Genomic DNA, 57415 nt, shown 5'->3' with positions numbered 1-57415 from the left:
GATGGCTGCGCTGTGGCCGCCCAGTGACGAGGCGCCGGGACCGTCCTTGCCCGGGAGGGCCGTCATGCCAAGAACGTCCTTGACCTTCGAGGATCCCTCAGTGGTGGCCAGGTTGTACACGTACGGCCAGTTGCGGTGGAAGAGCAGGTTGCCGTCCTGGAACGCGCGGCGGCTTTCCTCTTCCTGGTAGGTGATGGCTTCCTTCGGGATGTTGCCGTCGGCGAAGGCCTTCACCAGGTTCTCAAGGCCTTCCTTGGCCTCGGGCGTGTTGAGGCTGGGCTTGCCGTCCTTGTCCAGGACAGAGCCGCCGAACGAGTTGATGGCCTCGGACGCGTTGACCGTCAGGCCTTCGTACTGCTTGTACTGGCCCGAGTAGCAGCCGATGTTGTTTGCCTTGGCGATGGAGCACATCTCCATCATTTCTTCCCAGGTGGTGGGTGCCGTGGGAACAAGGTCCTTGCGGTAGTACAGGATGCCGCCGTCGGAGGAAACCGGTGCCGCGTACAGCGTGCCCTTGTAGGAACCGGCTTCAACGGTGGGAGCCAGCATGCCCGCAGTGTCCACGGCCATCTTGTCCTTGAGGGGCTGGAGCCAGCCCTTGGCAGCGAATTCCGCTGTCCAGACGACGTCGACACTGGCGACGTCGTAGTTGGCGTTCTTGGCCTGGTAGTTCTGCACCAGGTCATCGTGCTGCTGGTCGGCCTGGTCGGTCTGTTCCTTGAAGGTGACCTTCTCATCCGGGTGGGCGGCATTCCACTTTTCGATCAGGGGACGGACGACGTTGCTGTTGTCCTTGCCCTGGACGTAGGTGATGGGGCCGCGGCCGTCGAGGCCCTGCTCGGCGTCGCCGCCGCCGCCGCCGCCCGTTGTGCCGCCTCCGCCACCGCAGGCAGAGAGCGCTAATGCCAGAACACCGGCAGCTGCGGCCGGCAGTAAGAACTTAGGGGTTTTCATAAAAGGAGACTCCTCGCTGAGTGACAAGCAAATCGGCGGTGCGGTTGAAGTGGTGCCCATCACACTAGTAACGTTGCGGTGAGAAATGCAAGCGTTTACACCGAAGTTTATGGAAAGGATACCTGTGGCACACAGCCCAGTCCCCACTGCCGGCCCCTCGATCCAGGCCTGGTGGGCCAGCGCCGTCGTTTATCAGGTCTATCCCCGGTCGTTTGCCGACGCAAACGGGGACGGCATGGGCGATCTCCGCGGTGTAACGGCGCACCTGGACCATTTGCACAAGCTGGGAGTGGATGCCGTGTGGCTGTCCCCCTTCTACAAGTCGCCGCAGGCCGATGCCGGGTACGACGTCGCCGACTACCGCGAAGTGGATCCGCTGTTTGGCACCTTGGCGGACTTCGACGAAATGTTGCAGAAAGCTCACGGCCTGGGGCTCAAGGTGATCGTTGACCTGGTTCCCAACCACACCTCGGACGAACACGCCTGGTTCCAGGAGGCCCTTGCGGCAGCCCCGGGTTCCCGCGAACGGGACCGGTACATGTTCCGGCCCGGCAAGGATTCAGTTCCCGGTTCCGGCGACGGCAACCTGGCACCGAACAACTGGAAGTCCATCTTTGGCGGTCCGGCCTGGACTCGCGTCACGGAGGCCGACGGCAGGCCCGGCGACTGGTACCTGCACCTGTTCGACACCAAGCAGCCGGACCTGAACTGGGAAAACGCCGAGGTCAAGGAGGAAATGCGCTCGGTGCTGCGGTTCTGGCTGGACCGCGGCGTGGACGGCTTCCGCGTGGACGTGGCCCACGGCATGGTCAAGGAAGCGGGTCTGCCCGACTGGGAAGGGTCCGCGGCCATGGTGGAAGGGACCACCGAGCTGCCCGGAGACGCTCCCGGCGGCCACACGGAAGCCGAGGAACCGCACCGCGCCCACGCTGCCGGCAGTGCTGCCGGTGCCGGCACCGGCAACGTGGCCGCCGCAACTACAGGCGACAGTGAAAGGCACCAGCCGGTCTCGCCGCTCTATCCCCCGTCGCCGTTCTTTGACCAGGACGGCGTCCACGACATCTACCGTGACTGGAACCGGGTGCTGGCCGAATACGACGGCGACCGCATGCTGGTGGCCGAGGCCTGGGTGGAGCCGGCCGAGCGGCTGGCCCGGTACGTCCGGCCGGATGAGATGCAGCAGGCGTTCAACTTCGACTTCCTGCTGGCCGGCTGGGACGCCGAACGGACGGCGGCGGCCATTGAGGATTCCCTGCGCGCTGCCGCCACCGTGGGCGCCACCACCACCTGGGTGCTCAGCAACCACGACACCGTCCGGCACACCACGCGCTTCGGCCTGAAGGACCCCACCACGTTCCCGAAGGGCATCGCCGCAGAGGATGAGCAGCCCGACGACAGCCTGGGCCTGGCCCGCGCCCGGGCTGCCACCATGGTTTTGCTCGCGCTCCCCGGCTCGGCCTACCTGTACCAGGGCGAGGAACTGGGCCTTCCCGAGCACACCGCCGTCCCGCCCGAAGCCCGTCAGGACCCGACGTTCTTCCGGACAAACGGCATAGAGCGCGGCCGGGACGGCTGCCGCGTGCCGCTCCCGTGGAAGTCAGGGGAACCGGGCTACGGGTTCGCGTCCGCTTCCGCCCCGGCAGCCCCCTGGCTCCCCCAGCCCGAGTCATTCGGTGCGTTGGCCGCGGACCGTCAGGACGGCGTCGCCGGTTCCACCCTGGAGCTGTACCGTGCCGCACTGGCCCTCCGCCGCGAACACCGGCTGGGAGCCGGAAGTTTCGCCTGGGCGGATGCGCACGAGCCAGCAGACGGTGTGCTCGCCTTCCACAACGGGGACGTCCTGGTGGTTGCCAACATGGGCATCGCAGCAGCCCCGCTGCCGGACGGATACCGGGTTGCCGTGGCCAGCCTGCCGGAGGCCGTGACGGGCGGCGACGCCGAATCGGGAACGGATCCGGGCGGCGCACGGAAACTGGCACCGAACTCCGCCGTGTACCTCCTCGCCGACTAGACCGACAAAAGGGCACAACACGACAGGGCCGCTGCCTTCCGGAAGGAAGGGAGCGGCCCCTGATGTGTTCGGGTTCTGTCGCCTTGGGTCCTGCTGCCCGCCCGTCAGCGGACGCGTTCGGCCCGGCTGAACCGGGAACGGGCACCGGCGCCAATGTGGATCAGTACGGGCGTGCGCTTGCCGACGACGGCGTCCAGTGCCTCCACGAGGGCGGAAACATCCGCTGCAAGGAGGTGCGGAGCCACACCCTGGCGCGGCTGCAGCCGGATCTTCAGGGCAGGCTCACCGCGGATCTCGTAGACAGCTACGGTGGCGCCGGCAAGGTCCTGCCGTTCCGTCAACGCCGCCCGCAGCGCCTGTTCGGCAACTCCTCCGCCGATCCGCACATTGCCGGGATAACCGCCGGCGTCATCTTCGGCGACAATCAGGCCGGAGCGGCCTTTGCCCTGCTGCGCCACCCACGCGACCATCGCCGCCATCACCAGGACCAGCAGCAGTGCGATCACGGCCCACAGCCAGCTTTCTTCACGGCCGGGGACGCCGGTGCTCTGGAACAGCTGGCTCATTCCGCTCCACACACCGGCTGACCACTGCTGCCACCACGGACCTACGGCCGGCACGGTAGCCAGCAGGACCAGCAGCAGTCCGATAACCAGCAGCTTCAGGCCCAGGATTCCGATCAGGATGCGGTTCAGTACTCTGGGGGTGTTGTTCATGCCCCGATCACCCCGGACGTGGCCACGCTGACGCGGACTTCGGGCATGGGCTCGGGAGCCATCTCCCTTAGTTCCTCCAGCACCGATGCAAGGACGGCGTTTTCACTGACCGGCACTCCGGAGGTGGGACGCACGTTGACAGTCACCTGCCGTTGGGAAACCACCACCATCACCTGTTCCTGGGTGACGTTCGCAGCCAGCCGGGCACGGCGTGCCAGCGCGGAGGCGATCACTTCATCGTCAACCACCACCCCGGCACGGGGGTCCGAGAGCAAATGCCTGGCCCGTCGCCCGGGAAGCACTGCATTGAGGAAGAAGAAGAGCCCCACCATTGCCGTAACGGCTCCGATGACGCCGAGCAGCAGGGGGGAAATGCCCTGCGGAAGTGCGATGATGCGTTCCGCCGCGGTCTCCGGATCGATAAGCCACGGCGGCTGCCCGATGGCACGCACAGCGGCTTCGAGGAGTCCGTAACCGCACAGGACCACCACCAGGACCGCGGCTATTCCCGACACACCGGCCCGGGAAGAGCGTGTTTCGCGGTCCAGGATCCGGCGCATCCCGGCACCGCGGGAATCAGCGGCAGCTGCGGAGGCGGCATCCGCACCGTGTCCCGCTGCGTGGCTGCCCTTTGAGCGGACGTCCGTCGCGTTGTTCACTGGACCCTTCCCCCTTCGCTGATGGCGGCGCCGCTGATCCGGATATCGACCCGGCTCAGCTGCGCCCCGCTGAGCTCCGCGACACGCTGCAGGATTACGGCTTTTGCCGCCACGGCGCGCTCCCAGATGGATCCGCCGAACCCGCCGACGCGGCCGGGATCGCGCAGGACCGTTGTCAGTGGCGGAATCCTGATAGGCAGGACGAGCGACAAAGCCAGCAGGCCGTCGTCGTCGGACCAGTCAGCCCGGACGTCATGCGCCGGGACCCCCAAGGCCTCAGCGGCGGCGGCACGGGCAAGGCTGGTGAGCGCCTGCGTACTGATGCGGTTGTGTCCGGCCATCACGGAGCCACCGGCCACGGTTCCGGCCGTGCTGCTCATGAGGACGAGCGCCGGCCTGTGATGGCATCGAACACGCTGCGCAGGTCAAGTTTCCCTTCCGCGGCACGGCCGAAAAGGGCGCCGATCCCCATGAACAGCAGCGAAACCAGGAAGCCCCAGACGCCGAACGCGAAAGACATAAAGGCCACGAAGGCGCCCACTGCAATTCCCACCACGGTCAGGTTCACTGGATGGCCTCCCTTTCGGTCCGGGCTTCCACGGGCAGGCCGGGCTTAGCCGGACCTGCCACGTAGACGTCGTTGATCTCCACATTGACCTCGATGACCTGCAGGCCCACGAGCTCTTCCACGGCTGTGTAGACGGCGGCCCGGACCTGGTCCGCCAGGGAGTGCAACGGCGTCCCGTAGACGGCGACGAGATTGATGTCGACTGCCACCTGCGTCTCACCGACTTCCGCGTGGACTCCGGCAGCGTGGTCCGAGCTGCCTACGGCGTCACGGATGGCGCCGAGGGCACGGGACGGCCCGGTGCCGAGCGAATATACTCCCGGCACGGTGCGGGCCGCGATGCCGGCTACCTTCGCAACGGCCGTTTCGGAAATGATGGTACGTCCTGTGCCGACCGTCAGGGCGCTGACTGGTTCAACATGGGCCCCCGGCGCGGGATGTGGGTTCTGGTATTCCATCAGGCACTCCCCTTCTCTTGAACACCACACTATCCCTTGGCCGCGGCAAGCGGCCGGACGCCGACGGAAATTGCTAAGCCGGGATCCGCTACTTGCAGTTGGCGGCGAGCCAGGCGGTAACCGGGGTCATGGCGGTATCGAACTTTCCGCTCGAGTAGACGGACTGGTCGCTAAGCCCTGCGATGGCCACCTCGTTGAGGTTGGCGAAATCGGCCTTAAGTTCGTCAGGAACGCGTTCGGCGGTTTCGCTGAGCTCCGCTTTAAGCTGTTCCAGTTCCGCTGTCTTGCCCTGTGCGGCCGAGAGCGGGAACAGTGAGGCTCCGGTGGCCTGCTCGGAGATGGTAGTGCACGCCTCCGCCGCGGACGGGAAGTCCCCGTATGGCCCGGAGCTCTTGCTGGGACTGGGCGTCGCCGTCGACGATGCGGCAGCAGGAGCCGACGACGACGCGCTGCCGGCCCCGGGCGCGGAGCATGCGGTGAGCGCCAGTGCGGCGAAGAGGGTGGCTGCGGTCAGAGGGCGTGAAAGGTTTTTCAAAAGTCACATTTCTGGTTGAGATTGCGCCGCCCGCTCCGTTTCGGCAGCTGGCGGCATTGGCGTTCTGTCCCCGGCGTGCGAGTCTAGCCCGGATGACGTGCGGGATTCCATCCGTATATAAGGAGTACAAAAAGGGACAGGGGCGCCCGGATGGTTCCGGACGCCCCTGTCGCTGCGGGTGCAAAGCTACCCGGCGCGGTTACTTGTAGAGACCTTCGCCGCCAACTTTGACGTTGGTGGGCAGGTAACCGAACGGGCCGAGGCCGTTCTGGCCGAAGCTGCGGTCGACCTGGGACACGCCGTCACGGAAGTTGATCTTCACGGTGGGCGAGAGTGAGCCGCCGCGGACGCCGTTCACGTTGTCGATGAAGGACTGCACCAGGCCGCCCGGCTGCACGTAGTGCGAGTAGGCCTGGAACTGGCGGCCGTTCTGGTTCGGGGTCGGTGCCTCCGGGGACTCGGACGGAAGGTTGAGGTCCGTCGGCGAGCCCAGGGCCAGGCCGCTGTTGTTCATCGGCTGGTAGTCCGAACGGACACCGTCGCCGACGAAGCCGTAGACACCGTCCGGTCCGCGCATACCGGCTGCATAAGTGAACTGGTGGCTGATGGTGAACAGGTAGTACTTGTTCTTGCCGCCTTCGTTCTGGATGAAGATCTGCGGACGCTCGGTCTGGTCGTTGACGCAGTTGGCGGAGAGGATCGGCGGCAGGAAGGACCACTTGGTCAGGTCCTTGTTGTCCGCCACAGCCAGGCCCACGTTGGCGGTCTGGTAGTAGGCTCCGGTGCTGTTGACCTCGTTGACGGTCTCGGCGTTGGGGTCGCCGGGCTTGTAGCCGAGGTCCTCCTCCTCGCAGCGGTAGTCGCCGCGGGTACCGCCGGTGTTGCCTTCGAAGACCATGAAGGTCTTGCCCGGGTGGGCCGGGTCGGCGAAGGTGTACGGGTCGCGGAAGGCGAAGCCCGGGTTCTGGGCCTTGTTCTGGTACATCTTGCCGTCCGGCTCAAGCAGCTTGGTGTGCTTGAAGCCGTCGAAGGTCACGCCGTTCTCGTCAGCGTGGATCTTGCCCAGCGCCTTGGCGATGGCCGCATCAGGGGCGATGCCGCCGCCGCCGGCGTTGCGCTCGGCAACGTCGTAGAACGTAGTGGCGGTGTAGAACACGTTGACCTGGTTGCCTTGCATCAGGCGGGTGGAGCCGGACCATTCGGTGTTGCCGATGGAGGTGTTGTCCAGGAAGAGGTGTCCGCCGTAGTTCCACTTGTCCTTGGCCGGGTCGGCGTTGGTCTTGCGGAAGAAGTAGCCGATCCGGGCGTTCCAGTGACGCTGGTCGAAACCGTAGCCGGCGTGCCGGTCGGCGACCAGGGAGAAGATGACGTCGTAGCCCTTGTAGCTGATCTGGTTGGCGTTCTCGTCAGTCAGGGACCAGGTGTCCCAGACCCAGACGTCGTCGTTCATGGCGGGGAAATCCTCGGGGATTTCCGGCATGGTGACGTCGGGGCTCATGGAGTTCTGGCCGGGAGTAACGGTGGAATCGCTCTGCGCCATGATCTGCTTGGCGTCGGCACGGGTCCACTTTGACGTGAAGTCCGCGGCCGGGTCGTAAGCCTTCTGGCTGTGTTCGGTGGGCAGGGGGAAGCCGGGGGTGGGGGCAGGCATCTGCTCAGCGGCGGGCGGGTCCGCGGGTTCGTTGGCCTGGGCCGACGGAACCGCAAGGAAGGCAGAGGCCGCCACGGCCGCTGCCAGTGCTGCGGCGGCAGGGCGCCACCGCAGCATCCGGGGTGTGTTGGGGTGCTTGTGCATTTTTTGCTCTTCTCGCGGAGTAAGACCATTCGTGGAAGACGGGCATGTGCCCTTTTCCCGAAACTCCGGCGTTCCCGACAACGCGCAGGCGTCATCGAGGACGCCTTTGTGCCGAGGGGTACGGGGCTTGGGTATGGCCCCGGGGAGGCGACCTGGAAGATGATCTCTTCCAGCGCCGGTTTCCACGCTAGGCGGGCCCGAGCCCGCTTATCAAACCGTGTTTCGGGCCGCCAAAAACCGAGTTTCACTTCGTTTGCGCAAGCGCTTACATTGCCCATTGCGCGCGCGTGCCACAGCGAATTTTGAGTGTCAAATGTTGCATCATAAATCAGATTTAGTGTGAAATGTCACCCCCCGGCCACCTAGGCTTCACCTTCCCCCGGCCGCTTGGAGCATGCTCATCCGCCGTCGGTCACCAGCACATCCTGATACGCCGCCCGGCCGTCGAACACGTTCAGCCCCACCCTTCCGGAGGTCAGGGAAGCGTCGTTCACGGCCAGGATTTCGGCGCCGTCGAGCTTCACCGTCAGCCGCTCCCCCGCAGCCTGGGCCTCCAACCGGTAGCTGACGCCGTGGTCCAGCAGCAGCGGAACACTGGCCAGGACGCTTCCGGCAGGATCGAAGACGCCGTCCTCCAGCTTGAAAATCCGCGCCAGCCGCAGGTTCGGGTCCAGGTTGACGTAGTAGGCCGTGGAGCCGTCGGCGGAGGCACGAAGGAGCACCGAACCGGCGCCGCCATATCCGCGCCCGGGAACCTGGTCGCTGCGGAGCATGGCCCCCGCATAGGGTGGGCCGCCGAAACGCACCGTCGCAGCCACGCTGACATCCGAATAGGAGGCAAGACTCATGGCCGTGGAGTCCTTGTCGAACGCACCCGCCAGCCCCGCTCCGGAGCTTTCCCAGTGCCCGCCGGGAACCACCGAATAGGAACCCAGGTTGTGCCGCGCGGCACCGGATGCCACCGGCATAGCGGCCGACGGCGGCGCTGCAGTGAGGCGCGCCGTGTCCGCCAACTGGTGGACTTTGGCGGACACCAGCCGGGCGTTGCCGCCCACGGCACTGAAGGAAAGCCCGGTGGAGGAGGGCTCCGGGAAGACCAGGGAGGTGATGGCCGCCGTGCCGTCGCCACCGAAGACTTCAACCGAAGAGGAATCCACCAGTACCCTCAGCTTCACCCGCCGCTCGGTGCCTCCCTCGGAGGTTGCCACGGTTTCGGAACTCCACGTGCTGCCGGAGTTGTCCGCCGCTGCATCTGCGAAGTAACGGGTGAAGTCCTCCCTGCCGGATTGTCCGCGATCCAGTGTCATGGTTCCGGCGCCGGCGCCATAGCGGAGCAGCGTTTCCTGGGCGGTGCCGCCTGCGGTGCCTTTCCGGAGCCCGAAGGTAAATGCGGAGGCACCGCCTGAGGACGGGATCGCCACCTCGGCCTCCAGCTCGAAGGAGCGGCCGGAGGCGGCCGCCAGCGGGTTGGCTGATGTGGGCGTGACGGCAACATCCGTCGCCTGCCAGGTTGCTGTCCGCAGGCCTGCCAGTTCGGCCACCGGTTCCTGTCCAAGCCGGAGTCCTTCGCTCGGAACGTCCTTCAGGCTGAGCTGGCGCGGGATGCTTAGCTGTCCGTTCCACCGGCCGGTGGGCGGGCTAAAGGCATAGTCCCAGTTGGTCATCCACCCCAGCATGATGCGGCGGCCATCCGGTATCCCGAAGAAGCTCATGGCCGCGTAGTAGTCGCGGCCGGAGTCGGCTTGCAACACCTGCTCCGGACCGGTGTCGGCAGTGAAGGAGTTCCCGTTCCACGTCCCGGTAACGTACTGCGCCGAGGAACCGTTGGTTGGCCTGACGGCGCCCGTGCTCCACCACAGCACCCAGCGTTTCACGCCGGGCTGTCCTTCCACCGGCAGTTCAAAGAAGTCCGGACATTCCCAGACGCCGCCGCGGACCCAGTCGCCGTAGCCGAACGCATCGGTGAACGTCCAGTGGACCAGGTCCGTGGAGGTGTGGAAGCGCAGGTGGTCGCCGCCGGCCACCACCATGATCCACTTGCCGCCGGCCGCGTCCCAGGTGACCTTGGGGTCCCGGAAGTCCCACCCGCCGCCCGGACCGCCGGGGTTCTCCACCACGGGTGCGGCCTGGACAAGTGCCCAGGTGCGGCCGTGGTCCTTGCTGTAGACGGCGCGCACGGACTGGTTTCCGTTCGGGGCATCGTGATTGAAGCTCGTGTAGAACGCAACGAGCCCCTGGCCGCCGTCGAACAGCCCGCTGGCATCAGTGGCATCCACGACGGCGGAACCGGACCACGACTCGCCGGCCGCCAGGTGCGGCAGGGCGATGGGCAGCTGTTTCCAGTGCAGCAGGTCGGTGCTGACGGCGTGCGCCCAGCGCCCTCGGTCCTGGTGGAAGAGGTGGTATTCGCCCTCAAAGTAGACCAGGCCGTTGGGGTCGGAACTGTTGCCGGAGTTCTGGCTGTAATGGTAGCCGGGCTGGTAGAGGCCGTTCATGTAGCTGGCCACGTCGTCTGCCCGGACGTTTTGGAAATATGCGCCACCGCCGCTGACCCGTAGTCCGAAGCCGCTGCCCGCCGCCGTTCCGGCCGGTCCGGAGACAGCCTCGACGCCGTTGATCAGGGCTGTCGCTTCGGCGCCTCGGACGGTGAGCTGGACGCGGTTGAGCTGGCCGGCGGCAAAGCTGTCCGGCGGCACGGCCCCGCTGGCAAGGACGGTCCCGGTGACACGGTCCTTCAGGAGCACCGTTCCAGCCCCGGGGTCTACCCGGAGCTCGGTGCCGCCCGTGCCGTCGGCAGCAGTCCGGACCACGACGGCGGCCGTTGCCGGTGCGGCGACGTCGAGATCGAGGGAAGCGACGACCTCGGACGCTGCCGCCGGCACGAAGCGTGCTGCTTCCGTGCCCGCGGGCAGGCCGTCCGTTGCGCCGCGAAGGCCGCGGGCGTCCGGCTCCCAGCTCCCGGAGGACGTCCGCCAGCCCTGCAGGGAGGTGTCGAGGCCCCTGAGGGTCATGCCCTGGAACACTGCAGATCCGTTGAAGGCCAGCACACCCACGTGGCCGGAGCCGTGCGCGGTGTCGAGGGCGGTGATCACCGGCGCGTAGCCGTCCGGGTCCAGCAGGTCCGTCTGCCAGCGCACGGCGAGCTGCCCGCCGTCGGCCGTCACCCGCAGCCGGTACACCGCGTTGACGGTGATGTCCGTGGAATACGTGCCCAGGGTGGCATTGTCCTCGATCCGATACAGCCGCAGCCGGCCGGCGTTGGCGTCCACTTCGGCCGCGTAACCGGTGGTTCCGGCAGCGTTGGCGCGGAACAGGACAGCGCCCACGGCGTGGTCCGAGGTGATCTGGACGTCGGCGGTGAAGTCCGTGGCCTGCGGGGACTGGTGCGTGGCGATAGCCCTGATGTTGGCGCCGGTGTTGGCGCCGCCAGGTGCCGCGCCGCGGAAACCCGTGGCCGTGGCCGTCCAACCGGAAGCGTCAGTCAGCCAGCCCGTGACGTTGGCGTCGACGGTGCGGACCTGGGGCTGGCTGAAGTTCACCGAGCCGTTGTAGGCGTGAAGTCCCACGTGGCCGTCCTGGTACCGCTGGTCCGAGGCGTCGATGCGGGCCACGCCGTCCACCGCCACGTAGATCCGGGATCCGTCCACGTGGACGTCCACGGAGTAACTGCGCCCGGTGTCCAGCGGAACGGGCGCGGACGGAGCCACATCCTCGCCGGTGGCAAGGTCGAAAAGCCGCACACGGTCCTGGTTCGGATCGATCGTGGCCGCATAGCCGCTGCTGGCATCGGCTGCGCCGCGGAACACCAATGCTCCCACGGCATGGGGGCTGGCGGGGTCCACGGAGACTTCGGCCGTGTACCTCGCGGTGCCGCTGATGCGCTGCTCGCTGACGGCCGCGGCATTCCGGTCCGGCGGGGCGACGGCGGACTGGCCGCCGTCGGACGTCCGGGTCCAGCTTCCGCTGACGGGCACCACGTCCGGCATGGGGCTGATGGTGCCGCCCAGCGTGACGGGCCCTGTTCCCGGAACAGCAAGGGCGGGCGGGGCCAGCATGGCCGGGGCCAGAACGGACCCCGCAGCCAGGGTGCCCAGGCCGAGCGCGGCCGCGGTAATACCTGCAACTAACCTCTTGGACATTCAGATCGCCTTTGACCTCGGTAAATGCTTCAGGATGGGTCGATTTAGGCCATCGGTTGCTCCCCACCGACCCACTCGCCCTCGCAAGCTCGGCCAGGGAACCCTGTCGGCGTGGGCCCACGGCCGTTATGAAGCCCCAAAAGGGCCGCTACGGAGCAATCGACGATGGTGGGGCTACGGGAACAGCGGGCGCGGGCCGCCGAAGATGCCGTCCATCCGCCAGGCGTCCAGCTGCTGCAGGCGGACCGTTCCGGCGGCCGACAGGCGGACGGCCTCCCCGCCGAGGGTCGGGTAGGCCCGGGCGGTCAAGGGTTTCCCGTTGGCGAAGATCTCCAGCGCGGAGCGGTCAACCAGGACGCGCAGGTGCAGCCTGCCGCCGGGCAGCCGCACCGGACCCGATTTCTCCTCGGCATCCGCGGTCCGGTCCAGGCTGCTGTGCGCACGGTCCAGGAGCACATACGACTGCGAGAACCCGCTGCTGCCGACCTCGTACCCCACCTCGACGACTGTTTCCTCGGCCGGAGCAGGGATGACCCCGTCACCAGCAGCCGTATTGTCCGTGGAGGTCCCGAGGATCCCCAGCCGGAAGACGCTCCCCGGCTCCAGTTCCAGGTCCAGTTCCAGGTCCAGCTGATTTCCGGATACCCCGGACAGGACCTCGCTGCCGGCCAGGGTGCGGGGACCAATCCGGACATGGTCGCGGCGCAGCGACTCCACCTCCGGCACCGGAGCGAACGCCAACTCCCCGTTAGCGTCCAGTGTGGCCACCCGCGGCAGGCTCATCACACCCGACCAGCCGGCCTCCACCATGGCGGACTCCGTCCGTCCTTCCTGCAGCCAGCCGAACATGACCCGGCGCCCGGAGTCGTCAGCAAAGGACTGCGGAGCGTAGAAGTAGCGTCCGCCGTAGTCCAGCCGGTGAAGTTCCCGCGGAGTGTACGAATCCCCCGCGTAGCGGCCGGTCCAGTAGAGCGGGTGGCGGGTGTCGCCGTCGTGCCAGGCCGAGAAGACAAGCACGTCGGTGCCCGCCCCGGCGTTTGTTCCGCCGCCGCCCAGTACCCCGCCGCCCAAGGTTCCGCCGCCCGCGCGGAACAGGTCGACGCACTCCCACATGGTGCCCTGCCAGTCCGTGGCGGCAGGATCGCCGGATGAGGCGTCGCCGATGAACAGCGGGCCGATGTACTCCCAGCTGCGGAGGTCGGCGGACTCGTACAGGAAGGCCGTGCCGCCGCGGCCGCGGATTCCGGAGCCCACGAGCTGGCGCCACATCGGGCCCTCCCGCCAGACGCAGTGGTCGCGGTACGCGGTGATGTCCACACCGGCCGGCGGCGCCGGAATCACAGGGTTTTCGGGTGCTTTGGTCCAGGTCAGGAGGTCCGGTGAGCCTACCGCCACGCAGGGCAGCTCCCGCTCGCCGTGCCGGCCGGAGTACACCAGGGTGGGAGTGCCGCCGTCGTCCACCAGCACACCGGACCAGCAGCCGTCGGCGTCCGGCCCGGCGGAAGGCTCCAACGCCACAGGTTCGTCGGCCCAGTTGACCAGGTCCGTGCTGGTGGCGTGGCCCCACAGGATGCGGTGGTGGAAAGCGCCCTCAGGGTTGTACTGGTAGAAGAGGTGGTAGGTCCCGTTCCACTGGCTCACGCCGTTGGGATCATTGAGCCAGCCTGCGGGTGAGACGAAGTGGAACCGCGGCCGGTGCGGGTCCGCCTCGGCGCGTGCCACGAGTTCTTCCTGCGGCACGGTGGCAAGGGGGTGGGTCAGTTCGGTCATGCGGAAGCCTTGTTTTCTGTGAGTGATTCGACCGCAAGGGCATGACCCCCCGCTGTGGCGGGCGGTCGGTAAAGGTGGCAGCGCACCCAGTGCTCATTGGCGGGATCGCCCACGCGGTGCCGGACGGGTTCGGTAACTGAACAACGCTGCTCCGCATCGCCGTCGAACGCACACGACGCCGACTCCATCACCGCCGTGCGCAGCACGGCGCGTTCATGCGGATCGTAGGACCCGGTACGGGCGGGGTCGGGCACCGCCGAGACCAGCAGCCTGGTGTAGGGGTGGGCCGGGTTGGCCAGCAGGTCCAGCGATTCGCCTTCCTCAACGATTTCCCCGGCGAACATCACGGCGATCCGGTCGGCCAGGTAGCGCGCCGAGGCGAGGTCGTGGGTGATATAGAGCATCGAGATGCCCTGCTCGTCGCGAAGCTTCCGCATCAGGTTCAGGACGCCGATCCGCACGGAGACATCCAGCATCGACGTGGGCTCGTCCGCGAGGATCACCTCGGGTTCCACGGCGAGTGCCCGGGCGATGGCCACCCGCTGCCGCTGCCCGCCGGAGAGCTCGTGCGGGTAGGAGTTGAGCATGTCCGGAGTGAGGCCCACCGTGGTCATCAGCTCATCCAGGCGGCTGCGCAGCTGCTCCGGTGTCCCGGCCTTGCCGTGCAGGGTGAGGGAGCGCGTGAGGAAGTGCTCGATCCGGTGGACGGGGTTGAGCGAGCCGAAAGGATCCTGGAACACCATCTGCAGCTGGCTCCGGTACTCCCGGGATGCCTGGAAACGGTCCCGTTTTAGCACATCCGTGCCATTAAACAGGATCCGGCCGGCCGTGGGCTTCTCCAGCCGCGCGATACACCGCGCCAGGGTGCTCTTGCCTGAGCCGGATTCCCCCACGAGTGCCACGATCTCGCCTTTCCTGATGGCGAGGTCAACGCCTCCCAACGCCCGCACCGAGGTGCGGGAAAACAGGCCGCCGCTGGAGAAGTCCTTGACCAGGCCTTTCACTTCGAGTGCGGGAGCTACTGTGTGCGCGCTCATGACGATGCTCCTTGGAGGACTGCGGCCATCTGGTCAGCGGGAAGGGGGGACACGAAGTGGGCGGGCGAGACTTCCCGGACGTCGGCAATGTTGCTGAACTTCACGCCGTCGGCCAGGCCGGTCAGGGGAACACGGGGTCCGGTGAGGGGAGGGAACGCGCCCATGAGCGCCTGCGTGTAGGGGTGGAGCGGGGCGGCGTGGATGTCCTTGGCCTTGGCCGTCTCCACGATCCGGCCACCGTACATCACGGCCATCCGGTGCGAAAGTTCCACCATGAGGGACATGTCGTGCGTGATGAACAGGACGGAGAAGCCCAGTTCACGCTGCAGCTCCTTGATCTGGGCCATGATCTCCTGCTGCACCACCACGTCCAGCGCGGTGGTGGGCTCGTCCAGGATCAGCAGCGAGGGCTTGAGGGCCACTGCCATCGCGATCACCGCGCGCTGCCGCATTCCGCCCGAGAGCTGGTGCGGGTAAGACTTCAGCCGGGCAGGATCGATCCGGACAAGGTCCAGCAGTTCGGCTGCCCGCCGCAGCGACTCCTTCCGGGTGTAGCCGGCATGCGTGGTGTAGATATCCACGATCTGGTCGCCGATGGTCATCACCGGGTTCAGCGAGTTCATGGCGGACTGGAACACCATGGCCACGTCCTGCCAGCGGAAGCGGCGCAGCTCCTCCGGCCCCATGGCCAGGACGTCCCTGCCGCCGAAGCGGATGCTGCCGCCGGCGATCTCCGCCGGGTCCCGGAGGAGCCGCATGATGGCGTTGGCGATGGTCGATTTGCCGCAGCCGGATTCGCCGGCCAGGCCGAAGATTTCACCCGTGCCGATACTGAAGGAGACGCGGTCGACGGCGGTGGTGGAGCGGGTGTCACCGCGGTACTTCACGATGAGGTCCTTGATTTCCAGGACAGGTTGGTGGGACCCGAAGGAGGTCTGGGAGACGGTCATGCCGATGCTCGCTTTCCGGGTTTTGCAGGCTTGCCTGCGGGCTTTGATTTCCTGATCTTCCTCAGGCGGGGGTTGGTGACCTCGTCCACCGCGTAGTTGATCAGCGACAGCGAGAACGCCACCATCGCGATGCACAGGCCGGAGGGCACGAACACCCACCAGCTGCCGGTGAGCAGGGCGCCTTCGTTGCCTGCCCAGTAGAGGTTGTTGCCCCAGGAGACCGTGCTGACGTCGCCCAGGCCAAGGAACTCGAGCCCCGCCTGGGCTCCGATGCCGTAGATGATGCAGGCCAGGAGCGTGCCCATCACAATCGAGGCCATGTTGGGCAGGATCTCCCGGAACATGATCCGCAGCGGCCGCTCACCCGTGACCACGGCCGCGGCCACAAAGTCCTTGGACCGGATGGACAGTGCCTGCGAGCGCAGCACCCGGGCGGATCCGGCCCAGCCGGTGACCACCAGGACCAGGATCACCGTACCCAGTCCCGGCGGCAGGAACGCGGCCAGGATCACCAGGAGCGGCAGGCCGGGCAGGAGCAGGAACACGTTGGTGGTGAGGGACAGGGCCTCGTCGATGACCTTGCCGAAGTAGGCGGAGGCCAAGCCCACCAGGATGCCGATAAAGGTGGAGGCAAAGCCCACGGTCAGGCCCACCAGCAGGGAACTGCGGGCACCGTGGATGGTGAGGGCCAGGACGTCCTGGCCCTTGGCCGTGGTGCCCAGCCAGAACTCGGCGTCCGGCTCCTGCGAGGCCATGCCGGTGATTTTGGAGGGGTTGTCCGGGTACAGCACCGGGGCCAGGAGCGCCAGGGCAATGAAAACGAACAGGATGGCCGCGCCGGTCATGGCCTTCTTGTTGGTCAGCAGGCCGTGCAGCAGGCTGCGGTTAGGCCTGCGGACGGAGGCTCCGGGCGGGAGCCCGGCACCGCCGTCGGACGTTCCTGAAGTATTGCCGGAGCCCGGCACGCCGGCGAGGGTCTCCGCCGACACGGTGGAGGCGGTGGTGGCGATGGAAGTGGTCATGGTCCGTCCTTCCTAATTGGCGCGCACGCGCGGGTCGAGGCGGACGTAGAGGATGTCCACAAGGAAGTTGGCCAGCAGCACGGCGGCCGTGATGGTCAGGAAGAGCCCCTGCATAAGCGGGTAGTCGAGGCCCTGTACGGCGTTGAGGAGCTGGTAGCCGACGCCGGGGTAGGCGAACACCACCTCGGTGAGCAGTGCGCCGCCCACCACGAAGCCCAGGCTCATGCCGAAGCTGGTCACGGACGGAAGCATGGCGTTGCGGGCGGCGTAGCGGAACATGATCCGGCCCGGGCGCAGGCCCTTGGCTTCGGCCATGGTGATGTAGTCCTCGGCGTTGGTGGCGATCATCGTGTTGCGCATGCCGAGCATCCAGCCACCCACCGAAACCAGCACGATGGTGAGGGCCGGAAGCACCAGGTGCATCCCGACGTCGGACATGAACTCCCAGCTGAAGCTGGGCTCGATGGTGTCGCTGAACGCGTGGCGGATGGGGAACCAGCCCAAAGTGACGCCGAACAGGTAGAGGGCGCCCATCGCCAGCCAGAAGTACGGGAAGGAACCGATGAAGATCAGGATGGGAGGCAGCGCCGAATCAATGGCGCCGCCGCGCCGCCACGCGGCCAGGATCCCCAACAGATTGCCCACGACGGCGGCAATCACCAGCGCGGTGCCGCCCAGCAGGAGGGTCCAGCCCACCTGTGATGCGATCACTTCGGTGACAGGGGTGGGGAAGCGGGAGATGGAGACGCCCATCTGTCCGGTGACCATGTTGTGCAGGTAGCCGACGTACTGCTCCCAGATGGGCCGGTCATCGACGCCGAGCAGTTTGCGCAGTGCCTCGATCTGTTCGGGCTGCATGCGGTCCTGGGTACGGGCGAACATGCGGGATACGGGGTCTCCCGGCATAAAGCGCGGGAGCAGGAAATTCAAAGTGATAGACACCCAGAAGGCGATCAGGTAGAAACCCAGGCGGCGCAGGATAAAGCGCACGGTTTCCCTCCATTCGGGAAATGCGGAAGTTTGGGGCGGGACCGCGCTGCTGCGTTGACTGCAGCAGCGCAGGCCCGATAGGAGTGGCGGTGGGGGGCCCACGCCGCCAGGGTTCCCTGGCCGAAGCGAAGCAAGGTCAGGGTGGCGGTGGGGGGCCCACGCCGCCAGGGTTCCCTGGCCGAAGCGAAGCAAGGTCAGGGTGGCGGCGGGCCCTACTTGGCCGGTTCCAGCGACGTCAGGACCAGCACCGTGGTGGGCGCCCGGACCGACAGGGTGGCGTACGGGTTCTCCTCCGTGGGCCAGCCGGTGAAGCGTGTGTTGTTGTAGGCGCCCCATTCCGGGCCCGCAAAGAGCGGGATCGCGGGGGCGGCAGCGCTGTACTCCTCCTGGAGCTTGTCCGCGATTTCGTGCTGCTTGTCCTCGTCGGCGGCGGCAGCGAATTCGGTCAGCAGGGCGTCGGCCTTGGCGTCACCGAAGCGGTGATAGTTCTCGAACGTCTTCTCCCCCACCGGCTTGACCGTTGCGGTGCCCATCATGCCCGCGAAGTACTTGTACGGGCTGGGATCGTTGGCGCTCCAGACGATGCCGGAATCAAAGTCGCCGGTCTCGTAGCCGGCAACCACGGCTGCCCAGTCCGGGGAATCAACCTTGGCAGTGACGCCCACCTCGGCGAGGTTCTGCGCGATCACGTTGGCCACGGAGAGCCAGTCGGAGGACGCGGCGCCCACGGAGATCTTGAATTCGAAGGGCTTGCCGTCCTTCAGCGTGCGCTTGCCGTCAGCGCCCTTGGCGTAGCCGGCCTTGTCCAGGAGCTTGTTGGCTTCGTCGACGTTGAGTTGCGTCCAGTCGCAGTTGTCCTGGACGTCTTTGTTCTTCCAGGTTTCGTAGTTCCCGGACAGCCCGGTGCAGTCCGCCGGCTGGGTGTAGCCGCTCATGCCGATCTTGGTGACCTGCTCACGGTCCACGGCCATGGAGAGGGCCTTGCGGACGTCGGTGTCGTTGAACGGGGCCTTAGTGGTGTTGAGCTGCCAGTTGATCATGGAACCCGTGGGCGGGAACCAGTACTTGCGGTGGTCCGGGTCCTTGGAAATGAAGGTCTTCTCGATGTTGGGCATGTACTGCGGGGCCCAGTCCACGTCGCCATTCGCGGCGGCGAGGTTGGCGCCGTCGTTCCCGGCGAAGGCGAGCATCTTGATGCCGGCGATCTTCTGCTTTTCCGGCTGCCAGTAGTTGGGGTTCTTCTTCAGCACGAAGGACTGGGCCTGGAAGGTATCCACTTCGGTGTACGGGCCGGTGCCAACGGGCTTTTCGTTGGCGTCCTTCTCGGGGTCCGCAATCTTGGACCAGAGGTGGTCCGGCAGGATGCTCAGCTGGCCCAGGTCGAACAGCGCCGGAGACCAGGCGGTCTTGAAGCTGAACTTCACCTGGTTGGTGCCCTCGGCCGTGACCGTTTCCAGGTAGTCGTAGCCGCCCTTGATCTTCTTCTGCAGGGCGAACGTTGTGACCACGTCGGCCGGGACCAGGGGCTGGCCGTCGGACCACTTCACGCCGTCCCGGAGGGTAAAGGTGATGGACTTGCCGTCTTCGGCGGCCTTCCACTCGCTGGCCAGCCACGGGGTGGTGTCACCCTTGGCCGGGTTGTAGATGAGCAGGGATTCGTAGATGGCCTGCTGGGTCATGGGAGCAACGGTGGGGGCGAACGGGTTGAAGTTCCGGACGAACGTGCCCATGTCCTCGCGGGGAATGGTCAGGAGGGCGCTCTGGGCCGAGGCGTCAGCCTTGGCGGAGCCGGTGTTGCCGGCGTTGGCGGAGCAGCCGGTGAGCACCAGGGCGCCCATGGCCAGGCCCGCCGCTGCGATGCGGGCAGACCTCAGGAATCGTGCTTGTGTCATGATGGATATCTCTTTCCTCTCTTCATCGCTGAAGGTGAAGGTGTGGTTGGGGGTTGCTGTTCAGTAGTTGATTTGCCGTCAGACTGAATAGCGTTCTAGCAGCGGACAGTCGACCATTTGCTGATGTGCAGTGATCGGCTGTCCTGCTGTAAGGCTTGCGAGTGTCTGGACACCCAGCGCACCCATCTCCTCGAAGGGCAACGCAACCGTTGTCAGTTTGGGCCTGAGGTAGGCCGCAATGAGTTCCTGGTTGTCGAAGCCGATCACGGCGATGTCTTGGGGGATGGCGAGCCCGCGCTCCTTGATGGCGTCGTACGCGCCCATAGCCATCCGGTCGTTGAGGCAGAACAGCGCGGTGGGCCTGTTCTTCTGGTCGAGGATTGTGCACGCGGCCTCGTAGCCGCCGTCCGCCGTTGCATACCCGGAAACAATCAGCTCCGGGTCCAGTTCCAGCCCTGCTTCGGCGAGTGCTTCGCGGCAGCCCTCCAGTCGTCCCACCGCCGCGGGTATGTCCGGGTCCAGGTTGATGACGCCGATCCTGGTGTGGCCGGCCTGCAGCAAACGCTCGACGGCGACTCGGCCGCCCGCGCGTTCGTCCGGGACGATCGAGGGCAGCTTTCCGTCAGCGTCGAAGCAGTTGATGAGGACCGTGGGCACCTCACTGACGCTTTTCGGAACGTGCACGGCCCGGTGGAAGGTGGCCGCGTACAGAAGTCCTTCGACCCGCTGTTCCAGCAGCTTTTCAACAGCGGCATCTTCCAGGCCCTGGTTCGGCCCTACAGCATCGGCCTGGTCTGACGGGGCGATGAGCAGGAATTTGCGGTCCAGCCAGGCCTGGTCCTGCGCGCCCTTGATGATGTCGACGGCGAACGGTGCCGTGACGATCTCGGTCACGATGCCGTACCAGTCGCTGCGCTGCGAGGCGAGGGCCCGTGCACCGGCGTTCGGGCGGTAGCCGAGGGTCTGGACCGCTTCGAGGATGCGTTGCTTGGTTTCTTCCGAAATGCTGGCGTTCCCGCGGTTGCTGAGGACGAAAGACACCGCGGTGCGGGAGACGCCGGCAGCCTTGGCCACGTCCGCCATGGTGACACCGCGGTTAGCGGTGACCTTGGGGGCTGCCTCCGCCGCAGGGGGTGTGCTGTTCGCCATTGAATACTCCGGGAATCTTGCCAACACTGGCCGCCGTGGCCAGCTGAGATCTTTTTACTAACGCGCGTTACCTTTGGGCGTGTGATTTAGGTTACGCGCGTTACTCATATCCTGTCAACGACTAATTTTCGGCGGCTTTGGCGGTAGCGGCCGTGGCGGGTTGAGGTGCGGCGCTTTCATAAGGTTGTCCGTGGATCCGAGCCGCCATGGCAATGTTCGGCGAATAAGGCTAGGTTTCGCGGCCCAGGTGCACGGGCCGCAGGGGGGCTCAGGCGCACGCGACCACAAGCACCGGCCGGACAGTTCCCCTCCGCGCGGCTTTTCCCCCGCGGCTTACGAGGGGAATTGTCCATGAGCCGGGAATAGTGCGGAGTGCGAGGCGGACCGACCAGGCAGCGGCCAACAGGGAGGGTTAAAGAAGAAAAGCACCAGTTCCGAAGAACTGATGCTTCCCAGTGGTGGCTCCGACCGGCGTCGATCCGGTGACCTTTCGATTTTCAGTCGAACGCTCTACCAACTGAGCTACAGAGCCTAGGTGACATGTCACCTTGACGGCCGGAATTTCTTCCGGCAATCAGAGCGACCCTGACGGGACTTGAACCCGCGACCTCCGCCGTGACAGGGCGGCGCGCTAACCAACTGCGCTACAGGGCCTTGCTTGTACTGCTTGTTTCTTGCTGCCTGCAGTATCGCTACTGCAATTTTTCAAGGCCTTTAGCCTACCAGACTTTTCAGTCCGGTTTGACCACTTCCTTGCGTACCCCCAACGGGATTCGAACCCGTGCCGCCGCCGTGAAAGGGCGGTGTCCTAGGCCGCTAGACGATGGGGGCCTGAACTCAATCCGGCTCATTCAGGGCAAAAATAAAGGGCCGAAGCCTTTCGTTTTTGTCCTTTCGAGTTGCTCCGAACTGGACCTCTAAAACTATAGAGCCTCCTGCCGGAATATCCAAAATCGGCACCGCACAGGGGCATGATTCGGTGCGGAGCGGGTGCAAGATGGACTGATGGACGCCGTTGATGCCCTCAATGAAATCGCCTTCTGGCTCGAACGCGAGCTCTCCCCCACGTTCAAGATCCAGGCGTTCCGAAAGGCGGCCGGAATCATCAGCACCCTGGACCTGGAGGAGGTCGCGGCCCGAGCGCGAAACGGACGGCTGAAGAGCATGAAAGGCATCGGGGACAGAACCTTTGAAGTCATCAGGCAGGCGGTGGACGGCGAGGTCCCCGACTACCTCGAGAGCCTGCGGCAACGCGGTCAGCAGCCGCTCGCGAAAGGCGGCACCGAACTCCGCTCCGCCCTCCGCGGCGACCTGCACAGCCACAGCGACTGGTCCGACGGCGGCTCCCCCATCGAACTCATGGCCGACGCCGCCCGGACGCTGGGCCGGGACTACCTCGCACTGACGGACCACTCCCCCAACCTCAAGATCGCCAACGGCCTGAGCGCCGAGCGCCTCACGGAGCAGCTGGACGTCGTTGCGGGGATGAACGACGACGACGGCAGCGGCTTCCGCCTGCTCGCCGGCATCGAGGTGGACATCCTGGAGGACGGCACCCTGGACCAGACGCCCGAAATGCTGGACCGGCTGGACATCGTGGTGGCAAGTGTCCACTCGAAACTCCGTTCCGACCGGCGGACCATGACAGACAGGATGCTGGGTGCCATCAACGATCCGCACATGAATGTCCTGGGCCACTGCACCGGGCGCCTGCTGCAGGGATCGAGGGGTACCCGGCCCCAGTCCGAGTTCGACGCCAAGCGGGTGTTCGCAGCATGCGCGGAGCAGGATGTCGCCGTCGAAATCAATTCCCGTCCGGAGCGGCAGGACCCGCCGGACGAGCTGATCCAACTCGCCCTGGATGCCGGCTGCCTCTTCAGCATCGACAGCGACGCCCATGCCCCGGGCCAGCTGGATTTCCTGCAGTACGGCGCAGAGCGGGCGGCCGCAAACGGCGTGCCCGCCGAGCGGATCGTCACCACCTGGCCCCTGGACCGGCTGCTGGAGTGGTCCGGACGCGGAAAGTAGCCGCGACCAGATGCTTGGGAGGGGCAAATGGCGCCGGCGTCCCGAGGCCCTCCACGGCGAAGTGCACGAAGGAGTTCGCGATCACCGCTGCGCCTGCACCGATCAGCAGCGCGCCAGTCATCTGCGCAGTAACCCCGCCGGGGACAGGCGCCGCCACTTCCCAGCGGGTCAGGAGCCACGGAACCACCCCCACCACCGTTGCGGGAGTCACTGCGAAGGCCGCCGTGCCGATGGCTGCCCGTTTTCGCTCGCGAGCCGAGGCTGGGGATGCCGTCATACCGCAATCGTGAACCCGCTGTCCTGGCCGGACAAGGGCCTACTGGCCTGAGCGGCTGCCCGGGCTCAGGCGACCAGCAGGATCGCCATCGTCACCATGACGACGGCGATCACGGCATCGAGAATGCGCCATGCGCTCCGACGCCGGAAAACCGGGGCCAGGAACCGCGCGCCGACACCCAAGGCTGTGAACCATCCGATGCTTGCCAGCCCTGCTCCGGCAGCAAACCACCACCGGCCGTCCGGGCCGTGGGTGCTGGCCAAGGACCCAAGCAGCAGCACGGTATCGAGGTACACGTGCGGATTCAGCCAGGTGAAGGCCAAACCGGTTCCCAGGACGGCTACCCAGCTGACAGCCTGCCCTGCCCCGAACTGACCCGCCGTCTGGCCGCGGATAGCACGCCAGGCGGCGAAGGCACCATAGGCCGCCAGGAACGCAGCTCCTGCCCAGCGGACCACCTCGAGCACTGCCGGAGCCCGTTCAATCACCACGCCGATGCCGGCCACGCCCAGCAGGATCAGCACCAGGTCCGAGAGGGCACAGACGGCGATGACCAGGGCCACATGCGAGCGCTGCAGGCCCTGGCGGAGGACGAAGGCATTTTGGGCGCCGATGGCGACAATGAGCGAGAGGCCACTGGCCAGGCCTGAGAGCACGGGAAGGATCACTCCTCAACGGTAGGAGGATCTCAACCATGAAACCAGTTAAACATTCTGCGGTTAGATAAGATCTCCTAATGATCGACATCCACCCGGATCAGGCCCGGACGCTCGCGGCCATCGTGGCGCAGGGCAGCTTCGATGCCGCGGCAAGCCACCTGTCCGTTACCGCTTCCGCCGTCAGCCAGCGCATCCGTGCCCTCGAGGTGGCCGTCGGCCGCCCTGTCCTGAGACGGACCAGGCCGATTGAACTCACTGAGTCCGGTCAGGCCGTGGTGCGCTTTGCCCGGCAGCTCGAAATGCTATCCGCCGACCTTGCCGACGAACTGCAGCCAGGCAGCCCCCATCAGGACGCACGGCTGACCCTCGTGATCAACAGCGACTCGCTGCACACCTGGGCTCTCGCCGGGCTCGCTGCCGTGGCCGGGACGGTCCAGCTGGAAATCCTTCGCGAGGACCAGGACTACTCGCTGGAACTCCTTCGCAGCGGCGCAGCGGCAGCGGCCATCACCGCCACCGCCAAACCGGCCCCCGGCTGCACCTCCCGCCGGCTCGGCGTGATGCGCTACCTGCCGGTCTGCACGCCGGCTTTCGCCGAGGCCTGGTTCGACGACGGGCCAACGGGAGAGGCGCTGGCCAACGCGCCGGTCATCATCTTCGACCGCAAGGACGACCTGCAGGACCGCTACCTGCGGCGGTACAGCCGCAAGACGCTCCAGCCGCCGCGCCACTACGTGCCGGCGGCCCACGAGTTCGGCGAGGCCATCCGGCTGGGCATGGGATGGGGCCTGCTTCCCGAGATTGAAATCGGCGATGACCTCGACCAGCAATCATTGCAGACGCTGGCCGCCAAATCCTTCGTCGACGTCCCGCTGCACTGGCAGCAGTGGCGCTACGGCTCGACCCTGTTGGACGGTGTTGCGGCAGCGATCCAGGAGGCTGCCCGGGTCTTGAGGTGACAGCTTTGTAAAAATGATTGACAAAATAGTAGGCGGTCGGTTGAGTGGACATCGCGTGCACGCCGCATCGGTAACCGGGAGACGGCAACAGTGGACGCGATGCGGGAACGGGCCCAACTCACTGGGGAGCAGCCATGGCCGGAAGATCGTCAAGCCTCTCGCGACGGACCCTGCTCTCGGGAGCCCTAACGGCACCGGTGGCGGGAAGCATCGCCCTCATGGGCACGCCGGTTGCAGCAAGTTCCCAAGGACCGGCTGCGGCCAGCGTGCTCCTTCAAAGGAGGGACTGGCTGACGCGGCGGCTGGACCGGCTCGAGCGGGAGTTCTCCGCGAGGGCAGGGCTGTTTGCGATCGACCCACTCACGGGCGCGGAGTTCGGGCACCGGGCCGACGAACGGTTCGCCATGTGCTCTACGTTCAAGGTGTACGCCGCGGCAGCTGTGCTTGAACGGGCACGGGACGAACTGACGGACCTCAATCGGGGCATCCGCATCCATCCCGCCGGTGTGGTGGTGAATTCGCCCGAATGCGCCGACTTTGCCGGGAGCACCCTGCCGCTGAAATGGTTCTGCAAAGTGGCGCTGACACACAGCGACAACACGGCGGGAAACCAGCTGCTGAAGGAGCTGGGAGGACCGGAGGCGATCGGCGCCTACGCCCGGTCCCTTGGCGACACCGAAACACGGCTTGACCGCTGGGAGCCCGAGCTCAACAACGCCGAGCGCAGGGATCCACGGGACACCTCCACACCCCGGGCGCTCGCACAGGGGTACCGGGAACTGCTGCTCGGCGACGCCCTCAGCCCGGAAACGCGGACGCAGCTGACACGGTGGATGCTCGCCAACGCCACCTCGGGAACCCGGATCCGCGCGGGCCTGCCGGCCGGCTGGACATCCGCCGACAAGACCGGCGCCGGGCTGTTCGGCACCGTGAACGACGTCGGCATCCTCCGCAATCCCCAGGGCGAACCGCTGGTCCTCTCCATCCTCACGGACTCCGCCACGAACGTGGCCGAAACGCCGGGGAGCAACGAACTGGTGGCAGCCATCACCCGGGCAGTGACCAGCGGAAAGTGACAAGCAGAAAGTGAGCTCGAGGAAGGTATGCCGCCGAACGCATACTTCAACATGATCGAAGACTTTGGCAGGATCTCGACTAGACGTGACCGATTTCCGCCAGCCGCAGGGATGCGGCAAGGGCTAGATTGGCAGCATGGCTACCACCGCCGCCCCCGGCCCCACTCCGTCCGCAGGCCCCCATGAAGGGTCTCCGCACGCTGCCCCCGCACCCGCCCCGCAACCCGCGCCCGCAACCCCCGATGCCCCCAACGGGCGTGCACCGGTCAACAAGCTTGGAGTGGCTGCCGTCGCGGTCACCGTGGTCCTGTGGGCCTCGGCCTTCGTGGGCATCCGCGCGGTGGGCCCCAGCTTCTCCCCCGGTTCCCTGACCCTGGGACGGCTGGCGATCGCCGCCGTCGTCCTCGGTTTGGTGGTACTGCCGAAGCTGCGCAACCTTCCCCGGGGGCGTGAGTGGTGGCCCATCCTCGCGTACGCTGTGATGTGGTTCGGCGGCTACAACGTGGCCCTCAACGCCGCCGAGCACATGCTCGACGCCGGCACAGCCGCCCTGCTGATCAACGTCAATCCCATCCTGATCGCCGTCATGGCCGGGGTGATCCTCAAGGAGGGCTTCCCGCGCTGGCTGATCATCGGCAGCCTGATAGCGTTCGCGGGCGTCGCTGTGATTGCGCTGGGTTCCGGCCAACGGTCGACGGCGGATGTGCTGGGCGTGCTGCTCTGCCTCCTGGCAGCCGTGCTTGCCGCCGTCAGCGTCATTGTCCAGAAGCCGGTGTTGAGGAAGTTCCCCGCAGCACAGGCCACCTGGTTCGGCATCATGATCGGGGCGATCTGCTGCCTGCCGTTCACCGGCCAGCTGGTGGGCGAACTGCGACAGGCCCCGCTGCCGGCAACCCTGGGGCTGGTCTACCTGGGGATCTTCCCGACGGCGATCGCGTTCACCACGTGGGCATATGCGCTGTCCCTCATCGACGCCGGAAAGCTGGCGGCCACCACATATCTGGTCCCCGGCACCACCATCCTCATCTCCTGGCTGGTGCTCGGTGAAGTGCCCACGGTGTGGGGCCTCGTGGGCGGCGTGATCTGCCTGGTGGGCGTGGGGCTGACGCGGAGAAAGTCCCGCTAGAGTCTTGGTATGCCCGCCAACCTGCCGCCCGGCCTGCCGATCGTCCCGGACGGGGCGGATGACGACGTACCGTTCCCCATGACTGAGGCCGATTTCGAATCGGCCGTCAGCGACGCCCTGGAGCGGATCCCGCCGGAGGTGGCGCGGGCCATGGACAATGTTGCCGTGTTCATCGAGGACGACTACGTCCCACAGCCGGGTGAGGACCCGGACACCGTACTGCTGGGCCTCTACGAGGGCGTCCCGCTGACCGAACGGGACGCCTGGTGGGGCGCGGGTTCGCTCCCGGACCGCATCACCATCTACCGGCAGCCCATTCTGGACATCAGTTCGTCCCGGGAAGACGTCATCCAGGAGGTGGCCATTACTGTGACGCACGAGATTGCGCACCACTTCGGCATTAGCGACGAGCGTCTGCACGAACTTGGCTGGGACTAGCTAGCCTTGTAGGCATGGGACACGACCACAGCCACTCACACGGCATCACGGCCACAGGCACGGGCAAGCACCGCAAGCGCCTGATCGCCGTCCTCAGCATCACCCTGGCTGTGGTCCTGATCCAGGTCATCGGTGCCGCGATCTCCGGATCCCTTGCACTGCTGGCCGACGCCGGGCACATGCTGTCCGACGCCGCCGGCGTGTTCATCGCGTTGCTGGCCGCCTGGATTGCCACCCGGCCCGCGAGCGACCAGCGGACCTACGGGTATCAGCGCGCTGAGGTCCTCGCCGCACTGGCCAACGCGCTGGTGCTGATTGTGATCTCGGTGGTGATCTTCATCGAAGCCGTCCGTCGGATCGGATCAGCCCCCGACGTCCAGACCGATGTGATGCTCTACGCCGCGGTCCTCGGCGCCGTCGCCAACCTGGTGTCGCTGCTGATCCTCCGCAGCGCCCAGAAGGAAAGCCTGAACGTGCGCGGTGCCTACCTTGAGGTGCTTGGCGACCTGCTGGGTTCGTTCGCCGTGATCGCCGCGGCCGTGGTGATCATGGTTACCGGGTTCCAGACGGCGGACACCATAGCCTCCATGATCATCGCCGTGATGATCCTCCCCCGGGCGTGGCACCTGCTCCGCGATGTGGTGGACGTGCTCCTGGAGGCCACCCCCAAAGGCGTCGAAGTCCAGATGATCCGCGAACACATTCTGTCCGTGCACGGTGTGGTGTCCGTGCATGACATCCACATCTGGACCATCACTTCCGGCGTGCCGGTCTTCTCCGCGCATGTGGTGGTGGAGGACGCCGTGCTGAGTGCCCGCGGCGCCGACCAGGTGCTGGACAAGCTCACCACCTGCCTGGGCTCGCACTTCGACACCGAGCACTGCACGTTCCAGCTGGAGCCCGAAAGCCACTCCGAGCACGAGTCGCACCAGCACGCCTAGCGAATTGGGGAATCCGCTTTAGGAAATCCGCTTTAGGGAATCCGCGGCTGTTCGTCGATGCCCCGAAGGTCGTGGACCAGCCCCAAGGAGAACTGGTCGAGGACGGCCAGCTGCGTATCGAGTCCCACGGGCCCTTCGCTTGGACGGCCCAGCAGATAGCCCTGTCCGGCGATGACGGGCTGCTCCAACGCAGCACGGGCCAGTCCTGGCTGCAACAGCATGGTGAGCATGGCCGGTTCCTCGATTCCCTCGGCGATGATCCATCCCCCGGCCTGCTGAACATACGTCACACCGGCTGCCACGGTGGCCACCGCGGAGGGATCGCTGTCGAGGCGGGAGATCACGTCCCCGTCGATTTTGATGATGTCGAACCGGACCAATCTGAGGGCATGCAGGCCTGCATTACTCTTGCCCATGTCATCCAGGGCCAGCCGGAAGCCCCGATCCTGGGCATGCCTGAGCGTGCGGACCGAATCAGGATGGTTCAGCCCTGCTTGCTCTGTTACCTCCAGCACGACGTCCTCAGGCTCCAGTCCCGCTGCTGCCAGCTCGGAGACAAGGTAATCGAGGTCGAAGGACGGCAACGAGTCAGGGTGCAGGTTCAGGAACAGCAGCCCCTCCCACTGCTGGCCGCCGACGGACGCCAGCACAGCAGACCGCGCGCGGGCATCCAGCTCCTCGGCAATACCGAGGCGTTCGGCAAGTTCAAACGCCTCCTGTGGTCCGTTGATCCTTGCACCTGCCGGCAGGCGCAAGAGGGCTTCGTGGGCGAGAACCACACCACGGCGCAGGTCCCAGATGGGCTGGAACGCCACGTTGAGCGGCGCATTGCTTGAGACCAGGGCAGTGAGCTCGTCGATTTTTTCGGCGCTGACGGTGTGGCCCTCGGCCATGGACTTGAAGGAGACGCTTCGGCGCCGCCCCAGGCGCTTTGCCTCGTAGAGCGCCGCATCGCTGCGCTCCCACAGTTCCGACAAGGCCAGCGGCTCGCCGGCACTCGAGGCGATGCCCGCGCTGAACGTAACGCCCGGAAACCTTTTGGCAAGGGCCACACGGACCCGGTTCAGCGCTTCGTCCGCCCGGTCTTCGTCGCTGCCGGGCAGGATGACCGCGAATTCGTCGCCGCCGAGCCGGAACGGGGTGTCGGCCGCGCGAAGGACCCGGAAGGAGTCGGCAAGCGCCCGCAGCACGCGGTCGCCATGGCTGTGGCCCAGCCGGTCGTTGATCTGTTTGAAGCCATCTATGTCGATCAGGGCAAGGGTCATGACTTCGTACCTTGTGTCCGTCAGCGTCGCCTCAAGCGACGGCTGGAAGGGACGGCGCCCCGCCAGACCGGTCAGCGGGTCGCCGTCAGCCTCCTGCTGCATGCGCATTTGGTGACGCTGCAGCGAGCGTCCTCCGAAGACATAGGACAACGGGATGGCGAACAGGATCGCAGTGAACAGACCCAGGATCTTGTGCGGTCCAAGGTCACCGATCAATTCCGAGATGATGTCCGCGTGCTGGTCAATCTCCAGTATCAGGGTTCCTTCCGGCGCGGACACCGGCACCAGGAATTCGTACCGGGCGATGCCCTTACCCCCGGTTTCGGCTTCAGTTTCGACTGTGGTTTCGCCGGTGGAGAGCACCTCGGAAAAACGGGAGGCGTCAGCATGGTCGGACGCGCCGCCGTCCCCTTCAGCGCCCCGTACGATCAGCGTCCCTGCCGCGTCGAACAGGCCAACATAAACAGTCCCCTGGCTGTGTTGCAGGTGCCGGACCTCGGCCACAAGTGACTGCTCCCGCTGCAGCGGGTCCGTCTCCTCTTCGAGGATATTCTCAAGCCTTCCGGCCACTGCCTCGTAATTCCGCCGGGAATCCTCCAGTCCGCGGTCAATGATGTGCTGCCGGGCCACACCGTACTCAATCAGACCTGCAACGAGCATCGCGGCGGACACCGCGAACACCCAGCGAATCATGAAGGAGGGGCCCGCCGCCCTGGGACTGCGGCGCCTGCCACGGCCGGCACGCCTCCGGGAATGCCCACCGTAGGACTCGCGATCGGTCCACAGGTGGTGCCCACGATTTTCCACAACGCCCCCGTCGCAAGGAAGAACGGATACCCTGCGAGCAGAGAGCCGGTTAGGGGCCACGATAGCCGAACAGGCCCGTGGTCCAACAGGGAATCGCTCACGACGCCGGATAACGCGACACGCCGACAGCAATGTGACCAAATAACATAATTGTTGTTTATGTTATTGATGCGACCAGTGTTGCCAAAGTTACTGGTGGCACGTAGCCTCGTGTCTGCTGGCTCTCCGCAGCGGGGCATTTACCTGTGACTAACACCTGTGAAAAATTCAACCTCCTCGCTCATTCCAGCCTGACTGCTGCGAGGTATATTGATGAGTTTGACTGGATCCGGCCGCCACGCGGCTGTGCTGTGCACCGTAGTCGTACTCCTCGGCTCCCTCTCCCTGCCCGCCCAGGCCGCACCGATTCAGCGCCCGGCGGTGGCCGCTGTGACCGTTCCCGCGTCACCGGAGATTCCGTCCCCGGAAGAGATCGCGGCGGCCAAGGCAAGCGAAAGCGCGACGGCGGACCAGGTTACCCGGATCGACCGCATCCTCGCGGACGCCGCCGCCGCCCAGGAAGCCAGCTTCGCGGCAGCCATGCAGGCCAACAACGCCTACGGTGATGCCCTGGTCACCCTCGAGACCCGACGGGAGGCCGCCGCGCTCGCCTCGGCGAAAGCGGCGTCCGCCGATGCCGACCAGGCCAAGACCCGCAAGCAGGTGGGGCAGCTGGCCGGTGACCTGTACCGGAACGGCGGGCTCAACCCCGCGTTGAGCACTTTTGTCAGTGGGAAGGGCGATGCGCTGCAGCAGGCGGCCACCCTTGAAGCCATTTCCGCCAGCCGCAGCCGGGCGTTCGAAGCGGCCGAGAACGCCGCCTCGGCCGCGAAGTCGCTGACCGCCGCCGCTGAAGACGCCAACCGCGCCGCCGACGACGCCGCGAAGTCGGCAGAGGACCGCAAGGTGGACGCGGAACGCGCCAACGCGGCCCGGGCAAAAGCGGTTTCCGAGGCCAAGTCCCAGCGGACCGTGCTGGTGGACCAGCTGGCAAGCCTCAAGAACACCACCGTAGCGCTCGAGTCCGCCAGGGTGGACGCCTTGGACCGCCAGCGCGCCCAGGATCGGCTGGCGGCTGTCACCGCTGCCGCCGCTTCACAGGCCGCGGCCGAGTCTGCTGCCGCCCAGGGCGCAGCAGGGCAGGCCTCCGCACCACAAAACAGACCGGCTGCGCAGGTGCCGGCAGCACCCGCCCCCCTGGCACCTGCTGCTCCTGCTCCGGCCGCACCTGCTGCTCCTGCTCCGGCTGCACCCGCCGCTCCGGCACCGGCTGCTCCCGCCCCGGCCGCACCCGCCGCTCCGGCACCGGCTGCTCCCGCTCCGGCGCCCGCGCCCGCTCCTGCCCCGTCCCCGGGCGGCTCAAACCAGACCGCCATCTCAGCGGCACTGGGCAAGGTGGGTTCGCCCTACTTCTACAAATACGGCGGTTCCGGCCCGCTGGGCTTCGACTGTTCCGGACTGGTGCAGAACGCTTTCGCCGGAAAGTACCTCCCGCGGACGGCAGCCCAACAGTATGCCCAGGCACCCGTCCACGTGCCGCTCTCCCAGGCGCAGCCCGGCGACCTCCTGGTCTGGGGATCGGCCCCCGATTTCTACCACGTAGGGATTTACCTTGGCGGCGGACGCGTGGTCCAGGCCCTCAATCCCGAGGACGGCATCACGGTGACGGACCTTGCCTGGATGGCCGGAATGCAGCTGCACCCCACTGTCGCCCGATACTAGGAGCACCCGGGTACGCGGGTCGTCCGGCCACGGGCACTCTCCGGCCACGCAAATATCCGGAGCCCCCGAGGCCAGATTCAGCTAGGACAGAATGTCCTTCGTGACGAACCGGCCATAAGCGAGCGCCCCGAGGACGGCGATGTAGCCGGCTTGCAGCATCGCATTGTTGCTGAAGGAATCCCAGGCAATCGGCTGGCGCAGCAGGTCCGCGAAACCGAACCAGTAGTGGCTGAACAGCCACGGATGCAGCCACTCCAGCTGGGGCAGCTCGCCCAATACCTGGGACACTACCGAGATCACGGTGGTGGCCGCCATGGCGCCGACCGGAACGTCCGTCAGGGTGGACAGGAACAGTCCGACGGCGGAGAGTCCCAGCAGTGACACAGTCAGGTAGGCAGCCACAAGCACCAGGCGCACCACCGCTTGCTCCGCAGTGATCACGTCGCCGGACAGCAGCGTCACGGGGCCCACCGGAAACAGTGCAGCGCCAATGCCGGCGCCCGCCAGCGCGACTACCAGCGGGGCAACAACGCAGAATGCGGCGGCGCCCGCATATTTGACCAACAGCAGGCGCACGCGTCCTGCCGGAGCCACCAGCAGATACCGCAGCGTCCCCAGGCCGGCCTCGCCGGCAATAGTGTCACCAGCCACCACTCCCACGGTGAGCGGCAGGAAAAGCGGCACGCAGACCAGCATGGCCGTCACCCCCACAAACAGTCCGTTCTGGGTGATTCTGTCCAGGAAGGCAGGTCCGCGGCCGGGCGGTACGGTTGAGGAGAGCCGGACGGCCACAGCCATGAGCACCGGCACCGCGGCGAGCGCCAGCATCATGGCCCAGGTCCGGCGTCGGCGGAACAGGACGGTCAGTTCCGAGGCCAGCAACGGCCACCCCGAGGATGGCCTGCCCGACGGCGGTGCGGCCGCTCGAACGTCGACGGCACCGCCCGCACCGATCAGGTTTCCGGTCGGTTCTTCCCCAGCGGGCAGTCCTCCCCTGGGCACTTCCCTGCCGGGCACCTCGCCGCCGGGCACCTCGCTCCCCGGAACTTCTTTACCGGGCACTTCCCTACTGGGCAATGTCGAACCCCTCCCCCGTCAGCGCTACAAAGCGGTCCTCCAGGCTGCCCTGCTCCACGGCGAACCCGCGGACCCGCACCCCTGCAGCCACCATGGCGGCCACTACGGCCTCCGGTTCCACAGCACCGGCACTGTCAGTGGGCGCGGAACCGTGTGCCGGTGTGCCGTCAGTACCCGGGCCCGGACCGCTCACCGCCCCCGTGCCGGCCTGCACGCCGCCATCTCCAACAGAGGCGGAATACACCAAGGCGCCGTTGCTCCGTCCGTCCACGGGAGTCATGCCCAACCGGGCGAAAACGCCCTCGGCCAGGCCGGCGTCGGGCGTTACCAGTCGGATCCGCGCCTTGCCCGCGTCGCGCAGTTCCGGGAGCGTTCCCTGCGCCACCAGCCGCCCGGCGCTCATCACGGCCGCGTGGGTGCAGATCTGCTCCACCTCGGCGAGCAGATGGCTCGAGACGAACACCGTGGCGCCGTCCGCCGCCAGCGACCGCACCAGCGAGCGGACCTCGCGTGTTCCCTGCGGATCAAGCCCGTTGGTCGGCTCATCGAGCACCAGCAGTTCCCGCGGCGAAAGGAGCGCGTTGGCGATGCCCAGGCGTTGTTTCATGCCCAACGAGTACGCACGGACCTTTTTCGCCGCGGCGTGCGTCAGGCCCACGCGTTCCAGCGCCGCTGCCACCCGGGCACGCCGCGTGGAGGCCTCCGCGTAAGGGTCCGCGGCATCCAGCCGCCGGAGATTGGCCGCCCCGGAGAGGAACGGGTAGAACGCCGGGCCTTCCACCAGGGCGCCCACCCTCGGCAGGACTTCGTGGAATCGGTCCGGCATCTCCAGCCCCAGCACGCTGACGGAGCCTTCAGTGGCCCCCGCGAGGCCCAGCAGCATTCGGATGGTGGTGGTTTTTCCTGAGCCGTTCGGACCCAGGAACCCAAAGACTGACCCGCGCGGAACCGACAGGTCAACTCCGTTCACGGCCAATTGATGGCCGAACCGCTTGCTGAGGCCGTGCGTCTCTATGGCGAGCTCTAAGCCTCGGCCAGCGGCTGTCACTTCGCGGCAGCGGCGGTCAGTAGGCGCTCCGCCGGAACAGACCCGGCGAAGACGCGGCCATCATCGGCGAACAGCACATTCACCACGGCGGTGCTGAAGAGCCGTCCGCCGGGCACTGCTACAGCGGCCTGCTGAAGCAGCGGATCACTGGACACCATCGCACCGGCTTCCGCGGACGCCGGGCTCGCGGGGAATTCAACCACGCTCTCCCAGCCGGTCCCCGTCACCGTTGGCCGCGGGAGCCCGCCATTGGGATCCCGGAAATCAGGAGCAGCGCCGGCCGGGTCGTCGGCATCAGGGACTACGCCGCTTTCCGTACCGTGCATGGGCCAGTGCCCTTCACGCCAGTGCCCTGTCCCGTGGGCCGGGACGTCAATTTCCTTGACGGTGGCGCCCGGAGGCGGGCTGAAGGCGAACAGGGAGGCGTCCGGCGCTTCGAGCGACAGGCTGGTGAACGCCAGCTTGAACGCAGGCTCCTCCTGGCCGCGGGCCTTCAGTTCTACACTGAGCGGCAGGCCGCTCTGGCCGTCAACTGCGATGGCCACCGAACCGATCAGGGTGGCCTCCGTCCGGGGCGTGATCACCAGGTTGTAAGCAGCCCGTCCGGCGACGTTGACTTCGGGATGGACGGCGACCTCAGTGGTGGGATCGGCGGCCGCAAGGAGCCGCGCCGCCAGTTCCTCCGGCGTCGGCATCACACCGTCCGTGCCGGCCGCGGGATGCTTGTACTGGCCGAAGTCCCTCTGGTGCACGAAGTCTTTATGGTGTCCATCGTGGGCCGGGAGCGTCAGGTGCGTGGCCGTGTTGTCCCGCGAGTTGTACAGCCACACGTCGTTGCCGCTGCGCACCGCATTGCGTTCGGCCAGGCGGTCCATCACCTGGACGCGCACATTGCCGGGTCCGTCCAGGAAGACCCGGGCCGTGTGCGGGCCGCTCAGCAGCTCCAGGACAGAGGCTGCCCCGCCCCCGGAAGACGGCCCGGCCTGGGGCAGCTCCGGAAGGCCGATCGAGGACGACTGCTCCAGGGTCCCGGAGAGGGACGGGGCGGCGTGGTGCGCCACCAGGGCAAGGACTTCGGCCGGCGTCTTGGCGGGCAGCGGGTCCCCCGCAGTAGCAGGCAACGAGCCGGCCAGCGCAGCGGCGGCAATAACGGCAGGCACGGCAACGGCGGGCATCCACCGCAGCCACTTTCTGGTCATGACAACTCCGCTCCGACGTCGCAGCTTATTGATTCCAGAGTACGCCTCGGACCCGCCCCTTACACCCCTTGGGAGAGCCCGTTAGCGGGCCTGTCAGTACGCGCCTCGGCAGGCTTTTCAGCCCGCCGACGGCGTGACGGTGCCCGCCCCGCCGTCGAGCGTGATGTCCTGGCCTGTGCTGATGGCGGACGTGGCATCCGAGACGCCCACGACGGCGGGAATGCCGTATTCCCGGGCCACCACCGCCCCGTGGGAGTTTGGGCCGCCCATTTCCATCACCAGTCCGCCGGCGGTGAGGAACAGCGGCGTCCAGCCGGGATCCGTTGACGGCGCCACCAGGATTTCCCCCGGCTCCAGACGGGCGCCCTGCGGATCCATGATCACGCGTGCCTTGGCGGTGACCGTTCCGGCCGAGGCCGGCGTGCCGGACAGGACACCGGCGGCCGCTCCTCCGGAGGCCGTTCTTCCGCGCGCCTGCAGCGCTTCGGGTTCGGTCCCGTCGGACAGCAGCACCCGCGGGATACGGCGGCGGCCCAGCTCGGCGTCATAAGCCTCCCGGCGCTCCGCCACGAGCTCGCGCAAGGACGCCCCGGCCAGGGCCCGGTGGGCTTCGGCGAAGTCGAGGAAATAGATGTCCTCGGCATCGGCAATCCGGCCGGCGGCGGCGAGTTCCGCTCCGACGGTCGAGAGTTGCTGGCGCACTGAAGCCAGGCCCTCAACAATGCAGTACTTCGGCAGTTCACGCAGCCCGGCAAACAGCCTGGTCCGTTTCAGTGCGCCACGGACCAGGCGGGCGCGGAGCCTGCCCGCCGGGCCGCCGCGGCTCCCTGCGACCATGGCGAGCTGCTCGATGCGGGCGTCCGCCTCGCGGGCAGCGTTGGCGAACTGCCGGTCCGGCGCCAGCGCGGGATCGTCGAGTTTGAGGTAGTTGGCGAGGACGCCGAGGATGTGCACCGGGTCATCGGACCAGCGTGGCATCCCGAGGTCGATCTCCGCGACCGCGCGGTGCCCGTACCGGGCGAGGAAGCCCGCCAGCCCGGACTGCACGACGGCGGGCAGTTCGCCGGCGCGGTACCTCGCGGCCAGTTCCGGCGGGGACAACTCCTCAAAGACTGCGGCGGCTCCGGCGGCCAGGCGGATGTCCGTGGCGAGCTGCCAGAGGGCAAGATCCATCTCCGTGGTCACGTTGTTGGGCAGCCCGCGCAACACCGGCTGCAGGGCACCGGAGCGCGCGCCCCCTGCCAGCTTCCCCGCGAGGCCCAGCAGCGCGAACCCCAGTGCCGGCAGCGGCAGCACGGCCGGGACGATCGGGAAGAGCTCCTCGCCCAGGATGCGTTCGGCGTGGTTCAGCCGCTCCGCCGCGGTGGCTTCGGCCGGAACCACAAGGGCAGCCCGGAGCCGCTGGCTGAAACCGTCCACCCGCCGGAGCGCTGCCTCCGGGCGGAACAGGGCACGGAGCAGGGACTCCGGAAGTCTGGCCCTTGCCGCTACCGGGCCAATGTGCCGGAAGAGCCGCCATGGAGTCCTGAGCGTGACGGAGAACCGTGGATCAGTGAAGAGCCCGCGCAGGACGGCGGCGGAGCGGGCTTCCATGATGTCGAAGACGCGGGGCACGATTGCGCGGCCCACGCTGCTGCGGACGACGGGGGTGAGGTCGAAGAAGAGGCGATGTCCGGCCTGCCTGAACGGGGACGGCCCGTTGCGGGGCACGGGCACGTCAAAACCGGCTGCGCGTGCAACGGAGGACGCAATCAGTCTGAGGCCAGCCACACCCATCGGCGTCAGTGGCCTGGTCAGGCCCTGGGCAAGGCTGAAGCAGAGGTAAACGCGCGTCCCCTCCCGCTCCGGCAGGTCAGGACGGGGATCGGGGAGCGGGTACAGCGTGGTGATGGGCCGGGACTGAGTCAGCCAGAGCTTGTGCTCGCCGTCGATGGCCCATTCGATGTCCTGCGGGGCACCGTAGTGCCGTTCCACGCGGCTGCCCAGGGCGGCCAGCGCCCGGATCTGGACATCGCTCAGTGAGGGGGCGGAGTCCGGCGCCAGCGTGACCCGCTCGGTGCCGCCTCCCGGGACCGGCCGGATGGCGATCCCTTTGTCCCCGGGCCGCCGCTCCAGGATCTCCTTCGACGCCGTGTCCACAACGAAGTGGTCGGGATTCACTGCACCGGAGACCACTGACTCGCCCAACCCCGGGCTGGCATCGATCACAGCCTCATGCCGCCTGCCCGTTACAGGGTTCGCAGTGAACAGAACCCCCGCGACGGCAGCATCCACCATGCGCTGGACCACCACGGCGAGCGCCACCGTTGAGGGGCTGATGCCCTGCGTGGCACGGTAGGTCACGGCCCTATCGGTCCACAGCGAGGCCCAGCACTGCCGGACCGCTGCCAGCACGGCGTCGGCGCCCACCACATTCAGGTACGTGTCCTGCTGCCCGGCGAAACTCGCGAAGGGAAGGTCCTCGGCCGTCGCCGAAGACCTGACAGCCACCGGAACATCGGTCCCCAGCGCCGCATAGGCGTCCCGGACCGCACCGGCAATCTCCGGCGGAACCTCCACGGCAAGGATGCGTTCACGCGCCCGCGCCGCCAGCCCTGCCAAGGCCTCAAGGTCGTTCGTCCCGGCGGCGGCCAGTGCGCCGTGCACCTCTTCGAGTCCTGCAGGCCCCACCGCGCTTCGGTACGCATCGGTGGTCAGGCAGAACCCGGGCGGAACGGGGAGCCCGGCTCCGGTGGCCTCGCCGAGGTTGGCGGCCTTGCCGCCCACCCGCGCCAGCATTCCGGCGTTGATCAGCTCAAGGCCCAGCACCAGGCCATCCTGGGCTCCTGCCGACATACCGGCCTGGTCCACCATTAGCCTGCAGCCGGACTAAGCTGCGCCGAGCATGGGTCCGAAGCTGGCCCGGTCAGCGAGGCGTGGATCGTCCCTGTCCGGAACCACCAGCACCGGCCCCTTGGCGTGGTGAAGGATGCCGTCCGACGTCGACCCCAGCAGCATTCCGGTGAAGCCGCCGCGGCCGCGGGTTCCCACCACCACCAGCTCCACATGCCTGCTGGCGTCCACCAGGACGTCCACAGGTGAACCGTCCACGAGCTGGGTCTCCACGGGCAATTTGGGGTAGTGGCTCTTGAGCCAGGCCACACCGGCGTCGAGCTGGACGCGGATGTCCGCGAACAGTGCTTCCCTGTCCATGGGCGCCGGGACCCAGGCCAGCGAACCGCTGTACTGCGGAACGGCGCAGACCACACGTAGCGGCGCGCCGAGCCGTTCTGCCTGGTCGGCAGCCTCCAGTACGGCCACGCGGGCCTGTTCGGAGCCGTCAACGCCCACTACCACTACGTGCTCGACCGGCTGGTGGCCGGACTTGGCCTGCTCGGCCCTGACGTGTTTGTCGTCGGTGGTTTCACCGAGGCGGTCGGCGCAGATCAGCGGCACGGTGACAGTGGGGCACTTCGCGTGCGCCGGCAGGGCGCTGCTGACCGAGCCAAGGAGCCTGCCCACGAAGCCGCCCCTGCCGCGGGTGCCGAACACCAGGAGTTCAGCCGTTTCGGACATCTCGAGCAGCACACCGGAGGCGTCGCCGTTCTCCACGGAAGCGTCTACGTCGATGTCGTAGGGGGCCACTTTGTCCATGGCCTGCTTGAGGATGGCCTCGGCACCCTCACGGATCACCGAGTCGTCAACGGTGGCGTAGCCGCCGTCCAGGCCGGACGCCGCGAAGATCGGCACGGAATAGGCAGTCACGATATGCAGGGGGCGGTGGCGCCGTTGGGCTTCCCGGGCGGCCCAGACGAGTGCGCACTGGCTATGATCGGAGCCGTCCACGCCCACAACGATCCCCTCGGGGGCGGCAGAACCGCCGTCGTCATCCCTTGACGGGTGCACCTGATCTCGGCCCATGGGGTCCGCCTCCTCGCGATACTGCCTGATGTTGCCGCTATTCTGCCAGAAGTGTCCGCCCGCGGCGTGAACCGGGAGCCCGGTACTGCTGTCGGCTGAAAATCAGCTCTCTCTGATAACTATTCTCGGTTGCGGAACCGTAAGCAAGCGCCGCCAAACCGCCGCACCAACAGGCCATGGAGGCCCAAGTTCGCTCCCAGTTTTTACAGCCCCGAAACATTGAGATCCCACCTCCGATGACGGAAATTCCGGGTGTGACAATGTGGGGGTAGCCAATGTCCGGCAAAGGCTATCCAGAGGTCAAAAAGTTCTGTAGTGTCGAGGCGTTGCGAATCTGAGATCTGTGTTTCAGAACACATTCCAGCTTCATGCGCGGCGGCCGGACTTTGGGGGTTACGGAGAGTGCAGGAAGGATCTGCACAGTGAACCATTCGAGGAGGAACCAGCAGTGTCGAGCATGCCAATTTGTGGCGGGACCGAGCAGACCACCACGGTGATCATCGGCTCAGGGCTGCCGGGCCTGGCCATCGCCAGTGAGCTCCGGCGGCGCGGCGTGGATTCCATCACTGTGGATGCGCTTGAAACCCTGGGCGGAATCCAAGCCGCCAGTACCGTCTCCCTACCCCGCTGTGACGCGCCGAATTCAGCCACGATGCAGGAGCGCAACGAAATCCTCCGGCATCTGCGGAACTACGCCAGCAGCCATAACCTGGATATCCGCAACAACACCCGGGCCGTTCAGTTGAACCTGCTGGGCACCGGGCTCTCCGAGCCGTCCACGCACCAGTGGGCAGTCCACACGGCGGACGGCGTCCTGCTGGCCGACCACGTGGTCCTCACCCGCGGGGCTCACAGCCAGCTGCGCCGCATGCTTGCCGAGCTGGGGCTGGCCTTGGGCCAGAACCTGGCAGCCGCCATGCGTGCCATCGGCATTTACCTGGTGGGGGTTGGGGAGCTCATCACTCCCACGCCCAAGGAAGTGCTCCGCCAGGCAAAGGTTGTGGGCCAGGCGATTTCCGCCAAGGTTTATCCGGACAGCGTTCCGTCAGTGCTCACGGGAAGCTTCGCTGCCCTGCAGGCACCGGTATAGCCCGGAACTTACTGCTGCTCGCCCTCGTCGCCATCGGGGGTCTTGAGGTTGCGCCTGGCCAGCACAGCCAGCGCTATGAGGATGCCCAGGGCGGTTCCGGCGAAGAGGACAAGGCTCCACGGGAACGGCTCCGAAGCGTCCGGCGCGGGCGCCGGCGAGGTGGTGGTGCCGGGCTGGGCAGTGCCCGCCGTGGGAGCCTCGCCGGGCGTCGTCGAGCCGCCCGGGGCCGTTGTCCCGGTAGCCGCCGTCCCGGTACCCGTCGTCCCGCTGCCCGCCGCCGCGGCGGTGGCCGTAAAGGTAAAGGTGCCTTCGATCGGGTGCGAATCGGAACTGACCACGCGCCAGAGCACGGTGAACTCCCCTGCCGGCGCACCGGCCCGGAGTTTCTGCGACGCCACGTTGTCCACAATCTCCACCGGGCCCTCTGCCCAGTTGGTGCCTGCCGCGTCCTTCACCTGGATCTGCGATCCCAGCGCCAGCGGGTCATTGTTGAAAGTGACCGTTACCTTCTCCGGCGGGGTGGCCACGGTGGCTCCCTGCGCGGGACTGCTGGACTCGGCGGCGTCGTGGGCTGAGGCGGGCGCCGCGGCGAACAGTACGGCGGCACCGATGAAGAGGGCGCCGAACAGGGCGCTCAGCAGCTGGCGGATGGGACGCATCGAGGGACTACTCCTGTGTGTTGGCTTCCTTACAGCCTAGGCGAAATCGCGGGGAGGGAACCCGGCAGCCTACTAGGATTCAAGTAATCCCCACCACCTTTCCCCGGAGGACTAATGCTCAAGCAGGGCTCTGCACTGGACCGGTACTTCAAAATTTCCGAACGGGGGTCAAATTTTTCCCGCGAGATCCGGGGCGGTTTTGCCACCTTCTTCGCCATGAGCTACATCGTGGTGCTGAATCCCCTGATCCTTTCCGGCGCCGATTCCAGCGGAACCACACTGGGTTTCCCGGCCGTTGCGGCCGTCACCGCCTTTGTGGCCGGCATCCTGACCATCCTGATGGGCGCCTGGGCGAAGCACCCGTTCGCGCTGGCCACGGGGCTGGGCGTCAACGCCTTCATCGCCGTCACGGTGGCCACCAACCCCGGCCTGACCTGGGCCGACGTGATGGGGCTGGTGGTGATCTCCGGCGCCACCATGCTGATCCTGGTCCTCACCGGTTTCCGGACCGCGGTATTCAAAGCCGTTCCCGACGGCCTCAAGACGGCCATCGTGGTGGGCATCGGCCTGTTCATTGCCCTGATCGGACTGGTCAACGCCGGCTTTGTCCGGCGCATCCCGGACGCCGCCAACACCACGGTTCCGGTGGGACTCGGTTTCGACGGCAAGCTCCTGGGCTGGCCCACCCTGGTGTTCGTTTTCGGCCTGATCCTGACCATCGCCCTGGTGGTCCGCCAGGTCAAGGGTGCCATCCTGATCGGCATTGTGGCCTCCACCGTGCTGGCCGTGATCCTCGAATTCACCCTCCACATCGGTCCCAGCGTCAGCGACGGCAAATTCAACCCGCAGGGCTGGTCCCTGGTGGCCCCGACGTTCTCCGAGTGGGCTGCCCCGGACCTGTCGCTGATCGGCAGGGCCAATCCCTTCGGCGCGTTCGAACACCTGGGCTTCATTGGAGCCACCCTGCTGGCGTTCGTGATCCTGCTCAGCATCTTCTTCGACGCCATGGGCACCATGGTGGGCCTGGCCAACGAGGCCGGCACCGTGGACAAGGACGGCAACATCCCCAACGTGGACCGCGTGCTTCAGGTTGACGCGCTCGGCGCGATCGTGGGCGGCGGCGCCTCCGTTTCCTCCAACCAGCTCTTCGTCGAGTCGGGCGCAGGCATCGGCGAAGGCGCCCGGACCGGCCTGGCATCGATCGTCACCGGCCTGCTGTTCCTCGTTGCCATGTTCTTCACGCCGCTGATCAACCTGGTCCCGTTCGAGGCCGTCGCTCCCGCGCTGGTGGTTGTGGGCTTCATGATGGTCTCCCAGGTGGGCAAGATCAACTGGCAGGACTGGGGCATCGGGATTCCCGCGTTCCTCACCATGTCCCTCATGCCGTTCACCTACTCCATCGCTAATGGCCTGGGTGCGGGGTTCATCGCGTATGTGCTGATCCGCACCTTCCAGGGCCGGACCCGCGACGTGCATCCGCTCATGTGGGCCGTGGCCGCCGCGTTCCTGCTGTTCTTCGGCATCGGTCCCATCGAGCAGGCGCTCGGCGTCCTTTAACCGGCAGAGTTTTTGACCGGCACAGTTTGCGGGTGTCCGGGATTTGGGACACACCGACGGCGCCGGGGCTGGTTTTCCCGGCCCTGCTGGGGTGAGCTTGGAGTATGCCTCATACAGCCCTGACAGTTGATATCCCGCCGCTCACTTGGAGGGGCCGTTTCGACGGCGACGGCGCCGAGCACCGCCGCTGGTGGCAGGCCGTCAGGCCGTACCGCCACGAGCCAGCCACCGCCCTGCCGGAACACGCAGAACCAGGCAGCCGTCCCGCCGTCATCCTCGGCTTCGGCAGCGACGCGGGCGTGCTGCGCAACAAGGGCCGGGTGGGTGCGGCCGCGGCGCCTGCCGCCATCCGTGCCGCGCTCGGTCCGCTCGCGTTCCACCTTCCGCGCGAGGTGTTCGACGCCGGGGATGTGACCGTCAAGGACGATGCGCTGGAGGCAGGCCAGGCCCGCGCCGGGCTGGCAGTTTCCGAGATGCTCGACGCCGGCAACCTCACCGTGCTGCTGGGCGGCGGCCACGAGACCGCATTCGCCAGCTACCTCGGCGTGGCCGGTTCGGAAGCGGTCCGCAGCGGGAAGCGCCTGGGCGTGCTGAACCTGGACGCACACTTTGACCTCCGTGATGCGCCCGAGCCGTCTTCCGGCACCCCCTTCCTGCAGATGGCCCGGGCGGAGGCGGCCGCCGAACGCACACTGGACTACGCCGTCGTCGGGATTTCAGAGGCCAACAACACCGGCATCCTGTTCCAGACCGCCGAACGGCTGGGCGTGAAGTACCTTCTCGACGAGGACTGCTCAGCGGAGGCCACCCGGCAGTTCGTGGCGGATTTCCTGGACACGGTGGACGTGCTCTACCTGACCATTGACATGGATGTGCTGCCCGCGGCGGTGGCCCCGGGGGTCAGCGCACCGGCCGCGTACGGCGTTCCCCTCCCGGTGATCAGCGCCGTGTGCCGCCAGGTGGCTGCCAGCGGGAAACTGCTGCACCTTGATGTTGCCGAGCTGAACCCGAAATTCGACATCGACCAGCGCACGGCCAAAGTGGCCGCCCGCCTGGTCACCACCCTGCTGGGCTAACGCCCCGCCGCAGCCAGGAAGTCGCTGCGCACAGAGGAAGTGTCAGTCCCGGAAGGTGACGACGGCAGTGGACCACGGTCCCAGCGTTACCGCCAGAACTCCGTTGGCCGGTGATGATGCGTCCGCGGGATCCGCAGCTGCGCTGGCGCCGGTTGCAGCCCCGATCACCGTCACCTTGGCCGCTGACGCGCTGGCGCCGGCCGGCAGGGACAGTGCCGCGCTGGCTTCGCGCGGGCTGAGGTTGCCCAGGAACAGCTGCAGGCCGGCGGCTGACTGCACCGGGTACAGCGTCACGGGGTTCTTCCCGGGCGCCCGTTGCGCCTGCGGCTGAGTGGCGGCCAGTACCGGCTCCCCCTTGCACGCAGCGAGCTTCTGCAGCAGCTCCCCTGCGGGATTGAGGGTGCCGCCTGCCGCGGCGATGCCCCGCGGAGATCCGGCCTCGAAGTACGTCACGGAGGCGACGCCCTCCAGGGTCAGGGCGTGCAGGCTGGCCAGCGTCCACGCCGCGGTGAAGCTGTGGTCCTGGAGGTCATCGCCGTCGGCGTCCTGGTCCGGCGCGTGGAACCGGGGCTTGAGGGTAATGGGTCCCACATGCACCGGACGCCCGTCGCCGAGCCGCAGGGCGTTGGCTGCGGTGGCCCGATGGATGGGTACCGTCTCCACGATGTGGGGAATTTCCGTGCTGTGGACCTGCGGTGTGAGGCTGAAGGCCAGGGCATCGGCGTCCTGCGGGACCGGGCTGCTGCTGCCGCCGGCAACCCATCGGTTGAGTTCCGTGAAATGCGAGCGGGTGCCGGCCAGGAGCTGCCCGCTGAATCCGGCCTTCTCAAGCGATGGTTTCAATGCCGTCCACGCCGCCGGGTCGGTGCACTGCGTCTCGGGGTGGAAGAGTCCCAGCCGGACGATCCGCGACAGTTGCCCGCCGAGGGCTCCCCTGAGCGCTTCAGCCACTCCGTCAGCCGAAGCTGAAACGATCCGTACGTCCAGGGCGGCGCCGTGCCGGTCAGCCTCGCGGGCGGCGGCGGCCAGCTTGGCTGGCCAGGCTTCCCGGGGTTCGTACAGTTCCACCAGGACGGCCTCAAGGCCGGGCAGCTGCGCTCCCGCGCCGGAGTTCGCGGCGGCCGCAGCGCGTGCGTCCCCGCCGGTTGAGTCCACGCCGGTTGAATCCCTGCCGGTTGAGTCCACGGAGACTGCCAGCGCCGGGACGGTACCCACAGCCTCTCCCACCGTAAAGACCGCCTGGTCGAAGCCGCCGGGGAGGGGGTTGTCCGGTGTCTCGATGCTGAGGGCCTCAATGCTGACCGACTGGGTCACGGTGTCCCCGGCGGCAACATCCACCGGGGTGGGCAGCGCTGAGGGGGTGCTGTAGGTCTTAAAGGAACCGTCGCTCCAGTTCCGCTGGTCCTCGGTCTCGAAGATGTCGCCGGAAAAACCCAGGTCGAAGGCAGTCCCGGCGTCGGCCCATTCCAGCGAGGAGATCTCCGTGAAGACCAGGTCCGGCCTGATGTCCGTGGGGAAGGCTCCGGCGGTTACGTTGCCGTCCGGCGACACAACGCTGACCTCCCGTCCGGCTTCGCTGGTGGGATGGAGAACCACCAGCCCGATCCGGTTGCGCCGGAACGCCGTCTTAGCCCGGCCCGTAAACGACACCTCCACCGTGGCCGGAGTGATCCGGAGCATCAGCATGGCTTCGAAGGCGACGTCATCGGCATCCACGCCGGCGCCGGCAGCGTCCGCGGAGCCGGGGGCCGCATAGTCGACGTGCATCCGGAGGCTGACGCCGTCGTCGTCCTTCAGTTCCGCAAGGTCACGCACCAACGGCGCAAAGGTGCGCCATTCGTGGTCCCGCACCACAGCCTTAATGGCACGGAGCACGGGCCGGCCGCCGTAGCTGATGTTCGCCAGTTCGTCCCCCACCAGCTCCGCCGTCCAGACGCCCACTGCGAGCTTGCGGATCTGCGGATCAAGGCGCCGCGCGAGCGCGGGGCGCGGATCGGAACCCGCCTGGGCGGACGGCGATGCTGCGGACAGTGTTGCTGCGGAGTGCAGGGTTGCGGAGTGCTCGGTAGACACGGAAGGCTGCTCTCTGGTGGCTGGTGACTGCGCCCAGCTGACCCCGGGCCGGTCCTGTCGCTTTGACGATATCGGATGGGGCGCGGCGGCTCAATGACCGTCCGCTAGCGCTGACTGCGCGGCTTACTGCGCGGCGTCGTAGCCGGCCAGCAGGCGACGCGAAGCTGTACCCATGTGGGAGGCCATGGCTTTCGTGACCGCTTCGGCATCGTGCGCTTCGAGCGCCTCGAAAATGGCCCGGTGTTCGGCGAGGGCGGCGGCAGCATGCCCTTCATCAGTCAGGGCACGGTCAACCCAGATCCGCAGCAGCGAGCGGATGCTCTGCAGAAGCTCCTGCAGCACCTGGTTTCCGGAGCTGGTGGCGATTTCCTTGTGGAATGCCGCGTCGGCTTCGACGAATGCTGCAAGGTGGTCCAAGTTCTTTTCCATGGAGTCGAGGTTGGCCCGCATGCGCTCCAGTGCCTCGTCGGTAATCCTGGCCGCCGCGAGCTGGCCGGCCTGGACTTCGAGGCCGCTCCGCAGCTCAACGAGCTCCCGAGTCCTCGGCTCGCCCAGCATGAGCCCCCAGCTGAGGGTCCGTGGCAGGAGCTCCGAGACGCCGTCCCGCAGATACGTCCCCGAACCCGGACGGACGATCACGATGCCCAGGATCTCCAGGGCGGCTAGCGCCTCCCGCACCGCCGAACGGCCCACCCCGAGCGACGCGGCAAGCTGGCGTTCGGCAGGAAGCCGGGTTCCGGGGGCGATGTCGCCGCTGGTGAAGTAGGCCATCAGCCTCTCTGCCACCTCGGAGACGACAGAACCCTGCCCCATGGAACCGAGCGCGGCACTGATTTTGGCCGTCGAGGCGGCGGAGTTTGCGGACACAGTCTCAGCGTAGCAACCGGACGCTCCCATGAACCGCATCCGCACCGTGCGAAAAATTAATCAGTCAACCGGTTGACCAATTTATCGTTTTTGACTTATGGTGGAGGTCACAGGCCTAGCTGCCCACCTTGATCAGCCCCCGACGCTAAGCCTCGAAACCAGCCCCACGCCTCCAGCGCAGGATGCGGCCGGGACATCAACATCTAGGAGTCAACGTGGACACCACACAATCGGTGGTCGAAAAATCTGCAATCAGGAAAGTGGCGATCCGGCTGGTGCCGTTCGTTGCCCTGATGTTCTTCATCAACTACCTGGACCGGACGGCCATTTCGTTCGCCGGCCCCAACGGCATGAACGCCGACCTGGCCCTCTCTGCGGCGCAGTTCGGCTTCGCATCCGGCGTCTTCTTCATCGGCTACATCCTGCTTGAGGTTCCCAGCAACCTGGCCCTGCACAAGTTCGGCGCCCGCCGCTGGCTGGCCCGCATCATGGTCAGCTGGGGCATCGTCTCCCTGCTGTTCACCTGGGTGGGCAACGTGGAACAGCTCTACGTCCTCCGCTTCATCCTGGGCGTTGCCGAGGCAGGCTTCTTCCCCGGCGCCATCCTGTTCCTGAGCCTCTGGGTCCCGGCACGGCACCGCAGCAAGATCCTCGCCCTGTTCTACCTGGCCCAGCCGCTGACCACCGTGATCGGCGCCCCGCTGGCCGGCCTCCTCATCCAGCAGCACGGACTCTTCGGACTTGAGGGCTGGCGTGTCATGTTCTTCGGCGTCGCCGTGCCCGCCATCATCGTCGGCATCATCGCCTGGTTCTACCTGGCTGATTCACCCGCCAAGGCCAAGTGGCTCACACAGGAGGAAAAGACCTGGCTGACCGGCGCGCTGGAGAAGGAAAAGAAGGAAACCGCTGCCAGCAACAAGCACATCAGCGTCCGCACCGTGTTCGGCAACGGCCGGGTCTGGATGCTCTCCGCCATCTACTTCGGCTTCATCTACGGCCTGTACGCCCTCGGGTTCTTCCTGCCCACCATCATCGCGGGCTTCGAAGGTATCTACGGCGCCAAGTTCGATGTGTTGCAGAAGGGCCTGATCACCGCGATCCCGTACCTCCCTGCGGCATTCGCCCTGTACTTCTGGTCCAAGGACGCCACCAGGCGCGGCGTCAGGACCTGGCACATCGCCCTTCCGGCCCTCATCGGCGGACTGAGCATCCCGCTGGCACTGTTTGCCGGCTCCCCGGCCGCCACCATCGCCGTCATTACCATCACTGCGATGTCCATCTTTGCGGCCCTGCCCAACTTCTGGACCGTTCCCACCCAGTTCCTCACGGGTGCGGCAGCGGCAGCCGGCATCGCCCTGATCAACACAATCGGCAACCTCGCCGGCTTCAGCGCCGGGTACGTCACCGGCTGGCTGAAGGACCTGACCGGCGGCTACACGGTACCAATGTTCGTCGTCGGTGGCTTCATGCTCCTGTCCTCCATCCTCATGGTGGCGCTGAGCCGCTCCGGCAAGGTCAGCGAAGGCGTCCCGGCCGAAGCCCTCGACCCGGCCGGCGCCGGACACCACTCCGAGCCCTAACAGACCGGGGGCGTCCCATAATCGGGGACGCCCCCGCACCAAATCAAACAAGCTGGTGGTCGAGCCTGTCGAGACCGATTTCGACAAGCTCAATCACCGTCAGAGCAGTAATCCCAGGAGCTCCCCATGACCCGCCTGTTCAATGAACCAGCAGCCTTCGCTGACGAGATGATCGAAGGCTTCGTTGCCTCCCATGGCCGCTGGGTGAAGCGCGTCTCCGGCGGCGTCGTCCGGAACACCAAAAGCACCCCGGATACGGTGGCGCTGGTGATCGGCGGCGGCTCCGGCCACTACCCCGCCTTCGCCGGCCTGGTGGGCCAGGGCCTGGCGCACGGCGCCGCGATGGGCAACCTGTTCGCCTCCCCATCCGCGCAGCAGGTCTACAACGTGGCGAAAGCCGCCAACAACGGCGGCGGCGTACTGCTGGGTTACGGCAACTACGCCGGCGACGTCCTGCACTTCAACCAGGCCCAGGACCGCCTCCGCAAGGAAGGCATCGACTGCCGCAGCATCGCCGTCACCGACGACGTCTCCTCCGCCCCGCCGGCCGAGCGCGCCAAGCGCCGCGGCATCGCCGGGGACCTGACCGTTTTCAAGGTGGCCGCCGCAGCAGCGGAAGCCGGCTACTCCATGGACGCCACGGTGGAGATCGCCGAACGCGCCAACCACCGCACCCGCTCCTTCGGCGTCGCCTTCACCGGCTGCACCCTGCCGGGCGCCGACCACCCGCTGTTCTCCGTCCCCGAGGGCCGGATGGCCGTGGGCATGGGCATCCACGGCGAGCCCGGCATCGATGAGACGGACATTCCGACGGCGGACGAACTGGCCGAGCTCCTCGTCGCCAAGCTCCTCACCGAAGTCCCCGACGGCGTCTCTGTTGCCGAGGGTTCAGCCCGCGCCCGTGTGGTCCCGATCCTGAACGGCCTGGGCAGCGTCAAGTACGAGGAACTCTTTGTCGTCTACCGCCGCGTGGCCCAGCTCCTGGCCGAAGCCGGCCTGGAAGCCGTGGACCCGCAGGTGGGCGAGCTCGTGACCAGCTTCGACATGGCCGGCACCTCCCTCACCCTCTTCTGGCTCGACGACGAACTCGAGACCCTCTGGAACGCCCCCGCCGACGCCCCGGCCTTCCGCCGCGGCGCTGTCACCGCTGCAGCGCTGGACGCGTCGGACGCAGGTGAGTTGGCCGACGTCGAACTTTCCATCCCTGACGCAACAGCGGAGTCCCGCGAGGGAGCCGTCCGGATCCTCGCAGCGCTCGGCGCCGCCAAGGCGGTGGTGGACGCAAACGCCGACGAACTCGGCCGGATCGACGCGATCGCCGGCGACGGCGACCACGGCATCGGCATGGAACGCGGCGTCCGCGCTGCCGTCGACGCCGCCCGTGACGCCGTCGCCCGCGGCGCCGGGGCCGCCACCACCCTGCACTTCGCCGCTGACGCCTGGGCCGACAAAGCCGGGGGCACCTCCGGGGCCCTCTGGGGCATGGCCCTGCGGGCGGTCGGTGACGCGGTTGGGGACACCAAAGCGCCCGACGCCGGAGCTGTCGCCGCCGGAGTAGCCGGCGCAGCGGCCGCGATCATGGACTTCGGCAAGGCCAAGCCCGGGGACAAGACCCTGGTGGACGTCCTCGTCCCGTTCCGCGACGCGCTGTCCGCCGGCGTGGACGCCGGCAACTCCCTGACCGACGCGTGGGGCGCCGCCGCCGACGTTGCGCAGCAGGCCGCCGAGGATACCGCCCAGCTGCTGCCCCTCATGGGCCGCGCCCGCCCGCACGCCGAGAAGAGCCTCGGCACCCCGGACGCCGGCGCGGTATCCATGGCACTGATCGTCCGAGCCATCCATAACACTTTCGCCGAGGCGAAAGCTGCAGCAACCATTAAGGAGAAAGCATGAGCGCCAAACTGCGCCTGATCGTTGGAGCCGACGACGCCGGTTTCGAGTACAAGGAAGCCCTGAAGGCGGACCTGGAGGCCTCCGACCTGGTTGAATCCGTCACCGACGTCGGGGTGGATGCCACCAGCCACACCCCGTACCCGTCAGTGGCCATCGCCGCCGCCGAACTGATCGCCGCCGGCAAGGCCGACCGTGCCCTGCTGGTCTGCGGCACCGGGCTCGGCGTGGCCATCGCCGCGAACAAGGTCCCCGGAGTCCGCGCCGTCACCGCCCACGACAGCTTCTCGGTGGAACGCTCCGTGCTCAGCAACAACGCCCAGGTCCTCACCTTCGGCCAGCGCGTCGTCGGGCTGGAACTCGCCCGCCGGCTGGCCCGCGAGTGGCTGACGTACACCTTTGACGAGACCTCCGCCTCGGCCGAAAAGGTCACCCTGATTAAGGACTATGAAGGTGTCACTTCCTGCTAAGCACTCCGGCCTTCAGCGCCCCGGTGCAGTGATCGGCGTCAGCCTGAAGATGTACTTCGGCTACGAACGCACGCTCGAATACTGCCGTGAAGTGGCAACCATCGCGTTTGCGCACCCGGCGGTCCAGAACGGCGACATCGAACTGTTCGTGCTGCCCACCCTGCCGGTTTTGCCCGAAGCGGCCCGCATCCTCGGGACCGCCGGGGCAGCCGCGGGTGCCCAGGACATCTTCTGGGAGGACGAAGGAGCCTACACCGGCGAGGTCGGCGGCAAGACCGTCGCCGAACTCGGCGGCCGGTACGCCGAAGTGGGCCATGCCGAACGCCGCCGGATCTTCGGTGAGGACGACAGGATCATCGGCCTGAAGACCGCTGCGGCCTACCGCAACGGCCTGACCCCCGTCCTGTGCGTCGGCGAACTGCAGCAGGGCTCCGTGGAGGAAGCCGTTACCCGCTGCAGCGCCGAGATCGACGCGGCCCTGGTTCGGGCCCAGTCCCTCGGACCCGCGGGCCGGACCATCGTGGCCTACGAGCCGCAGTGGGCCATCGGCGCACCCCAACCCGCCACCCCGCAGTACATCAGTGCCGTCATCGCCGGGCTGGACGCGCACCTGCGTGCCCTGCCCGGGCAGGCCGAGAGCCGGGTCATTTACGGCGGCAGCGCCGGGCCGGGGCTCATCAGTCAGCTCGATATGTCCGTCGCCGGGCTGTTCCTGGGCCGCTTCGCCCACGATCCGAAGGCGCTCAAGAGCATCCTGGACGAGGCCGCTGCACGGCTGGCCGCGAAGAAGGTGGCCGCATGAGCCGCGCAGGCCAGGGCTCACGCAGTGAACCGGGTTCAAGAATTGGCTTGAGCAGCTACGCGTTCTTCTGGCAGCTCTCGGACAGGGTCACCGAACCGCTCAGCATCCACCAGGCACTCGAGCGGACCGCGGCCCTGGGCGTGGAACTCTTCCAGATCTGCGACTACACCCCGCTGGAATCCATGACGGACACGGAACTGGAAGCCGTCCGGGCCATCGCGGACCGCCTTGGCGTGGCGCTGGAACTGGGCACCAAGGGCATCCGCCCGGAGCACCTGCGCAAGTTCCTGCACATCGCCGGGATTCTGGGCTCCCCCCTGCTGCGGACCATGTTCAACGTCCCGGGCCACACCCCGACGGCGGACGAAGCGGTGGCGATTTTCACCGAGATCCTGCCGGAATTCGAGGCAGCCGGGGTGAAGATCGCCGTGGAAACCTACGAACAGGTCCCCACCTCCCGGATCCTGGACGTGATCCGCCGCGTGAACAACCCGTACCTGGGCATCTGCAGCGACCCGGCCAATACGGTCGCGGCGCTGGAGCCGCCGCGTGAGGTGATTGACGCCGTCGCGCCTTACGTCCTCAACATGCATATCAAAGACTTTGCGTTCAGCCGCAAGGAGGGGTGGGTCGGGTTCACTTACTCCGGCGCTCCCCTCGGCGAAGGCCTTCTCGACTATGACTACATGGCCGGGAAGTTTCAGCCCAAAGAAAGAAACATCAACCAAATCGTCGAACACTGGCTGCCGTGGCAGGACTCTGAAGCGGAAACCATCCGCCTCGAAAACCAGTGGACCCAGCAAAGCATCGATTTCCTAAGGAGCAAGTGAAATGTCAGCAGAACAATTGACCGTCGCCGTCATCGGAGCCGGTGGCAAAATGGGAATGCGCGTTTCCCGGAACCTCCAGAAGAGCGCCCACACCGTCTTCTACAGCGAGAACTCCCCCGCGGGCCAGGACCGCGTCCGCACCGAAGGCCGTGAGATCACCTCCACCGACGACGCCGTCAAGGGCGCCGACGTGGTGATCCTCGCCGTCCCGGACACCGTCCTGGGCGTTGTGTCCGAGGGCGTGGTCCCCCAGATGAAATCCGGCGCGATCCTGCTGACGCTGGACCCGGCCGCCGCCTACGCCGGGCTGCTGGCAAAGCGCGACGACGTGGTCCAGGCCGTTGCGCACCCGTGCCACCCGTCCGTCTTCCTGGAGCGCACCACCAAGGAAGAATGGGCCGACACCTTCGGCGGCGAAGGCGCACCGCAAAACGTGGTTGCCGCCATCGACGAGGACGCACCGGCAGCGACCCGCGATTCGGCCGAGGCCGTCATCCGCACCATCTACGCCCCCGTCATCGACGTCCACTGGGTCACCGTGAAGCAGCTTGCCATCCTCGAACCCACCCTGGTGGAAACCGTGGCCTGCATGATCGGCACCCTGCTCAACGAGGCGCTGCACGAGACCGTGCACACCGCCGGCGTCCCCGAGGAGGCAGCCAAGGCCATGCTGTTCGGCCACGTGCAGATCGCCCTGACCAACGCCCTCCGCGGCTCCAACCCGTTCTCGGAGGCCTGCGAAATCGCCATCCAGTACGGCAAGGACACCATCATCAAGGATGACTGGAAGAAGATCTTCGACGACTCCGAGCTGGACGGCGTCATCGCCAAGATGCTGAAGCTGGACGCCGTCAAGCGCTAAGGCGGTTCCGCAACCAGAACCGGGTCATCTCTGTCCCCGCACCGCACCTGCGGTGCGGGGACAGTTTCGTAGGCGTGGGCACTGCCCTCCTGTCCGTCCCGTCCTACCCGTCCCGTCCTACCCGTCCCGTTCTATCCGTCCCGTTCTATCCGTCCCGTTCTATCCGTCCCGTTCTATCCGTCCCGTTCTATCCGTCCCGTTCTATCCGTCCCGTTCTATCCGGCGACGGTAAGTAGGCTGTCTAATGGCAGTGGCAACTACTTAGCGGAGGTTCAGGACAGCATGAAGATTCCCAGGAAGACGGCAGTAGCAATACTGGCCCTGACGCTGGCCCTCACGGCCTGCGGAACTTCCTTCCCCGCCGATCCGGACGGAACACTCGACCGTGTCAGCGGCGGCACCCTGAGGGTGGGGGCCAGCCACAACGAAGACTGGGTCAACCTGCGCGGCGGCAGCGAACCACAAGGCAGGGAGCCGGATCTGGTCCGAGCCTTCGCCGCCAAACTTGGTGCCGAAATCGAGTGGTCCGAGGGCACCGAGCATGTGCTGGCCGAAGACCTCAAGCACGGTGAGCTGGACCTGGTGATCGGCGGGCTCAACGACAAAACCCCGTGGGAGAAAGAAGCGGGCATCACGCGGGCTTATGCGGAGTCCGTGGACAGCCGCGGCCAGGTGCGTAAACACATCATGCTGGTGCCCAAGGGAGAAAACGCCTTCCTGCTCGAGCTGGACAGGTTCCTTATGGCTTCGGGGGCGGCGAAATGAGATCCTCCGTGACCCGTGAGCCGGTCCGCTTCGGCCACACGACGCTGCCCGAGGAACAGCAGGCCGCCCTGCGCAGGGCCGTGAAGTTCGAATGGATCACCCTGGCTTTCCTGACCGCTTCCACCGTCCTGGTCTATGTGGTGCTGGGCAACTCGCAGGCAATGAAAGCCGCCTGGGTGGAGGATCTGCTGTCCTTCCTGCCGCCGCTCTCGTTCCTGGTGGCCTCCCGCGCCATCCGCAGGCGCCCGAGCGAGGAACACCCCTACGGCTTCCACCGGGCCGTGGGCATCGCCCACGTGGTGGCAGCGGTTGCCCTGACCGTCATGGGGGCCTACCTGATTGTGGATTCAGGTATCGGCCTGGTGACCGCCGAGCACCCGACAATTGGCGGCTTTGAGTTCTTCGGCCAGACCATCTGGCTGGGCTGGGTGATGATCGTTGCCATGATCCTGACGGCAGGGCCGCCGGTCTACCTGGGCCACGTGAAGATGAAGCTTGCGGAAAAGCTGCACGACAAGGTTCTCTACGCAGACGCCGACATGAACAAGGCCGATTGGATGACCGCGCTGGCGGCCGCGGTGGGCGTGGCGGGAATCGGCCTTGGATGGTGGTGGGCTGATGCGGTGGCCGCCTTGGTCATCTCAGCCAGCATCCTCCATGACGGCATCCGCAATACCCGCGCAGCCATCTCCGCGCTGATGGACAAGCGGGCCAGGACCTTCGACGACGCCGAACCCCACCCCCTGGGCCACCGGATCGACGAGTACCTCTGCAGCCTGGAGTGGACAGCGACGGCACGGTCCAGGATCCGGGACGAGGGCCACGTGTTCCATGTTGAATCGTTCGTGGTCCCGGCCGACGGGAACATGCCGTCCATGCAGCAGCTCGAGGACGCCCGGCAGGCCTGCATCGACCTGGACTGGAAGGTCCAGGACATGGTGATTATTCCGGTATCCGAACTGCCCTCGGAGTTCCTCCCGGGAGTACCCGTTTCGGGCGGAGAAGGCTGAAAACAGGCATCCCGCAGGGCTTCGACGAATACGAAACCCTGCGGGAAAATGCCAGACATCTTACGTTCTTTGACAACGCCGGTAGACTTGGTTGAGGCCAATTGGCATTTATTGAGAGAAAGACCCGCAATGACTTCAGCAACCATGGAACGCCAGACCACCGACGTTCGCTCCATCCACCTGACTTTTTCCACCGCCGAAGAGGTCCACGACGGCCTGGACAACGCCGTCAAGGAACTCATCGAAGCTGCCGTGGAAGACGGCAACTGCGGCATCCGCGTCACCCGTGTCGAGCCGGGCGCCTACACCGTGGCCCTCGACGAGTCAGTCCCCTTCGGTGAAACCTACGAGGACATCGCCGCCTAACTCCGGACTATTGTCCTGGCTTTATGTCCTGGCTTTATGTCCTGCGGACCTTGACGCCGTCCGACTTCATAAAGAGCTGAGTCTCCGACGGGCTCGAAGGCACCAGCCAAAGCACGTTTCCACTCACGGAAACTTCCTCAACTTCACCTGCAGCCACCACATGCGCGTGCTTGAGGATTTCGACCCGTTCGCCTGCTTTGAGGCTCCTCCAGTCGGAAACTGCGGCAGCAAATGCCATCCGCCTGGACAGAACCGTCCCCCGTGCTTTCATTGAACTTCTACCCCTTTGTATATGTTCGTTTGCCACAACATCGTTGGTGTGGACTTCATCACTACATCTTTAGTTCTACTACAATTCCCGGGCCCCCGCCCGTTGTGTCGCTAAGTGTTGCGGGGGCGCCGGGAATTTGTCATTGCTGATGCACAATATTCATTTTTAGGCCAGAATTCCGACGGCGGATTCGGCTGCCACGCGGATCTCGCCCGACGCCACGAGCCGGTCTGCAGCCTCCAGTTCCGGCGACAGGAACCTGTCGGTTCCCGGACCGTCAACCACCTTGCGAAGTGCAGCAAGGACCGCGGTTCCGGCCGGCCCCGGGGTCAGGTCCCCTCCGGACAGCTGGGTCCGCATGTCGATGGCCCGCGCCGAGGTGACCAGCTCGATGGCCAGGACGCGGCGCAGGTTCTCCACGGCTTTCCGGAGCTTGCGTGCCGCGTGCCAGCCCATCGACACGTGGTCCTCCTGCATCGCGGAGCTCGGAATGGAGTCCACCGATGCCGGCACAGCGAGCCGCTTGTTGTCCGAGACCAGGCCGGCCTGCGTGTACTGCGCGATCATCAGGCCCGAGTCGACGCCCGGATCCGAGGCCAGAAATGCCGGCAGCCCGTGTGAACGCGCCGGGTCCAGCATGCGGTCCGTGCGGCGTTCCGCGATGGAGCTCAGGTCCGCCACGGTGATCGCCAGGAAGTCCAGGACATACGCCACCGGGGCGCCGTGGAAGTTGCCGTTGGAGCTGACCCTGCCGTCCGGCAAGACAACCGGGTTGTCGATCGCTGCGGCAAGTTCGCGCGAGGCGACGAGCGCGGCGTGGTCTACGGTGTCGCGGACGGCACCGGCCACTTGGGGTGCACAACGCAAGGAGTAGGCGTCCTGGACCTTGGAGTCGCCCACTCGATGTGACGCCACGATCGGCGAGTTGGACAGGACCCGCAGCATGTTGTCCGCGGAGGCAGCCTGGCCCGGGTGCGGGCGGAGCGCGGCGTGCAGCTCGGGCAGGAACACCTGGTCCGTGCCAAGCAGCGCTTCGACGCTGAGCGCGGCGGTGATGTCCGCCGTCGTCAGCAACTGCCGGATGTCCGCGATGGCCATCAGCAGCATGCCCAGCATGCCCTCGGTGCCGTTGACGAGCGCCAGCCCTTCCTTCTCCGCGAGCGTGACGGGTTCGATCCCGTGTTCGGCAAGCAGTACGGCCACAGGCTCTTCGCCCCGCCCGCCGTAGGTCACGCCGTCGGGGCCCTCCGCTTCACCCTCGCCCATCAGCACCAGGGCGCAGTGGGACAGCGGGGCGAGGTCGCCGGAGCAGCCGAGCGAACCGAATTCGCGGACCACCGGGGTGATGCCGGCGTTCAGGACATCCACCATGGTCTGCAGGACCACGGGGCGGACGCCGGTGCGGCCGGAGGCGAGGGTCTTGGCGCGCAGGAACATGATGCAGCGGACCACTTCGCGTTCCACGGCGGGGCCCATGCCGGCGGCGTGGCTGCGGATCAGGGACTTCTGCAGCTGGGTGCGCAGCTCATTGGGGATGTGCCGGTTGGCCAGTGCCCCGAAGCCGGTGGAGATGCCATAGGCCGGGATTTCACTGTGGGCCAGGTCGTCGATGTGGGCGCGGACCTTGGCGACGGTGTCCAGGGCCTCCTGGGAGATGGTCACCTTGGCGTCGTGGCGGGCGACGGCGACGACGTCCTCGGGGGTGACGCCGCTGGAACCGAGGGTGACGGTGAGCGGTGCTTGCGTCGGGGCATTGGCTGTGATGGTCATGATTCCTACTTCTGGGGATCGATTGCTCCGCAAGCGCCCTTTTGGCGGCCCAAAACGGCGGTTACGGAGCAATCGATGTGGATTTGGGGCTGGTTAGCGGGCTTCGGATGCTGTCTCTGGGGCCACGCGGACAGGGTTCCCTGGCCGAGCTTGCGAAGTTAGGGAGTCCGTGGGGAGCATGGGGATGCGGACGCCGCGTTCTTTGGCGACCTCGAGGGCGCGGTCGTAGCCGGCGTCGACGTGGCGGATGACGCCCATGCCGGGGTCGTTG

At 66.7% G+C, this 57415-nt stretch carries 49 protein-coding genes and 3 tRNA genes (1 of these 52 cut by a window edge); 20 read left to right on the top strand and 32 right to left on the bottom strand.

Features of this window, described 5'->3' with window-relative positions:
* On the bottom strand, positions 1–954 hold the 5' portion of the coding sequence (locus tag J2805_RS08395) for an ABC transporter substrate-binding protein (RefSeq protein WP_309975041.1). It extends 333 nt beyond the left edge of the window; only the first 954 of its 1287 coding nucleotides appear in the window; the start codon lies at positions 952–954; its stop codon lies off the left edge, out of view.
* Between the two features lie 109 nt (positions 955–1063).
* Between J2805_RS08395 and J2805_RS08390 the strand changes: the two genes are divergently transcribed.
* Positions 1064–2965: a glycoside hydrolase family 13 protein gene (locus tag J2805_RS08390; protein WP_396134266.1), complete on the top strand. Its 1902-nt coding sequence runs from the start codon at positions 1064–1066 to the stop codon at positions 2963–2965.
* 104 nt (positions 2966–3069) lie between these two features.
* Here the strand turns inward: J2805_RS08390 and J2805_RS08385 are convergent, their stop codons facing one another.
* The 18 genes from J2805_RS08385 to J2805_RS08300 all read right to left on the bottom strand — a co-directional run bounded on the left by J2805_RS08385 (position 3070) and on the right by J2805_RS08300 (position 21476).
* Positions 3070–3681 (bottom strand): hypothetical protein, encoded by a 612-nt coding sequence (locus J2805_RS08385; protein WP_309975038.1) that lies wholly within the window; start codon positions 3679–3681, stop codon positions 3070–3072.
* Positions 3678–4241 carry a DUF6286 domain-containing protein gene (locus tag J2805_RS08380; protein ID WP_309975683.1) on the bottom strand — a complete coding sequence of 188 codons (564 nt, stop codon included), beginning with the start codon at positions 4239–4241 and terminating at the stop codon, positions 3678–3680. The genes J2805_RS08385 and J2805_RS08380 overlap by 4 nt, the downstream gene beginning before the upstream one ends.
* A gap of 95 nt (positions 4242–4336) precedes the next feature.
* A complete protein-coding gene (locus tag J2805_RS08375) occupies positions 4337–4720 on the bottom strand; it encodes a hypothetical protein (RefSeq protein WP_309975035.1) in 384 nt (127 codons plus the stop codon).
* Entirely contained in the window at positions 4717–4908 is a 192-nt protein-coding gene (locus tag J2805_RS08370) for a hypothetical protein (RefSeq protein WP_309975032.1), read from the bottom strand. Before J2805_RS08370 ends, J2805_RS08375 begins: the two co-directional genes overlap by 4 nt.
* A complete protein-coding gene (locus tag J2805_RS08365) occupies positions 4905–5366 on the bottom strand; it encodes an Asp23/Gls24 family envelope stress response protein (protein WP_309975030.1) in 462 nt (153 codons plus the stop codon). The genes J2805_RS08370 and J2805_RS08365 overlap by 4 nt, the downstream gene beginning before the upstream one ends.
* 88 nt (positions 5367–5454) lie before the next feature.
* On the bottom strand, positions 5455–5901 hold the full coding sequence (locus J2805_RS08360; RefSeq protein WP_309975027.1) for a hypothetical protein: 447 nt from the start codon (positions 5899–5901) through the stop codon (positions 5455–5457).
* A gap of 199 nt (positions 5902–6100) precedes the next feature.
* Positions 6101–7696 carry a glycoside hydrolase family 68 protein gene (locus tag J2805_RS08355; RefSeq protein WP_309975025.1) on the bottom strand — a complete coding sequence of 532 codons (1596 nt, stop codon included), beginning with the start codon at positions 7694–7696 and terminating at the stop codon, positions 6101–6103.
* Between the two features lie 398 nt (positions 7697–8094).
* A complete protein-coding gene (locus tag J2805_RS08350; RefSeq protein WP_309975022.1) occupies positions 8095–11835 on the bottom strand; it encodes a glycoside hydrolase family 32 protein in 3741 nt (1246 codons plus the stop codon).
* A 174-nt stretch (positions 11836–12009) separates the two neighbouring features.
* Positions 12010–13605 (bottom strand): glycoside hydrolase family 32 protein, encoded by a 1596-nt coding sequence (locus J2805_RS08345; RefSeq protein WP_309975019.1) that lies wholly within the window; start codon positions 13603–13605, stop codon positions 12010–12012.
* Positions 13602–14642 (bottom strand): ATP-binding cassette domain-containing protein, encoded by a 1041-nt coding sequence (locus J2805_RS08340; protein ID WP_309975015.1) that lies wholly within the window; start codon positions 14640–14642, stop codon positions 13602–13604. The genes J2805_RS08345 and J2805_RS08340 overlap by 4 nt, the downstream gene beginning before the upstream one ends.
* Positions 14639–15592, bottom strand: a complete 954-nt coding sequence (locus J2805_RS08335; RefSeq protein WP_309975012.1) for an ABC transporter ATP-binding protein — start codon at positions 15590–15592, stop codon at positions 14639–14641. The genes J2805_RS08340 and J2805_RS08335 overlap by 4 nt, the downstream gene beginning before the upstream one ends.
* Positions 15589–16614 carry an ABC transporter permease gene (locus tag J2805_RS08330; RefSeq protein ID WP_309975009.1) on the bottom strand — a complete coding sequence of 342 codons (1026 nt, stop codon included), beginning with the start codon at positions 16612–16614 and terminating at the stop codon, positions 15589–15591. The genes J2805_RS08335 and J2805_RS08330 overlap by 4 nt, the downstream gene beginning before the upstream one ends.
* A gap of 12 nt (positions 16615–16626) precedes the next feature.
* Complete coding sequence (locus tag J2805_RS08325) at positions 16627–17604, bottom strand: ABC transporter permease (protein ID WP_309975006.1); 978 nt, start codon at positions 17602–17604, stop codon at positions 16627–16629.
* A gap of 212 nt (positions 17605–17816) precedes the next feature.
* A complete protein-coding gene (locus J2805_RS08320) occupies positions 17817–19496 on the bottom strand; it encodes an ABC transporter substrate-binding protein (protein ID WP_309975003.1) in 1680 nt (559 codons plus the stop codon).
* 78 nt (positions 19497–19574) lie between these two features.
* Positions 19575–20645 (bottom strand): LacI family DNA-binding transcriptional regulator, encoded by a 1071-nt coding sequence (locus tag J2805_RS08315; RefSeq protein WP_309975000.1) that lies wholly within the window; start codon positions 20643–20645, stop codon positions 19575–19577.
* A gap of 456 nt (positions 20646–21101) precedes the next feature.
* Positions 21102–21177: transfer RNA gene (locus J2805_RS08310), tRNA-Phe, on the bottom strand.
* Between the two features lie 48 nt (positions 21178–21225).
* Positions 21226–21299 (bottom strand) — tRNA-Asp (locus tag J2805_RS08305).
* A gap of 104 nt (positions 21300–21403) precedes the next feature.
* Positions 21404–21476, bottom strand: a tRNA-Glu gene (locus J2805_RS08300).
* A 174-nt stretch (positions 21477–21650) separates the two neighbouring features.
* On the opposite strand from J2805_RS08300, the gene J2805_RS08295 reads away from it, so the two are divergent.
* Positions 21651–22673, top strand: coding sequence for a PHP domain-containing protein (locus J2805_RS08295; RefSeq protein ID WP_309974997.1), 1023 nt, complete (start codon positions 21651–21653; stop codon positions 22671–22673).
* Here J2805_RS08295 and J2805_RS08290 read toward each other — a convergent pair.
* Both J2805_RS08290 and J2805_RS08285 read right to left on the bottom strand, forming a co-directional pair.
* Positions 22621–22950, bottom strand: a complete 330-nt coding sequence (locus tag J2805_RS08290; protein ID WP_309974994.1) for a hypothetical protein — start codon at positions 22948–22950, stop codon at positions 22621–22623. The genes J2805_RS08295 and J2805_RS08290 overlap by 53 nt on opposite strands.
* A gap of 65 nt (positions 22951–23015) precedes the next feature.
* The gene (locus tag J2805_RS08285) at positions 23016–23618 is read right to left on the bottom strand and encodes a LysE/ArgO family amino acid transporter (RefSeq protein WP_309974991.1); all 603 of its coding nucleotides are present in this window, start codon (positions 23616–23618) and stop codon (positions 23016–23018) included.
* Between the two features lie 68 nt (positions 23619–23686).
* Between J2805_RS08285 and J2805_RS08280 the strand changes: the two genes are divergently transcribed.
* The 5 genes from J2805_RS08280 (at position 23687) to J2805_RS08260 (ending at position 28149) form a co-directional block, all read left to right on the top strand.
* Entirely contained in the window at positions 23687–24568 is an 882-nt protein-coding gene (locus tag J2805_RS08280) for an ArgP/LysG family DNA-binding transcriptional regulator (protein ID WP_309974989.1), read from the top strand.
* Between the two features lie 134 nt (positions 24569–24702).
* Positions 24703–25644 (top strand): class A beta-lactamase, encoded by a 942-nt coding sequence (gene bla, locus J2805_RS08275; RefSeq protein ID WP_309974985.1) that lies wholly within the window; start codon positions 24703–24705, stop codon positions 25642–25644.
* A gap of 136 nt (positions 25645–25780) precedes the next feature.
* Complete coding sequence (locus J2805_RS08270) at positions 25781–26770, top strand: DMT family transporter (RefSeq protein WP_309974983.1); 990 nt, start codon at positions 25781–25783, stop codon at positions 26768–26770.
* A gap of 9 nt (positions 26771–26779) precedes the next feature.
* Positions 26780–27208, top strand: a complete 429-nt coding sequence (locus tag J2805_RS08265; RefSeq protein ID WP_309974980.1) for a metallopeptidase family protein — start codon at positions 26780–26782, stop codon at positions 27206–27208.
* A gap of 14 nt (positions 27209–27222) precedes the next feature.
* Positions 27223–28149, top strand: a complete 927-nt coding sequence (locus J2805_RS08260) for a cation diffusion facilitator family transporter (protein ID WP_309974977.1) — start codon at positions 27223–27225, stop codon at positions 28147–28149.
* Between the two features lie 32 nt (positions 28150–28181).
* On the opposite strand, the gene J2805_RS08255 is transcribed toward J2805_RS08260, so the two are convergent.
* On the bottom strand, positions 28182–30107 hold the full coding sequence (locus J2805_RS08255) for an EAL domain-containing protein (protein WP_309974974.1): 1926 nt from the start codon (positions 30105–30107) through the stop codon (positions 28182–28184).
* Between the two features lie 426 nt (positions 30108–30533).
* Here J2805_RS08255 and J2805_RS08250 point away from each other — a divergent pair, with 426 nt between their 5' ends.
* Positions 30534–31982 carry a C40 family peptidase gene (locus tag J2805_RS08250; protein WP_309974970.1) on the top strand — a complete coding sequence of 483 codons (1449 nt, stop codon included), beginning with the start codon at positions 30534–30536 and terminating at the stop codon, positions 31980–31982.
* 81 nt (positions 31983–32063) lie between these two features.
* Here the strand turns inward: J2805_RS08250 and J2805_RS08245 are convergent, their stop codons facing one another.
* The 5 genes from J2805_RS08245 to J2805_RS08225 all read right to left on the bottom strand — a co-directional run bounded on the left by J2805_RS08245 (position 32064) and on the right by J2805_RS08225 (position 39206).
* A complete protein-coding gene (locus J2805_RS08245) occupies positions 32064–32936 on the bottom strand; it encodes an ABC transporter permease (RefSeq protein ID WP_396134285.1) in 873 nt (290 codons plus the stop codon).
* Positions 32937–33048: 112 nt separating this feature from the next.
* Positions 33049–34107, bottom strand: a complete 1059-nt coding sequence (locus J2805_RS08240; RefSeq protein WP_309974967.1) for an ABC transporter ATP-binding protein — start codon at positions 34105–34107, stop codon at positions 33049–33051.
* Positions 34104–35306, bottom strand: a complete 1203-nt coding sequence (locus tag J2805_RS08235) for a LolA family protein (protein ID WP_309974963.1) — start codon at positions 35304–35306, stop codon at positions 34104–34106. The genes J2805_RS08240 and J2805_RS08235 overlap by 4 nt, the downstream gene beginning before the upstream one ends.
* 117 nt (positions 35307–35423) lie before the next feature.
* On the bottom strand, positions 35424–38141 hold the full coding sequence (locus tag J2805_RS08230; RefSeq protein WP_309974960.1) for a PEP/pyruvate-binding domain-containing protein: 2718 nt from the start codon (positions 38139–38141) through the stop codon (positions 35424–35426).
* A gap of 33 nt (positions 38142–38174) precedes the next feature.
* Complete coding sequence (locus J2805_RS08225; protein ID WP_309974957.1) at positions 38175–39206, bottom strand: universal stress protein; 1032 nt, start codon at positions 39204–39206, stop codon at positions 38175–38177.
* Between the two features lie 457 nt (positions 39207–39663).
* Here J2805_RS08225 and J2805_RS08220 point away from each other — a divergent pair, with 457 nt between their 5' ends.
* Positions 39664–40296, top strand: coding sequence for an NAD(P)-binding protein (locus tag J2805_RS08220; protein WP_309975679.1), 633 nt, complete (start codon positions 39664–39666; stop codon positions 40294–40296).
* 8 nt (positions 40297–40304) lie between these two features.
* On the opposite strand, the gene J2805_RS08215 is transcribed toward J2805_RS08220, so the two are convergent.
* Complete coding sequence (locus J2805_RS08215) at positions 40305–40955, bottom strand: copper resistance CopC family protein (protein WP_309974954.1); 651 nt, start codon at positions 40953–40955, stop codon at positions 40305–40307.
* A 114-nt stretch (positions 40956–41069) separates the two neighbouring features.
* On the opposite strand from J2805_RS08215, the gene J2805_RS08210 reads away from it, so the two are divergent.
* Both J2805_RS08210 and hutG read left to right on the top strand, forming a co-directional pair.
* A complete protein-coding gene (locus tag J2805_RS08210) occupies positions 41070–42512 on the top strand; it encodes an NCS2 family permease (protein ID WP_309974951.1) in 1443 nt (480 codons plus the stop codon).
* A gap of 104 nt (positions 42513–42616) precedes the next feature.
* Positions 42617–43588 (top strand): formimidoylglutamase, encoded by a 972-nt coding sequence (gene hutG, locus J2805_RS08205; RefSeq protein ID WP_309974949.1) that lies wholly within the window; start codon positions 42617–42619, stop codon positions 43586–43588.
* A 42-nt stretch (positions 43589–43630) separates the two neighbouring features.
* Here the strand turns inward: hutG and J2805_RS08200 are convergent, their stop codons facing one another.
* Positions 43631–45661 carry a hypothetical protein gene (locus J2805_RS08200; RefSeq protein ID WP_309974946.1) on the bottom strand — a complete coding sequence of 677 codons (2031 nt, stop codon included), beginning with the start codon at positions 45659–45661 and terminating at the stop codon, positions 43631–43633.
* A gap of 123 nt (positions 45662–45784) precedes the next feature.
* Entirely contained in the window at positions 45785–46528 is a 744-nt protein-coding gene (locus tag J2805_RS08195; RefSeq protein ID WP_309974943.1) for a FadR/GntR family transcriptional regulator, read from the bottom strand.
* 215 nt (positions 46529–46743) lie between these two features.
* Between J2805_RS08195 and J2805_RS08190 the strand changes: the two genes are divergently transcribed.
* The 9 genes from J2805_RS08190 (at position 46744) to J2805_RS08150 (ending at position 55103) form a co-directional block, all read left to right on the top strand.
* Complete coding sequence (locus J2805_RS08190) at positions 46744–48108, top strand: MFS transporter (protein WP_309974939.1); 1365 nt, start codon at positions 46744–46746, stop codon at positions 48106–48108.
* A 126-nt stretch (positions 48109–48234) separates the two neighbouring features.
* Entirely contained in the window at positions 48235–50001 is a 1767-nt protein-coding gene (locus tag J2805_RS08185) for a dihydroxyacetone kinase family protein (RefSeq protein ID WP_309974936.1), read from the top strand.
* Positions 49998–50468 carry a ribose-5-phosphate isomerase gene (locus tag J2805_RS08180; RefSeq protein ID WP_309974934.1) on the top strand — a complete coding sequence of 157 codons (471 nt, stop codon included), beginning with the start codon at positions 49998–50000 and terminating at the stop codon, positions 50466–50468. The genes J2805_RS08185 and J2805_RS08180 overlap by 4 nt, the downstream gene beginning before the upstream one ends.
* A complete protein-coding gene (locus J2805_RS08175) occupies positions 50452–51270 on the top strand; it encodes a triose-phosphate isomerase family protein (protein WP_309974931.1) in 819 nt (272 codons plus the stop codon). The genes J2805_RS08180 and J2805_RS08175 overlap by 17 nt, the downstream gene beginning before the upstream one ends.
* Positions 51267–52100 (top strand): sugar phosphate isomerase/epimerase family protein, encoded by an 834-nt coding sequence (locus J2805_RS08170; protein WP_309974928.1) that lies wholly within the window; start codon positions 51267–51269, stop codon positions 52098–52100. The genes J2805_RS08175 and J2805_RS08170 overlap by 4 nt, the downstream gene beginning before the upstream one ends.
* Position 52101: 1 nt before the next feature.
* The gene (locus J2805_RS08165; protein WP_309974926.1) at positions 52102–52962 is read left to right on the top strand and encodes a phosphogluconate dehydrogenase C-terminal domain-containing protein; all 861 of its coding nucleotides are present in this window, start codon (positions 52102–52104) and stop codon (positions 52960–52962) included.
* 282 nt (positions 52963–53244) lie between these two features.
* A complete protein-coding gene (locus tag J2805_RS08160; protein WP_309974922.1) occupies positions 53245–53727 on the top strand; it encodes a transporter substrate-binding domain-containing protein in 483 nt (160 codons plus the stop codon).
* The gene (locus J2805_RS08155; RefSeq protein WP_309974919.1) at positions 53724–54737 is read left to right on the top strand and encodes a cation diffusion facilitator family transporter; all 1014 of its coding nucleotides are present in this window, start codon (positions 53724–53726) and stop codon (positions 54735–54737) included. The genes J2805_RS08160 and J2805_RS08155 overlap by 4 nt, the downstream gene beginning before the upstream one ends.
* Before the next feature lie 129 nt (positions 54738–54866).
* Positions 54867–55103: a hypothetical protein gene (locus J2805_RS08150; RefSeq protein ID WP_309974916.1), complete on the top strand. Its 237-nt coding sequence runs from the start codon at positions 54867–54869 to the stop codon at positions 55101–55103.
* A gap of 34 nt (positions 55104–55137) precedes the next feature.
* On the opposite strand, the gene J2805_RS08145 is transcribed toward J2805_RS08150, so the two are convergent.
* Positions 55138–55374 carry a hypothetical protein gene (locus J2805_RS08145; protein WP_309974912.1) on the bottom strand — a complete coding sequence of 79 codons (237 nt, stop codon included), beginning with the start codon at positions 55372–55374 and terminating at the stop codon, positions 55138–55140.
* 165 nt (positions 55375–55539) lie between these two features.
* Positions 55540–57144, bottom strand: coding sequence for a histidine ammonia-lyase (gene hutH, locus J2805_RS08140; protein ID WP_309974909.1), 1605 nt, complete (start codon positions 57142–57144; stop codon positions 55540–55542).
* Positions 57145–57415 lie beyond the last annotated feature (271 nt).

The sequence above is a fragment of the Arthrobacter oryzae genome (assembly GCF_031454875.1).
GTDB classification, from domain to species: domain Bacteria; phylum Actinomycetota; class Actinomycetes; order Actinomycetales; family Micrococcaceae; genus Arthrobacter; species Arthrobacter oryzae_D.
This window is presented reverse-complemented; position numbering and strand designations above follow the sequence as displayed.

What these genes read in the sequence shown, in the direction of transcription:
- J2805_RS08390 (WP_396134266.1), top strand. Translation starts at nt 1,064, where the DNA reads ATGGAAAGGATACCTGTGGCACACAGCCCAGTCCCCACTGCCGGCCCC.
- J2805_RS08385 (WP_309975038.1), bottom strand. Translation starts at nt 3,681, where the DNA reads ATGAACAACACCCCCAGAGTACTGAACCGCATCCTGATCGGAATCCTG.
- J2805_RS08380 (WP_309975683.1), bottom strand. Translation starts at nt 4,241, where the DNA reads ATGCGCCGGATCCTGGACCGCGAAACACGCTCTTCCCGGGCCGGTGTG.
- J2805_RS08375 (WP_309975035.1), bottom strand. Translation starts at nt 4,720, where the DNA reads ATGAGCAGCACGGCCGGAACCGTGGCCGGTGGCTCCGTGATGGCCGGA.
- J2805_RS08365 (WP_309975030.1), bottom strand. Translation starts at nt 5,366, where the DNA reads ATGGAATACCAGAACCCACATCCCGCGCCGGGGGCCCATGTTGAACCA.
- J2805_RS08355 (WP_309975025.1), bottom strand. Translation starts at nt 7,696, where the DNA reads ATGCACAAGCACCCCAACACACCCCGGATGCTGCGGTGGCGCCCTGCC.
- J2805_RS08350 (WP_309975022.1), bottom strand. Translation starts at nt 11,835, where the DNA reads ATGTCCAAGAGGTTAGTTGCAGGTATTACCGCGGCCGCGCTCGGCCTG.
- J2805_RS08345 (WP_309975019.1), bottom strand. Translation starts at nt 13,605, where the DNA reads ATGACCGAACTGACCCACCCCCTTGCCACCGTGCCGCAGGAAGAACTC.
- J2805_RS08340 (WP_309975015.1), bottom strand. Translation starts at nt 14,642, where the DNA reads ATGAGCGCGCACACAGTAGCTCCCGCACTCGAAGTGAAAGGCCTGGTC.
- J2805_RS08335 (WP_309975012.1), bottom strand. Translation starts at nt 15,592, where the DNA reads ATGACCGTCTCCCAGACCTCCTTCGGGTCCCACCAACCTGTCCTGGAA.
- J2805_RS08330 (WP_309975009.1), bottom strand. Translation starts at nt 16,614, where the DNA reads ATGACCACTTCCATCGCCACCACCGCCTCCACCGTGTCGGCGGAGACC.
- J2805_RS08320 (WP_309975003.1), bottom strand. Translation starts at nt 19,496, where the DNA reads ATGACACAAGCACGATTCCTGAGGTCTGCCCGCATCGCAGCGGCGGGC.
- J2805_RS08315 (WP_309975000.1), bottom strand. Translation starts at nt 20,645, where the DNA reads ATGGCGAACAGCACACCCCCTGCGGCGGAGGCAGCCCCCAAGGTCACC.
- J2805_RS08295 (WP_309974997.1), top strand. Translation starts at nt 21,651, where the DNA reads ATGGACGCCGTTGATGCCCTCAATGAAATCGCCTTCTGGCTCGAACGC.
- J2805_RS08290 (WP_309974994.1), bottom strand. Translation starts at nt 22,950, where the DNA reads ATGACGGCATCCCCAGCCTCGGCTCGCGAGCGAAAACGGGCAGCCATC.
- J2805_RS08280 (WP_309974989.1), top strand. Translation starts at nt 23,687, where the DNA reads ATGATCGACATCCACCCGGATCAGGCCCGGACGCTCGCGGCCATCGTG.
- bla (WP_309974985.1), top strand. Translation starts at nt 24,703, where the DNA reads ATGGCCGGAAGATCGTCAAGCCTCTCGCGACGGACCCTGCTCTCGGGA.
- J2805_RS08270 (WP_309974983.1), top strand. Translation starts at nt 25,781, where the DNA reads ATGGCTACCACCGCCGCCCCCGGCCCCACTCCGTCCGCAGGCCCCCAT.
- J2805_RS08265 (WP_309974980.1), top strand. Translation starts at nt 26,780, where the DNA reads ATGCCCGCCAACCTGCCGCCCGGCCTGCCGATCGTCCCGGACGGGGCG.
- J2805_RS08260 (WP_309974977.1), top strand. Translation starts at nt 27,223, where the DNA reads ATGGGACACGACCACAGCCACTCACACGGCATCACGGCCACAGGCACG.
- J2805_RS08255 (WP_309974974.1), bottom strand. Translation starts at nt 30,107, where the DNA reads ATGATTCGCTGGGTGTTCGCGGTGTCCGCCGCGATGCTCGTTGCAGGT.
- J2805_RS08250 (WP_309974970.1), top strand. Translation starts at nt 30,534, where the DNA reads ATGAGTTTGACTGGATCCGGCCGCCACGCGGCTGTGCTGTGCACCGTA.
- J2805_RS08235 (WP_309974963.1), bottom strand. Translation starts at nt 35,306, where the DNA reads ATGACCAGAAAGTGGCTGCGGTGGATGCCCGCCGTTGCCGTGCCTGCC.
- J2805_RS08230 (WP_309974960.1), bottom strand. Translation starts at nt 38,141, where the DNA reads ATGTCGGCAGGAGCCCAGGATGGCCTGGTGCTGGGCCTTGAGCTGATC.
- J2805_RS08225 (WP_309974957.1), bottom strand. Translation starts at nt 39,206, where the DNA reads ATGGGCCGAGATCAGGTGCACCCGTCAAGGGATGACGACGGCGGTTCT.
- J2805_RS08220 (WP_309975679.1), top strand. Translation starts at nt 39,664, where the DNA reads ATGCCAATTTGTGGCGGGACCGAGCAGACCACCACGGTGATCATCGGC.
- J2805_RS08215 (WP_309974954.1), bottom strand. Translation starts at nt 40,955, where the DNA reads ATGCGTCCCATCCGCCAGCTGCTGAGCGCCCTGTTCGGCGCCCTCTTC.
- J2805_RS08210 (WP_309974951.1), top strand. Translation starts at nt 41,070, where the DNA reads ATGCTCAAGCAGGGCTCTGCACTGGACCGGTACTTCAAAATTTCCGAA.
- hutG (WP_309974949.1), top strand. Translation starts at nt 42,617, where the DNA reads ATGCCTCATACAGCCCTGACAGTTGATATCCCGCCGCTCACTTGGAGG.
- J2805_RS08185 (WP_309974936.1), top strand. Translation starts at nt 48,235, where the DNA reads ATGACCCGCCTGTTCAATGAACCAGCAGCCTTCGCTGACGAGATGATC.
- J2805_RS08180 (WP_309974934.1), top strand. Translation starts at nt 49,998, where the DNA reads ATGAGCGCCAAACTGCGCCTGATCGTTGGAGCCGACGACGCCGGTTTC.
- J2805_RS08170 (WP_309974928.1), top strand. Translation starts at nt 51,267, where the DNA reads ATGAGCCGCGCAGGCCAGGGCTCACGCAGTGAACCGGGTTCAAGAATT.
- J2805_RS08165 (WP_309974926.1), top strand. Translation starts at nt 52,102, where the DNA reads ATGTCAGCAGAACAATTGACCGTCGCCGTCATCGGAGCCGGTGGCAAA.
- J2805_RS08160 (WP_309974922.1), top strand. Translation starts at nt 53,245, where the DNA reads ATGAAGATTCCCAGGAAGACGGCAGTAGCAATACTGGCCCTGACGCTG.
- J2805_RS08155 (WP_309974919.1), top strand. Translation starts at nt 53,724, where the DNA reads ATGAGATCCTCCGTGACCCGTGAGCCGGTCCGCTTCGGCCACACGACG.
- J2805_RS08150 (WP_309974916.1), top strand. Translation starts at nt 54,867, where the DNA reads ATGACTTCAGCAACCATGGAACGCCAGACCACCGACGTTCGCTCCATC.
- J2805_RS08145 (WP_309974912.1), bottom strand. Translation starts at nt 55,374, where the DNA reads ATGAAAGCACGGGGGACGGTTCTGTCCAGGCGGATGGCATTTGCTGCC.
- hutH (WP_309974909.1), bottom strand. Translation starts at nt 57,144, where the DNA reads ATGACCATCACAGCCAATGCCCCGACGCAAGCACCGCTCACCGTCACC.